The organism is Rhizobium sp. N731, from assembly GCF_001664145.1.
In the GTDB taxonomy this organism is placed as follows: Bacteria; Pseudomonadota; Alphaproteobacteria; order Rhizobiales; family Rhizobiaceae; genus Rhizobium; species Rhizobium esperanzae.
Genome location: NZ_CP013601.1, coordinates 3326510 through 3382544, shown reverse-complemented (window position 1 = coordinate 3382544; position 56035 = coordinate 3326510). Strand labels below are relative to the sequence as shown.

55 protein-coding genes and 3 pseudogenes (2 of these 58 cut by a window edge) are annotated in these 56035 nt (G+C 59.1%); 30 read left to right on the top strand and 28 right to left on the bottom strand.

Annotated elements, in window-relative coordinates; genetic code table 11:
• Nucleotides 1-107, top strand: partial view of a transcriptional regulator FtrA gene (gene ftrA / locus AMK02_RS16565; RefSeq protein WP_064806290.1) — the final stretch only. It extends 892 nt beyond the left edge of the window; 107 of the gene's 999 nt are visible here — the last part of the coding sequence; the start codon falls outside the window, past its left edge; it ends in the stop codon at nt 105-107.
• A gap of 92 nt (nt 108-199) precedes the next feature.
• Here ftrA and AMK02_RS16560 read toward each other — a convergent pair whose 3' ends face one another.
• Nucleotides 200-1879 carry a glycoside hydrolase family 13 protein gene (locus AMK02_RS16560; protein WP_064804482.1) on the bottom strand — a complete coding sequence of 560 codons (1680 nt, stop codon included), beginning with the start codon at nt 1877-1879 and terminating at the stop codon, nt 200-202.
• A gap of 430 nt (nt 1880-2309) precedes the next feature.
• Between AMK02_RS16560 and AMK02_RS16555 the strand changes: the two genes are divergently transcribed.
• Complete coding sequence (locus AMK02_RS16555; protein WP_064804480.1) at nt 2310-2744, top strand: DUF6766 family protein; 435 nt, start codon at nt 2310-2312, stop codon at nt 2742-2744.
• Nucleotides 2745-2813: 69 nt separating this feature from the next.
• Here AMK02_RS16555 and treZ read toward each other — a convergent pair whose 3' ends face one another.
• The 5 genes from treZ to AMK02_RS16530 all read right to left on the bottom strand — a co-directional run bounded on the left by treZ (nt 2814) and on the right by AMK02_RS16530 (nt 10037).
• Nucleotides 2814-4799: a malto-oligosyltrehalose trehalohydrolase gene (gene treZ / locus AMK02_RS16550; RefSeq protein WP_064804478.1), complete on the bottom strand. Its 1986-nt coding sequence runs from the start codon at nt 4797-4799 to the stop codon at nt 2814-2816.
• Between the two features lie 159 nt (nt 4800-4958).
• Nucleotides 4959-6272, bottom strand: coding sequence for an NAD-dependent dihydropyrimidine dehydrogenase subunit PreA (preA, locus tag AMK02_RS16545; protein WP_064804476.1), 1314 nt, complete (start codon nt 6270-6272; stop codon nt 4959-4961).
• Nucleotides 6273-6287: 15 nt separating this feature from the next.
• Nucleotides 6288-7649 carry an NAD(P)-dependent oxidoreductase gene (locus tag AMK02_RS16540; RefSeq protein WP_064804475.1) on the bottom strand — a complete coding sequence of 454 codons (1362 nt, stop codon included), beginning with the start codon at nt 7647-7649 and terminating at the stop codon, nt 6288-6290.
• 404 nt (nt 7650-8053) lie between these two features.
• The gene (locus AMK02_RS16535) at nt 8054-9049 is read right to left on the bottom strand and encodes a sensor histidine kinase (protein ID WP_189637023.1); all 996 of its coding nucleotides are present in this window, start codon (nt 9047-9049) and stop codon (nt 8054-8056) included.
• A gap of 193 nt (nt 9050-9242) precedes the next feature.
• Complete coding sequence (locus AMK02_RS16530) at nt 9243-10037, bottom strand: response regulator (RefSeq protein ID WP_064804473.1); 795 nt, start codon at nt 10035-10037, stop codon at nt 9243-9245.
• Between the two features lie 249 nt (nt 10038-10286).
• Here AMK02_RS16530 and AMK02_RS16525 point away from each other — a divergent pair, with 249 nt between their 5' ends.
• On the top strand, nt 10287-10493 hold the full coding sequence (locus AMK02_RS16525; RefSeq protein ID WP_064804471.1) for a NepR family anti-sigma factor: 207 nt from the start codon (nt 10287-10289) through the stop codon (nt 10491-10493).
• A 9-nt stretch (nt 10494-10502) separates the two neighbouring features.
• Nucleotides 10503-11060, top strand: coding sequence for an RNA polymerase sigma factor (locus AMK02_RS16520; protein WP_011426507.1), 558 nt, complete (start codon nt 10503-10505; stop codon nt 11058-11060).
• A 196-nt stretch (nt 11061-11256) separates the two neighbouring features.
• Here the strand turns inward: AMK02_RS16520 and AMK02_RS16515 are convergent, their stop codons facing one another.
• The 4 genes and pseudogenes from AMK02_RS16515 to hemP form a co-directional block, all read right to left on the bottom strand.
• Nucleotides 11257-11655 carry a hypothetical protein gene (locus AMK02_RS16515; RefSeq protein WP_064804469.1) on the bottom strand — a complete coding sequence of 133 codons (399 nt, stop codon included), beginning with the start codon at nt 11653-11655 and terminating at the stop codon, nt 11257-11259.
• Nucleotides 11656-11664: 9 nt separating this feature from the next.
• Nucleotides 11665-12009, bottom strand: a complete 345-nt coding sequence (locus AMK02_RS16510; protein WP_064804467.1) for a glycine zipper domain-containing protein — start codon at nt 12007-12009, stop codon at nt 11665-11667.
• Nucleotides 12010-12175: 166 nt separating this feature from the next.
• Nucleotides 12176-12340 (bottom strand): annotated as a pseudogene (locus tag AMK02_RS31245) (hemin-degrading factor); the annotation flags it as partial.
• 8 nt (nt 12341-12348) lie between these two features.
• A pseudogene (gene hemP / locus AMK02_RS30220) lies at nt 12349-12530 on the bottom strand (hemin uptake protein HemP).
• Between the two features lie 177 nt (nt 12531-12707).
• On the opposite strand from hemP, the gene AMK02_RS16505 reads away from it, so the two are divergent.
• From AMK02_RS16505 to AMK02_RS16485, 5 genes are all read left to right on the top strand, one after another.
• Nucleotides 12708-13130 (top strand): hypothetical protein, encoded by a 423-nt coding sequence (locus AMK02_RS16505; protein ID WP_064804465.1) that lies wholly within the window; start codon nt 12708-12710, stop codon nt 13128-13130.
• Between the two features lie 57 nt (nt 13131-13187).
• Nucleotides 13188-14498 carry a TonB family protein gene (locus tag AMK02_RS16500; RefSeq protein ID WP_064804463.1) on the top strand — a complete coding sequence of 437 codons (1311 nt, stop codon included), beginning with the start codon at nt 13188-13190 and terminating at the stop codon, nt 14496-14498.
• A gap of 107 nt (nt 14499-14605) precedes the next feature.
• Nucleotides 14606-15013 (top strand): DUF2325 domain-containing protein, encoded by a 408-nt coding sequence (locus AMK02_RS16495; protein WP_064804461.1) that lies wholly within the window; start codon nt 14606-14608, stop codon nt 15011-15013.
• Nucleotides 15010-15282, top strand: a complete 273-nt coding sequence (locus AMK02_RS16490) for a hypothetical protein (RefSeq protein WP_064804459.1) — start codon at nt 15010-15012, stop codon at nt 15280-15282. Before AMK02_RS16495 ends, AMK02_RS16490 begins: the two co-directional genes overlap by 4 nt.
• Before the next feature lie 9 nt (nt 15283-15291).
• On the top strand, nt 15292-15606 hold the full coding sequence (locus AMK02_RS16485; protein ID WP_064804457.1) for an antibiotic biosynthesis monooxygenase family protein: 315 nt from the start codon (nt 15292-15294) through the stop codon (nt 15604-15606).
• A gap of 78 nt (nt 15607-15684) precedes the next feature.
• Here the strand turns inward: AMK02_RS16485 and AMK02_RS16480 are convergent.
• Together AMK02_RS16480 and AMK02_RS16475 are read right to left on the bottom strand one after the other, a co-directional pair.
• Nucleotides 15685-16045 (bottom strand): annotated as a pseudogene (locus AMK02_RS16480) (DUF423 domain-containing protein).
• The gene (locus tag AMK02_RS16475) at nt 16042-16437 is read right to left on the bottom strand and encodes a group II truncated hemoglobin (protein WP_064804456.1); all 396 of its coding nucleotides are present in this window, start codon (nt 16435-16437) and stop codon (nt 16042-16044) included. The pseudogene AMK02_RS16480 and the gene AMK02_RS16475 overlap by 4 nt, the downstream one beginning before the upstream one ends.
• Nucleotides 16438-16603: 166 nt before the next feature.
• Between AMK02_RS16475 and AMK02_RS16470 the strand changes: the two genes are divergently transcribed.
• The 4 genes from AMK02_RS16470 (at nt 16604) to AMK02_RS16455 (ending at nt 19558) form a co-directional block, all read left to right on the top strand.
• Nucleotides 16604-17167 carry a TetR/AcrR family transcriptional regulator gene (locus tag AMK02_RS16470; RefSeq protein ID WP_064804455.1) on the top strand — a complete coding sequence of 188 codons (564 nt, stop codon included), beginning with the start codon at nt 16604-16606 and terminating at the stop codon, nt 17165-17167.
• Nucleotides 17168-17185: 18 nt separating this feature from the next.
• Nucleotides 17186-17527 carry a DMT family transporter gene (locus AMK02_RS16465; protein WP_064804454.1) on the top strand — a complete coding sequence of 114 codons (342 nt, stop codon included), beginning with the start codon at nt 17186-17188 and terminating at the stop codon, nt 17525-17527.
• 192 nt (nt 17528-17719) lie between these two features.
• Nucleotides 17720-18505 carry a ThuA domain-containing protein gene (locus AMK02_RS16460; protein WP_064804453.1) on the top strand — a complete coding sequence of 262 codons (786 nt, stop codon included), beginning with the start codon at nt 17720-17722 and terminating at the stop codon, nt 18503-18505.
• A 9-nt stretch (nt 18506-18514) separates the two neighbouring features.
• Nucleotides 18515-19558 (top strand): Gfo/Idh/MocA family protein, encoded by a 1044-nt coding sequence (locus AMK02_RS16455; protein ID WP_064804452.1) that lies wholly within the window; start codon nt 18515-18517, stop codon nt 19556-19558.
• Nucleotides 19559-19698: 140 nt separating this feature from the next.
• Here AMK02_RS16455 and AMK02_RS16450 read toward each other — a convergent pair whose 3' ends face one another.
• The 6 genes from AMK02_RS16450 to AMK02_RS16425 all read right to left on the bottom strand — a co-directional run bounded on the left by AMK02_RS16450 (nt 19699) and on the right by AMK02_RS16425 (nt 25920).
• Complete coding sequence (locus tag AMK02_RS16450; protein WP_064804450.1) at nt 19699-20094, bottom strand: DUF1236 domain-containing protein; 396 nt, start codon at nt 20092-20094, stop codon at nt 19699-19701.
• Nucleotides 20095-20225: 131 nt separating this feature from the next.
• Nucleotides 20226-21338 carry an ABC transporter permease gene (locus tag AMK02_RS16445; protein WP_064804448.1) on the bottom strand — a complete coding sequence of 371 codons (1113 nt, stop codon included), beginning with the start codon at nt 21336-21338 and terminating at the stop codon, nt 20226-20228.
• Nucleotide 21339: 1 nt separating this feature from the next.
• Nucleotides 21340-22467 carry an ABC transporter permease gene (locus tag AMK02_RS16440; protein WP_064804446.1) on the bottom strand — a complete coding sequence of 376 codons (1128 nt, stop codon included), beginning with the start codon at nt 22465-22467 and terminating at the stop codon, nt 21340-21342.
• The gene (locus AMK02_RS16435; protein ID WP_064804444.1) at nt 22464-24209 is read right to left on the bottom strand and encodes an ATP-binding cassette domain-containing protein; all 1746 of its coding nucleotides are present in this window, start codon (nt 24207-24209) and stop codon (nt 22464-22466) included. The genes AMK02_RS16440 and AMK02_RS16435 overlap by 4 nt, the downstream gene beginning before the upstream one ends.
• Nucleotides 24206-25219 (bottom strand): secretion protein HlyD, encoded by a 1014-nt coding sequence (hlyD, locus tag AMK02_RS16430; RefSeq protein ID WP_064804443.1) that lies wholly within the window; start codon nt 25217-25219, stop codon nt 24206-24208. Before hlyD ends, AMK02_RS16435 begins: the two co-directional genes overlap by 4 nt.
• Nucleotides 25216-25920 (bottom strand): CerR family C-terminal domain-containing protein, encoded by a 705-nt coding sequence (locus tag AMK02_RS16425; RefSeq protein ID WP_064804441.1) that lies wholly within the window; start codon nt 25918-25920, stop codon nt 25216-25218. The genes hlyD and AMK02_RS16425 overlap by 4 nt, the downstream gene beginning before the upstream one ends.
• Nucleotides 25921-26154: 234 nt before the next feature.
• Here AMK02_RS16425 and AMK02_RS31765 point away from each other — a divergent pair, with 234 nt between their 5' ends.
• A complete protein-coding gene (locus tag AMK02_RS31765; protein WP_009988813.1) occupies nt 26155-26307 on the top strand; it encodes a hypothetical protein in 153 nt (50 codons plus the stop codon).
• A 255-nt stretch (nt 26308-26562) separates the two neighbouring features.
• Nucleotides 26563-26877, top strand: a complete 315-nt coding sequence (locus tag AMK02_RS16420) for a hypothetical protein (protein WP_064804439.1) — start codon at nt 26563-26565, stop codon at nt 26875-26877.
• 11 nt (nt 26878-26888) lie between these two features.
• On the opposite strand, the gene AMK02_RS16415 is transcribed toward AMK02_RS16420, so the two are convergent.
• A complete protein-coding gene (locus AMK02_RS16415) occupies nt 26889-27905 on the bottom strand; it encodes an NAD-dependent epimerase/dehydratase family protein (protein ID WP_064804437.1) in 1017 nt (338 codons plus the stop codon).
• A 260-nt stretch (nt 27906-28165) separates the two neighbouring features.
• On the opposite strand from AMK02_RS16415, the gene AMK02_RS16410 reads away from it, so the two are divergent.
• Complete coding sequence (locus AMK02_RS16410; RefSeq protein ID WP_064806286.1) at nt 28166-29122, top strand: endonuclease/exonuclease/phosphatase family protein; 957 nt, start codon at nt 28166-28168, stop codon at nt 29120-29122.
• A gap of 25 nt (nt 29123-29147) precedes the next feature.
• On the opposite strand, the gene AMK02_RS16405 is transcribed toward AMK02_RS16410, so the two are convergent.
• From AMK02_RS16405 to AMK02_RS16395, 3 genes are all read right to left on the bottom strand, one after another.
• Nucleotides 29148-29453, bottom strand: coding sequence for a hypothetical protein (locus tag AMK02_RS16405; protein WP_064804435.1), 306 nt, complete (start codon nt 29451-29453; stop codon nt 29148-29150).
• A gap of 129 nt (nt 29454-29582) precedes the next feature.
• Complete coding sequence (locus tag AMK02_RS16400) at nt 29583-31010, bottom strand: mannose-1-phosphate guanylyltransferase/mannose-6-phosphate isomerase (protein WP_064804433.1); 1428 nt, start codon at nt 31008-31010, stop codon at nt 29583-29585.
• Nucleotides 31011-31050: 40 nt separating this feature from the next.
• Nucleotides 31051-32475, bottom strand: a complete 1425-nt coding sequence (locus AMK02_RS16395) for a phosphomannomutase (RefSeq protein WP_064804432.1) — start codon at nt 32473-32475, stop codon at nt 31051-31053.
• A 231-nt stretch (nt 32476-32706) separates the two neighbouring features.
• On the opposite strand from AMK02_RS16395, the gene ung reads away from it, so the two are divergent.
• From ung to AMK02_RS16380, 3 genes are all read left to right on the top strand, one after another.
• Nucleotides 32707-33408 carry a uracil-DNA glycosylase gene (gene ung / locus AMK02_RS16390; protein WP_064806284.1) on the top strand — a complete coding sequence of 234 codons (702 nt, stop codon included), beginning with the start codon at nt 32707-32709 and terminating at the stop codon, nt 33406-33408.
• A gap of 135 nt (nt 33409-33543) precedes the next feature.
• Nucleotides 33544-34476 (top strand): VOC family protein, encoded by a 933-nt coding sequence (locus AMK02_RS16385; RefSeq protein ID WP_064804431.1) that lies wholly within the window; start codon nt 33544-33546, stop codon nt 34474-34476.
• 9 nt (nt 34477-34485) lie between these two features.
• On the top strand, nt 34486-35091 hold the full coding sequence (locus AMK02_RS16380) for an alpha/beta hydrolase (protein ID WP_064804429.1): 606 nt from the start codon (nt 34486-34488) through the stop codon (nt 35089-35091).
• Between the two features lie 161 nt (nt 35092-35252).
• Here AMK02_RS16380 and AMK02_RS16375 read toward each other — a convergent pair whose 3' ends face one another.
• On the bottom strand, nt 35253-35495 hold the full coding sequence (locus tag AMK02_RS16375) for a KTSC domain-containing protein (protein WP_064804427.1): 243 nt from the start codon (nt 35493-35495) through the stop codon (nt 35253-35255).
• A 659-nt stretch (nt 35496-36154) separates the two neighbouring features.
• Between AMK02_RS16375 and AMK02_RS16370 the strand changes: the two genes are divergently transcribed.
• Nucleotides 36155-36946: a metallophosphoesterase family protein gene (locus AMK02_RS16370; protein WP_064804425.1), complete on the top strand. Its 792-nt coding sequence runs from the start codon at nt 36155-36157 to the stop codon at nt 36944-36946.
• Between the two features lie 179 nt (nt 36947-37125).
• On the opposite strand, the gene AMK02_RS16365 is transcribed toward AMK02_RS16370, so the two are convergent.
• Nucleotides 37126-38445: a UDP-glucose dehydrogenase family protein gene (locus AMK02_RS16365; RefSeq protein WP_064804423.1), complete on the bottom strand. Its 1320-nt coding sequence runs from the start codon at nt 38443-38445 to the stop codon at nt 37126-37128.
• 268 nt (nt 38446-38713) lie between these two features.
• Complete coding sequence (locus tag AMK02_RS16360; RefSeq protein ID WP_064804421.1) at nt 38714-39313, bottom strand: transglutaminase-like cysteine peptidase; 600 nt, start codon at nt 39311-39313, stop codon at nt 38714-38716.
• A 302-nt stretch (nt 39314-39615) separates the two neighbouring features.
• Between AMK02_RS16360 and AMK02_RS16355 the strand changes: the two genes are divergently transcribed.
• From AMK02_RS16355 to AMK02_RS16335, 5 genes are all read left to right on the top strand, one after another.
• The gene (locus AMK02_RS16355; RefSeq protein WP_064804419.1) at nt 39616-41025 is read left to right on the top strand and encodes an O-antigen ligase family protein; all 1410 of its coding nucleotides are present in this window, start codon (nt 39616-39618) and stop codon (nt 41023-41025) included.
• Nucleotides 41026-41327: 302 nt separating this feature from the next.
• Entirely contained in the window at nt 41328-42539 is a 1212-nt protein-coding gene (locus AMK02_RS16350) for a polysaccharide biosynthesis/export family protein (RefSeq protein ID WP_064804417.1), read from the top strand.
• Nucleotides 42540-42621: 82 nt separating this feature from the next.
• Complete coding sequence (locus tag AMK02_RS16345) at nt 42622-43341, top strand: hypothetical protein (RefSeq protein WP_064806283.1); 720 nt, start codon at nt 42622-42624, stop codon at nt 43339-43341.
• Between the two features lie 51 nt (nt 43342-43392).
• A complete protein-coding gene (locus tag AMK02_RS16340; RefSeq protein ID WP_064804415.1) occupies nt 43393-45669 on the top strand; it encodes a polysaccharide biosynthesis tyrosine autokinase in 2277 nt (758 codons plus the stop codon).
• Nucleotides 45669-46373, top strand: coding sequence for a hypothetical protein (locus tag AMK02_RS16335; protein WP_064804413.1), 705 nt, complete (start codon nt 45669-45671; stop codon nt 46371-46373). Before AMK02_RS16340 ends, AMK02_RS16335 begins: the two co-directional genes overlap by 1 nt.
• Nucleotides 46374-46697: 324 nt before the next feature.
• Here AMK02_RS16335 and AMK02_RS16330 read toward each other — a convergent pair whose 3' ends face one another.
• Nucleotides 46698-47405, bottom strand: coding sequence for an Ig-like domain-containing protein (locus AMK02_RS16330; RefSeq protein ID WP_064804411.1), 708 nt, complete (start codon nt 47403-47405; stop codon nt 46698-46700).
• 691 nt (nt 47406-48096) lie between these two features.
• Between AMK02_RS16330 and AMK02_RS16325 the strand changes: the two genes are divergently transcribed.
• The 4 genes from AMK02_RS16325 (at nt 48097) to AMK02_RS16310 (ending at nt 54142) form a co-directional block, all read left to right on the top strand.
• Nucleotides 48097-49668 carry a right-handed parallel beta-helix repeat-containing protein gene (locus tag AMK02_RS16325; RefSeq protein WP_064804410.1) on the top strand — a complete coding sequence of 524 codons (1572 nt, stop codon included), beginning with the start codon at nt 48097-48099 and terminating at the stop codon, nt 49666-49668.
• 480 nt (nt 49669-50148) lie between these two features.
• Nucleotides 50149-51912: a type I secretion system permease/ATPase gene (locus AMK02_RS16320; protein WP_064806281.1), complete on the top strand. Its 1764-nt coding sequence runs from the start codon at nt 50149-50151 to the stop codon at nt 51910-51912.
• A gap of 15 nt (nt 51913-51927) precedes the next feature.
• On the top strand, nt 51928-53235 hold the full coding sequence (locus AMK02_RS16315) for an HlyD family type I secretion periplasmic adaptor subunit (protein WP_064804409.1): 1308 nt from the start codon (nt 51928-51930) through the stop codon (nt 53233-53235).
• Between the two features lie 211 nt (nt 53236-53446).
• Nucleotides 53447-54142: an SGNH/GDSL hydrolase family protein gene (locus AMK02_RS16310; RefSeq protein WP_064804402.1), complete on the top strand. Its 696-nt coding sequence runs from the start codon at nt 53447-53449 to the stop codon at nt 54140-54142.
• A gap of 38 nt (nt 54143-54180) precedes the next feature.
• On the opposite strand, the gene AMK02_RS16305 is transcribed toward AMK02_RS16310, so the two are convergent.
• Entirely contained in the window at nt 54181-54657 is a 477-nt protein-coding gene (locus tag AMK02_RS16305) for a glycosyltransferase (protein ID WP_064804400.1), read from the bottom strand.
• Entirely contained in the window at nt 54654-55115 is a 462-nt protein-coding gene (locus tag AMK02_RS16300) for a glucuronosyltransferase (RefSeq protein WP_064804398.1), read from the bottom strand. Before AMK02_RS16300 ends, AMK02_RS16305 begins: the two co-directional genes overlap by 4 nt.
• Before the next feature lie 224 nt (nt 55116-55339).
• Here AMK02_RS16300 and AMK02_RS16295 point away from each other — a divergent pair, with 224 nt between their 5' ends.
• A protein-coding gene (locus AMK02_RS16295) for an acyltransferase family protein (protein ID WP_064804396.1) crosses the window boundary here: on the top strand, nt 55340-56035 show its start. Its footprint extends 1401 nt past the window's final position; 696 of the gene's 2097 nt are visible here — the first part of the coding sequence; it begins with the start codon at nt 55340-55342; its stop codon lies off the right edge, out of view.

The following is a 56035-nucleotide window of genomic DNA, read 5'->3' as shown; positions in this document are numbered from 1 at the left end:
ACATCGCGATATCAAGCGGCTTCGGCACGCTGGCGACGATGCGCCACCACTTCCGCAAGCGGCTGGGCACGAGCCCGAATGCCTATCGGAAGTCATTCGGCGGCTGAAACGCGTCCTACCGACATAGGGTGCAACTTTTCAACGAGTTCGAGATTGCCGAAAGCCGTCCTGTTGGCAAAACCACGCCGGCCTGAGAGCTTCACTTACATTCTATCGCGAAGGTTTCGTACGGCTTGAGCTCAACAGTTTCGCCGATCATGTGCACCGGTTCGTAATTGCAGATGAGGCATTCTCCGTTGATGGCGAGCTCCGTCGGCAAACTCAGCGAAATGTCCCTGGGTGTGAAGTTGGCGACCACGATGATCCAGCTCCTGTCGAGCGTGCGGGTATAAACGAAGACATCGGGGTGTTGGTCGAGCCAGGATCTGTACTCGCCATAGATGATGACAGGGTGGGATTTCCGCAGAGCGATCAGCTTGCGATAGTGGTTCCAGATCGACTTTTCGTCCTTGATGGCGGCTTCGGCATTGACCTTAGAATAGTTGGGGTTGACCTCGATCCAGGGCACGCCTGTGGAAAAGCCGCCATGGGGGGCGGCACTCCATTGCATCGGCGTGCGGGCGTTATCGCGACCGTTCTCGTTTGCTCCGCGGATGAATTCCTCCGGTGAAAGGCCGGCCTCCACGTGCAACCTGTGCATGTTGATGGTTTCGATATCGCGATACTGTTCGATGGAGGTGAAGGGGACGTTCGTCATGCCGATCTCCTCGCCCTGATAGACGAAAGGCGTGCCTTTCAGGAGATGCAACACGGTCGCCAGCATCTTCGCCGACTCGACGTGATAGCCGCTGACATTGCCGTAGCGCGAGACCGCGCGCGGCAAATCGTGATTGCCCCAGAAGAGCGAATTCCACCCATCTTCGGATAAAGCAAGCTGCCACTTGCTGAGCACGGTCTTGAGATTCACGAGGTCGAACGGCTTCGGGCGCCATTTCCCATAAACCGCGTCCCATTGCTGGGTGACGTGCTCGAACTGGAAGATCATCGACAGTTCCCGGCGTTCACGCCCGGAATAGAGCAGCGCTGCGCCGGGTGTGGCGCTCCAGGCTTCGCCGACCGTCAGGATATCGCGGTTGCCGAAGGTCTTGGCATTCATCTCCTGCAGATAATCGTGGAGATGCGGCCCGTCCTTGACGAGCTCCCGGTCCGCTTGCTTACCGATGTAGTCGATGACATCCATGCGGAAGCCGGCAATGCCGCGCTCGAGCCACCAGTTCATCATGTCATAGATTTCCGCCCGGACCTTCTCGTTCTCCCAATTGAGGTCCGGCTGGCGGCGGGAAAACATGTGCAGGTAATATTCGCCTGTGGCGGGATCGAGCGTCCAGGCCGGCCCGCCGAAGGAGGATTTTAACCTGTTCGGCGGTCCTCCGTCCGGGGCGGGCTTGCGCCAGATGTAGAAGTCGCGAAACGCGTTGTCCGGCCCCTGACGGGATTGAAGAAACCATGGATGCTCGTCGGACGTATGGTTGACGACGAGGTCGAGCATGATGCCGATCCCTCGGTCTTTCGCCTCGGCCACCAACTGGTCGAAATCTGCGAGCGTGCCGAACTCGGGGGCGATGTCCCGATAGTCCGATATGTCGTAACCGTTGTCGTCCATCGGCGACTTGTAGATCGGCGACAGCCAGATGATGTCGATCCCGAGTTTCTTCACATAATCGAGCTTGGAGGTGATGCCCGGAATATCGCCTATGCCATCTCCGTTGCAATCGCAGAAGCTGCGCGGATAGACCTGGTAGACAGTTGCCGTATGCCACCATTTCGGTTGGAGAGGTGATCGCACGGGACCTCCCAGCGGTGTCGTGGACTGATCCATTGGAAGCTTTCCTACTTGTTTGGGATCTTGGGAGAACACCGGTGATGCCTGCGGGTTCCACCGGGCCGGACTTCATCCGGCTTCCCGTCGCCTCGGTGGAGCTGGCGCAACTCAAGGAACCCCCTCCTTCCGGAACCGTTAGAAGGTGTGCAACAGAGATTAACGGGAGGCCGTCGCGGTGCCGAACCGAAGCAGTGGCTGGTATGAGGAGGCGGGGATCTACAGCATCGATGTCAAGAAATTCGCAGCGAATTCATCGAAATCTACGGACGTGAGGTGCTGCCCGCTTCCAGGGCCGGCGCGACGGCTGCTGCACCCGATCTCTCAATCCGGGGGAACTTGAAGGGCAGGCCAGGGATCGACTGATGGGGACTTCAAATGCAGCTGATCTCGCACTCGCCGCACCAGTTGCCTGTCCAAAGGAGGTATCATGTTCAAGAAATACGCCTACGCCTGGATCACCGTCGGCTTCTTTCTATTTTCGCTCACCGGCCACTGGTTATTTGGTTGGTTTGCGTTTGTCGGCGAGCAGCAGAGCCACGGTCAAGCCCCTGATCTCAATGCCTACCTCATGGAGATGGGCAGAGACACCTTTGAAAATTGGCAGTCCGAATTCCTGCAATTGCTCTGGCAGGTCGTCGGTCTTGCCTACTTTCTCTACATCGGATCTCCGTCTTCGAAGGAAAACGATGACCGCGCGGAAGCGAAACTGGACGCTCTGATCCGATTAAATGCCGGAGAGAACGCTGAAGCGATCATCGCCGAAATTGATAAGCACTTCATGAGAACCGGTGGACATGCGGGACCATACGCCCACGACCTGGAAACGCGCAGGGGGCCTGAGAGGATCGGCGGCGCCACCTGAGCTGGCCCATGAAGCGGAGCTGCCGATAGGCCCCGCTTCAGGGACGGCTATGCGGCGCGGTTTTCTGAGTCAGAGGCCGGAGTCTTCGGCCCGCGAAATGCCGGCTTGCCAGCCCTTCATGGGTACTCCTGAGGCGTTTTGCCGGTTTCCGACTTTTGCGGGTGCGAGAACCAAAGCGATATCGCCGTTCAATATCCAACGCTTTTGGAAATCATAGGGCCGGCGTCCACTGCCACTATATGAGGGATCTTCACTTGACCACGAGAGACGCCATTGATGACCCTGTGGGGAAGCAAAAAGCGGATCCGCCAGACTGTCGATCACGAGATCATTGCCGAAGTTGATCAGCAATAGTCTCTCCTCAGACGGTTTTTCCGCGAAGAACCTGAGGAGAAAGGCGGTGCTGGACAAGATACTGCCGTCCAATTGGCCGTCACGGGCGCAGGCTTGGCGGGAAAATGCCTTATCTGTCTGACGCAGATTCAGCAGGTCGCGATGAAGCCGAACGACTGCTGCGTTCCTCTCCCATTCGGCCCAATCAAGCTTCACCTTGTCGAACGTCGCGCGGGCACATGGATCTGCCATGTGTCTGATGAGTTGTTTATCCCGCAGGTTCGGGAATTGACTGATAAAATCGCGCCGTCCCTGCCGTACGATGTCGGCGAATTCTCCATTGTGATCGGCGAAATAATAGAACGGAGAAGAGGAACCAAACTCCTGCCCCTGAAAGAGCATGGGCGTCTGCGGCCCCAGCAGCTGGAGCGCCGTCAGGGCTCGAAGGCGAGCCGGCGATGTTATGTGGCCGATCCTGGCTCCTGTGCCGGAGTTGGCGACCTGATCGTGATTTTGGAGAAAGTGTACGAAATTCCACGGCTTGAGATCGAGCCCCGCAGTGCCCCGTGGTTTGTCCTGCCAATCATATCTTTGTCCCTGAAACAGGCAGCCATATTTGGCGGCGGAAACGAACTCCTGAGCCGTACCGCGATGATCATGATAATAGGCTTCATTGCGGCCAGTCAGCGCCACTGTCGCGGAGCGGTGGAAATCCTCATTCCACAGGGCGTCCAGCCCGTGTCCTCCCACCTCAGTTGGGCGCACCATATTGGTTTGTTGCGGCTCATTTTCGCTGACGAGATAGATTTGACGCTTTCTCGCTGCTGCGCGAGCTTCCCTGGCGATGACCGTGACGATGTGTTCGCGGTTTGTGTCGAACAAGGCCTGCGTTGCATCGATGCGCAATCCATCAAAGTGAAATTCGTCGATCCAATAGGCCGCGTTCTTTGCGATATATTCGCGAACGCCACGGCTGTTCGGACCATCGAAGTTGATCGACTTGCCCCACTCGTTCGAGTAGCGCTCGGTAAAATAGTCTGGCGTGAATTCGCAAAAACGCTCGCCTTTACCGAAGTGATTGTAGACGACGTCGAGGACCACCCCGATGCCGATCCGGTGGGCTTCGTCGACGAAGGCGCGCACATCATCCGGTGGTCCATAGAGCCGGGTCGGAGCATAGAGCAACGTGCCGTCGTAACCCCAGCCGAACTCGCCTTCAAACTCGTTGATCGGCATTACTTCGAGGCAGTTGATGCCAATCGACCGAAGTTTTGCCAGCTTCTCCCGGGCTGCAGCAAAGGTGCCCTCCCTTGTGAAGGTGCCGATGTGCATCTCATAGAGAGCAGCTCCGAAGGCGCGGATTCCTCGCCAATCTTGATCATTCCACTGATACCGCGCCGGATCGACGACAACTGACGGCCCCGATGGACCATGCGGCTGAAAACGCGAGGCGGGATCGGCAAGAAGATCACCTGCGTCTCCAAAGTGAAACCGGTATCGCGTCCCTGCAGCCAGGCCGGGCAGATAGAGGCAGAAGTAGCCGCCGTCCTCCGCCGTCATCTCATATTCGGAATTTTCCTCGATGACGAGGAAACAGCGCTCTCTGGCAGGGGCCCATAGTCGGAACGAAACGCCGCCGGCATCAACCTCCGCTCCGATTGGGAGGCGTCGGTTCGAACTGGGGGGCACCGGTTTCGACTTTTCGCTTGAGTGGTCGTGCATGGCTCTCTCGTGGAGATCGCCTGCGCTAACTTCGGGAGCCTCATGATGTTCCCGGAATCGCCTTTCGCCACCTTTCCGGCCGCCCATCACGCCTGAAGTCCGCATTTGTGGTACAACGCAACGCCGCAGAGCGAGTTTGTCCGCGGCGTTGCGAAGCCGTCACTCCGCCGCTTGGCGGGCCATCGGATTGTTTGGATGGGTCGTCCAGTTGGCATAGTTCGGATCGACGACGCGGCCGGTGCGCTTGTCGATGGTGCCGGCGGCAAGCGGCTCCATGGTGATGCAGTTCTCGACCGGGCAGACGTTGACGCAGAGATTGCAGCCGACGCATTCCTCTTCGATCACCTCGAAATGGCGTAGCCCGTTGACGACGTTGGTGATCGCCTGGTGCGAGGTGTCCTCGCAGGCGATGTGGCAGCGGCCGCATTTGATGCAGGCGTCCTGGTCGATCTTCGCTTTGGCGACGTAGTTGAGGTTCAGATATTGCCAGTCGGTGACGTTGGGCACGGCGCGGCCGGTAATGTCGTCGAGGCTGCGATGGCCCTTTTCGTCCATCCAGTCGGAGAGCCCCGTTATCATCTCCTGCACGATCTTGAAGCCATAGGTCATCGCCGCCGTGCAGACCTGGACGTTGCCGGCGCCGAGAACGAGGAATTCGGCTGCGTCCCGCCAGGTAGTGATGCCGCCGATACCGGAGATCGGCAGGCCGTAGGTCTCGGGATCACGAGCGATCTCGGCGACCATGTTGAGAGCGATCGGCTTGACCGCCGGGCCGCAATAGCCGCCATGGCTGCCCTTGCCGCCGACCGTCGGGTTGGGGGCGAAGTTGTCGAGATCGACCGACACGATCGAATTGATCGTGTTGATCAGCGAGACGGCATCGGTGCCGCCGGCCTTGGCGGCGCGGGCAGGGCGGCGGATGTCGGTGATGTTGGGCGTCAGCTTGGTGATGACGGGCATGCGGGTGTACTGCTTGCACCAGCGAACCACCATTTCGATATATTCCGGGACCTGGCCGACGGCGGAGCCCATGCCGCGCTCCGACATGCCGTGCGGACAGCCGAAATTGAGTTCGATGCCGTCGGCGCCGGTCTCTTCGACGAGAGGCAGGATCGACTTCCAGGCCTGTTCCTCGCAGGGCACCATGATCGAGGCGATCAGCGCCCGATCCGGCCAGTTCATCTTCACCTGCTTCATTTCGCGCAGGTTGGTGTAGAGGTCACGGTCGGTGATGAGCTCGATATTGTTGAGGCCCAGCAGGCGGCGGTCGGCGCCGAAGATCGCGCCGTAGCGCGGACCGTTGACATTGACGACGGGCGGGCCTTCCTCGCCGAGCGTCTTCCAGACCACACCGCCCCAGCCGGCCTTGAAGGCGCGCTCGACGTTATAGGCCTTATCGGTCGGCGGCGCGGATGCCAGCCAGAATGGGTTCGGGGATTTGATGCCGACGAAGTTGTTGCGGAGATCAGCCATTGTTCATTCTCCCCTTCAAGCAACCGCGACAGCCGGAGCGGCTGTTGCAGAGAGGGCGCGATGGATGGATTCAGCCGCGTCGCGGCCATGGGCGACGGCGGAAACCGTGAGGTCCTTGCCGCCGAAGACGCAGTCGCCGCCGGCCCAGACGCCGTCGAGCGAAGTGCGGCCTTCGACGTCGACCGCGATGCGGCCGGACTCCATGCGCAGCGAACCAAGGCCCGCGGCATCAAAGGTCTGGCCGATCGCCTTGAAGATCTGGTCGGCGGCGATGACGCCGGTTTCGCCGGTGCCGACGAGGCGGCCGTCGACAAGCTTGGTGTACTCAACTTCGATCGCGGCGACCTTGCCGTCCTGAGCGAGGATCGATTTCGGCGCCAGCCAGTGGCGGATGATGACGCCCTTGGAGCTTGCGAGATCCTGCTCGAATTCGGAGGCGTTCATATGCTCCTTGCCGCGGCGGTAGCAGATCGTCACTTCCTCGGCGCCGAGCAGCTTTGCCTGCACGGCAGCGTCGATCGCCGTCATGCCGCCGCCGAGCACGACGACGCGGCGGCCGATCGCGATTTCGCTTTTGTCTTCAGCCTGGCGGAGCGCTGCGATGAAATCGACGGCGTCGTCGACGCCGGCTAGATTTTCGCCCTCGATACGCAGCGCATTGACGCCGGCAAGACCGATACCGAGAAAGACGGCGTCATATTGCGACTGCAGATCGGCGAGCGAGAAATCGCGGCCGAGGAGGGCGCCGTGGCGGACGTCGATGCCGCCGACCGAGATGATGTAATCGACTTCCTGCTGGGCGAAATCGTCCACCGTCTTATAGGTGGCGATGCCGTATTCGTTGAGGCCGCCGGATTTTTCCCTGCCGTCGTAAATCGTGACGGAATGACCCTTCACGGCGAGACGATGGGTGGCAGCAAGACCTGCCGGGCCGGCGCCGACGACGGCGATCCTTTTGCCGCTCGCCTCGGCTCGGGCATAGAACTGCTTGCCGACCTGCATGGCGGCATCGGTCGCATAACGCTGCAGGCGGCCGATTTCGACGGGCCGTTCCTCGGCCGTGTTGCGCACGCAGGCCTGTTCGCACAGCTCTTCGGTAGGACAGACGCGGGCGCACATGCCGCCGAGAATGTTCTGGTCGAAAATCGTCTTCGCCGAGCCGAGCGGATTGCCGGTCGAAATCTGCCGGATGAACAGCGGAATGTCGATCGAGGTCGGACAGGCCGTCATGCACGGCGCGTCATAACAGAAATAGCAGCGATCGGCGGCGACCAGCGCCTCGTGATTGTCGAGGCGCGGATGAAGATCGGAAAAATTAGCTTCATACTCGGCGGGCGAAAGCCGGCCGGCATGAATCCCAGTTTCCAGTCGTTCCATTGAAGTTCCCTCATTATTGGTAAACGGCCTGTGAGGGAAAGCGTAACTCAGGTTTAAAAATTTATCAAACGGTAAAATTTTGACGGACCGCTCTTTCGAGTGTCCGCGCAAGTCACTGTTTTCGCGTGAGAAATTTTCTCGCCTTGGGTCCGCGAAATATTTGCGCGTTCGGCCCAGAAAGCGCCTCCGAAAAAAGATTCAAAAAACTGGAATTTTTTTAGGATCGCAGGGAACCAAACTTGGACGTCGTCGTTATTGCGGTATCCGGATGGTGATCGCATCGACCCAACATGCGCGCCCCCAACCCACTATCCGGACGTACTCACGGTCCCCTCCCGGTGAGTGAAGACAGCCGGTGCGCCGCCCTCGCACCGGCTGTTTTTCGTTATGGGCGGTGTCGGGCTTCACACACGCTTGAAGATTTCGAATTCGGTTTCCGGAATAGTCAGACGATATTCGATGCGGCCGGGCACAAGGCTCAACTCCGCTTTGCCGTTGACAGACGAGGGAACGACACGCTCCAGCACGGTGCGGCCGAAGCTGTTGTCGCTGAACTCATGGACTTCCGACTGGTCCTGCAGCACTTCGGCCCAGGCGATCTCGATCGCCTTTCTGTCGTTGATCATCGATTCGCGGCAGTTCAACGTGATCGAGGCGGCACCGCCTGATATTGCCCCGTAGGAAGCGGAGTTGACAATGAGCTCGTGCAGGGCGAGGCCGAGATGCACGGCGGCATTCGGCGTCAGATGGGCATTGATGCCGTAGATCGGCATGGAGCCTGATGTCTCCGGCCAGTAGGGAGCGAACTGTTTTTCGGCGAGCTCGAAGAGATAGGCGCCCCGCCAGCTCGAATCCGTGACGAGGTCCTGGGAATTGGAAAGCGATTGCAGCCTGCCGCGGAACTTGAGGAGGAAGCTGTCGAGCGAGAGCGTGTTGCGCGCTGTTTGCGTCGCAATGCCCTGAATGATGGCGAGAAGGTTCTTCGAACGGTGCGAGAGCTCACGCAGCAGCGATTTCAGCACTTTTTCACGATGCCGGCTTTCAGTGACCTCCGTCATTACGGATAGAAGTTCAAGCGTGCCGCGGTCGCCTGTGCGCTGGATCTTCAATTCATATGTGCGCATTTCGCCGTCGACATCGATCTCGACCTCGGCATTGTTGGGAATGCCAGTCTCCAGCACCTTGCGTTTCAGTACCGTCAGATATTGCCCGTGGACGTCACCGAAAAGAGTGGCATCACTGCCGCCGGGCATAAAAAGCGCTGCGAAATGCGGCGGCAGATTTTCGGCGTAGAAGATTGAAAGCCGGGCGTCCTGGCAGAGGATCGAAATCCCGGCGCTGCCGAGCGCCCGCTCCATCATTGCGGCTTTGCCTTCGAAGGTGAAAGGCGTGCCCGACAATGGTTCAGTCGTATTCACTCGGCCGCCTTTCCCTGTGACATCTCGGAGCGTCGCTGAACGGAACGCCCCGCCAGAAACCGCCTGCCAACTCTAGAATAAAGCGCTGCAAAAACCGTTAAAGTCATCGGGGCGCCCCGGTAGCACCGGAACGCCTGTCTCGGCGGTTTGGTTCCGAGAACCGGAAAATTGCGTCTCAGGCGGCTACCTTGGTCGATTCATTGAAGAAAAGCGCTTGACTGATCAGGGCTTTGACCATGTCGGGATTGAACGGTTTGGTGACAAGGAAAGTGGGTTCGGGGCGTTCGCCCGTCAAAAGCCGTTCCGGGAATGCGGTGATGAAGATCACCGGTACGCTCGACGTCTTCAGGATGTCGTTGACCGCGTCTATGCCGGAACTGCCGTCGGCAAGCTGGATGTCGGCGAGCACCATGCTCGGCTTCGTCTTGTTGTAGAGCGCGACGGCTTCGGCATGCGTGCGGGCAATGCCGGTGACGCGATGGCCGAGGCTTTCGACCATCTGCTCTATATCCATGGCGATCAGCGGTTCATCCTCGATAATCATGATGTCGGTTGCGACCTGACGGGAGATTTCCTGCGAGGCCTTGTCGAGCAACTTCATGACATCCTGTTCATCGAGTTCGAGAATTTCCGCAATTTCTGCAACGCGGAAATTCTCAACCGAGGCGAGTAGGAAGGCCTGACGGGCGCCCGGCGATACCTTGGACAGGTTGAGCGTGGCGCGCTGTTCCCATGCATAAGGCGAGGTCGGCTCTGGAATCTGGATCGCAGTGGAACCAAACAGTTGCGTGAACAGTTTGTAAAGCGCGACCCGGTCATTTGGCGTATCCGGGAAGATCGACAGGTCGGCTATAATTGCTTCGAGAACGGCGGCGACGTAAGCGTCACCTGAAGTCTGGGTGCCGGTAAGGGCGCGGGAATAGCGACGCAGATAAGGAAGGTGCGGCGCAATTCGAGTAGAAAGTGTCATCAAGGGCTCCCGTATGCAGGCCGGTCGTAGGTTCAATGGGCGGTTAACGCTGCCTTGGTAAAAAAGTTCCGGAACGGCAGGAACTTTTTTTGTCGCGCCGCATTATTCCACCCGACAAAAGAAAGGGCGTAGCATTTTGACCCATGCTGCGGCAAATACCAGCGACATCGATAGTGGAACGGTCGGTGTCGGTGGGGGACTTCGTGATTTGCACGCCTCTCGAACGGCTAACGGTGAGAAGACGAGTTGATGACTACACGCAATAAAGAGGCGGCGGATCAGCGGAAGCTGGAGCTGCGGGCAAGCGATATTCTGGACCCGAACAATCAGATCGGCGTCAAGCTGCGGTCGCTCTATGCCGCGGCACAGGAAGAGGCGATCCCCGATCGTTTTCTCGATCTTCTCGAAAAGCTCGACCATGCTGAAATGATGGCTTCTGCCAAGATCGCCGAATAGGATCGTCGCATGGAAGAGAAACTGCAACCCAGCTTCAAGCGGGAATTGCTGGCGGCCCTCCCTAGCCTTCGCGCTTTTGCCATTTCGCTGATTGGACGGCACGATCGCGCCGACGATCTCGTCCAGGACACCATCATGAAGGCCTGGGCAAAGCAGGACCATTTCGAGATGGGCACCAATATGAAGGCCTGGCTCTTCACAATCCTGCGCAACGAGCTCTACAGCCAGATGCGCAAGAGCGGTCGCGAGGTGCAGGACAGCGACGGGCTGTTCACGGAATCGATGGCCATGCATCCCTCGCAGTATGGCGCGCTCGATCTGCAGGATTTCAAGAAGGCGCTCGATCAGTTGCCGCCGGACCAGCGCGAGGCGATCATCCTCGTCGGCGCCTCGGGATTTTCGTACGAAGAGGCGGCCGAAATCTGCGGCTGCGCTGTCGGCACCATCAAAAGCCGCGTTAACCGCGCGCGGCAGCGCCTGCAGGAACTGCTGCAAATTTCAGGCGAGGCCGATTTCGGCCCGGATGCGACCTCGGCGCCGTTGACGTCGAAGGCCTTTGCGTTCTGAGAGGTGTACGTGGAGCCGATCTGCTCTTCGGAGCGCCGGCTTCTACCTCGGTGGGGCCGGGGGAATGGGCGCATTCGCGTAAAGGTTGCTTGAGGCGCCGCCTCTCCACCCAATTCCTGTGACAAGCACAGGAATGAGGGTGGTTTAGCATGGTGCCGCTATCAGTAACCGGCCGCCCACGCTTTGTCGTTCTCCCTTAATCCTCCCGCTTCGAACCCATAAGGTTGGCCGCGACGATGGCGGCCAGGACGCCGGCGGTGAGCAGCGGTTGGGCGCGGACGAGGCCGATGCCGACCGTCGCCAGAGATTCCAGCGCCGCACGGCGATCGCGGGCGCGGCGTGCCTCGCGGGCGCTGATGATTGACATCACCACCAGCACGATGATTGCGATCAGCAGCGCGCCGACGGCCAGGAAGAGGACGGCGGCAAGCGGACCGTAGATGCCGGCGAGCCAAATGGCGCCGGCGGCCACCGCCAGCGCATAGGCTGTGAGGAGGAAGAGCGCGGCAAGCGCGATGAAGATGCTGTTGCGTTTGACGCGCGCAACGGTCCGATGCACGCTTGCGCCCGTCAGCAGGCTGAGGATCGAGAGCATCGCGCTTCCTCAGCGACGAGCGAGGAAGGCGATGGCCAAGCCCAAAGCGGCAGCGGCGCCGATAGTTGCCAGCGGATGATTGCGCACCGTCTCGCGCATTTCAGTCGCGCCGCGCTCATAACCGTGCTGCAACTCGCGCAGCAGATCCTCGCTGCGGCCGAGCAGTTCCTCAAAGCCAGCGCTTGCCTGGCTGCGAAGCTTCTCGCTCTGATGGCGTGAGTTCTTGCCGACGAGGCGCGTGAGTTCGGCGAGCTCGTCGCGCAATGCCTCGATCTGTTCTTCGATGCCGGATTCAAGATGGTGGAAGGTGCCGTTGCGGCGGCTGCGGCCGGACTGGAAGATAGAATAGCTCATGGCTGTCTCCGTTGGCTGGGCGCGCGCAAGCCCGCCTGTTTCGCACGAGGGTCACCACCGTCCGTTGCATGAATGATGTCGCCCGGCATTGACCCAGATCATTGCCGACAACGTGTTGAAGGGGCAAAAGTTCCGCCTGCGCAGGCTCAGGCACGGGAGAGGGCGCTGTGGGCGAGCACGAAAGCCGTGCCGTCGGCCGGGATTTGGCAGCGGCGACGAGGGCTGCCTCTGAGATCTTCAGCTGGGCGGCGAGGTCGCGCTCGCGCATCTTCGGATTCTCGGCGCGAAACGCGCGGATTTCGGCTGACGCCAGTGTTATCTGCTTGGTCATATCTTACCCTACTTATTGAGAATGAGCTTGCACTGACGGGTGATCTTCAGGCGATAGTGCAAGCCGCCGTGTCTGATCATGATCTCGTTCGTGCCGCGGAAAAGATCCGCGCTTTCGACGATCCGTGCTGGGCCGCAGGCTCGCTCTGCAGCGGCGCGTGCTTAAAGTTATCTGGCATTTCAACCATCATTTCGGTTTGGCAATTCCGTGGGGCCGGGGATCAGGGTTCCCGGTTGTGATGACAATTATGTTGACTTTTTTACTCATAGTTTTCTAAAGACACAATAGGAGACTAATACAGTCAAGTTTTTGAGATTGCTGATTTGAGGCCGCCTCGAGGCGGTTCGCGACAATAGCGGAGAAGATGATGACGGTGAGGTTTGCGGCTGTAGCGGCTGGCATGATGATGGCGGTTTCAAGCGTAGCCCAAGCGCAGGATGCGGCAGGCGCCAAGCTGGATGTCGAACTCAACGCTCTGGCGCCATCGCAAAAGGGCTGCATGATGACCTTCGTTGCTGAGAACAATCTTCAGGCGCCGATCAACAAGATGTCCTTCGAGCTTGCCTTCTTCAACGACAAGAATGCCGTCGACCGCATCACCGTTCTCGACTTCCGCGATCTGCCGCAGGGCAAGAAGCGCGTGCGCCAGTTCGACATGCCGAATGTCAAATGCGAGAGCGTGACTCGCGTCCTCATCAACGACACGCCGGTCTGCGACGGGCCGGCGGCCGGCGAATGCATGAAGGGTCTCGTCACCCGCTCGCAGATCTCCGTTCCCTTCGAGGGGTGAGAACACGCCGGGGATGGACCCCGGCGGACATGTTTCAGGCTGTCCGAGGCGTAGACAATGGCGATTTCAGCGAAGTCCAGATCGAGACAGGTGCTCATCGGGGAGGCCGACGCCGGCGACAGCCTGAACGACAATATGCCCGGCATGCACCCCGGCCACGAGCTTCCGGAACTGCACAACGCGCAGCGCCAGCCCGCCGGCGAAACCGTGATCCATTATACGCGTTTCGCGCAGATCTCCTCCTTTCCCGACCATCCGGAAAGCATGCCGGCAGCTATCATTCCGCCGCCGCCGATGGATGCCGCGGTGGAAAAACAGGACGACGAGAAGACACCGGTGCGACGGCGGGTGGCGCTGAGTTGCGTCGGCTCAGCCTTTTTCCATGCTGCGTTGGCCGCCACGCTGCTTATTGTGATGCCTGCGCCCTCAGATGAAACGCTAATGGAGGCGGGCGAGGCGATCAGCGTGGTCATGCTCGGCGGTTCCGACGCCGATCAGAGCGCAGCCGGCGACACTGAGGTGACCATTCAGGAAGAAGTGGTCCCAGAGGCTGTTGAACCCGATACAGTTAAGCCAGTCGAGACAGCCGAGGTTCAGCCGGAAACCCTGCAGCCCGCTGACGCGGAGCCGATCGAAACCGTCCAGCCTGTGCAGGAGGTTACACGTCAATCAGCGGAGATAATTGCGGCTTCGGAACCTGAAGTCCTGGTATCCGAAACCCCTGCCGAAACTTCCGTCGTGCAGCCGATGTCGACGGTGGTGCCGGAGCAGCCGGTAATGTCTAGCGAATCCCCAACGGCAGCCGCAATGCAGTCCGAACCCGAAGAGGTCAAACCTGTCGAGGTACCTCCCGTTTCTCCCGAACCGGAGCCGCCGACTGAGGTGGTCAGTCCGCAGCCGAAGCCGAAGCTGGAAAAGCCTGTAGAAAAGAAGACGGTGGAAAGAAAGCAGCCACCGAAGAAAGCACAGGGTTCGGAGGGCGATGCCAAGCAGGAGTCGCGCCGGGGTGCTGCAGACGGACAGGCAGACGCCAATTCGAACGATAATTCGCGCACATCCGGTGGACGGAATGGAGCGGGCGGTGCGTCGGAAGCCAATTACAGAGGCAAGCTTGTCGCGCGGTTGTTCCGTTGCGTAGACCGGATGGAGTCTCGGTATCGTACCGCTCCGGCCACCTTGACCGTTCGCATCACCGTCAATCGCATCGGCGAGATCACCGCATCGAGCGTTGTCCGTGGCTCGAGGCTCCCCGAGGTTGATAGCGCGGCTCTTGCCAGGGTAGCCTCGTGCAACCTGCCGGCGATGCCAAACACGATCGCGGCATCCTCGCGTACCTATACCTTCCCCGTCGAGGTCACTCCACGATAATATGATAAAACTCATCCACTTTATACTTTACTCTAAAACTCATGTTTAATAAGGTCCACCGGCACACGCAGGAATCGTGTGACGATCAACGAGCGAACGGGTGGTAAATGGCTCGCAAGGGCAAGAAGGGTTCGAACCGGGAGGTCCGCGACAGCGTGGGCGAGGACGCAAGTCAGGCATCCCCCGAACGATCCAAACTGGGTGGCCGCAGTTTCCTCTATGTCGGCGGGCGTGACTGCCAGGTGGCGCATCTGCGCCAGATCGCGAGCAATTTCGGCGCCGAGCTCATTCATCACGATGGCGGCCTGCGTGAGGCGGTTTCCCGCATCGACACGTTGCTTCCCTCTGTCGACTGCGTGTTCTGCCCCATCGACTGTATCAGCCACGATGCCTGCCTGCGCGTGAAGACCGGCTGCAAGAAGTTCAGCAAGGCCTTCATCCCGCTTCGAAACGGCAGCAAGTCCAGCCTGGAACGTGCGCTGCAGACGATGAACGAACGAGACAATTCCCGATGAACGACCAGCACCCTGACGGCTTCACCATGATCGGCCTGCACAAGCTCGCCGCACAGAGCGGTGACGGCCTCGTGCCCGAACTCTACGAACTGTTGCAGCAGCACACCGCGCGCCAGCAGATCTATCAGAATGTGACGCTGTTCCCGACCTGGGAGGCGCGCATGCCTGGGGAAGCGGCGACAAGACCGCTTGGCGCGGCGGCGGCAAACGGCAATAATATTCTCGCCTTTCCCTCGCCTGCGGTAAGGGCGGGCAAACGGAAAGCCTGAGGAGATTCCATGTATATCGCAACGAACCGCTTCAAGGTCGTAACCGGGAGCGAGGGCGATTTCGAGACGGTTTGGCGCAATCGCGATTCCAGCCTGGCCGAAGTGCCCGGTTTCGTCGAATTCCGCCTGCTGCGCGGCAGGGTCAATGAAGAGGAGGGCTATACGCTCTATTCCTCGCATACGGTCTGGCAGAGCGAAGCGGATTTTCAGAACTGGACGAAGTCGGAGAACTTTCGCGCGGCGCACCGCAATGCCGGAGACCGCAAGGCGATGTACAAGGGGCCGCCGGTTTTTGAGGGTTTTAATGTGGTCGACGGGATTTAAGGCTTGGCCCTTACGGAATGCCGGTGCCGCCTCCTCCCTCTTCTCCCCTTTGGGGGCCGCTGGGGAGAAGGGGTGACTCTAAGCTCTGACCCGAAACACAGGACCCGCCGCCACAGCCAGCCAGCCGAGCATCATCGCCCAGCCGCCGGTCGGCGCGGCATAGGGGAAGAGGCCGGAACCGGAAAAGCGCAGCGTGACGAGATCGCAGCGTTCCCACGATCATCAGAAAACCGGCCAGCCAGGCGGTTTTGAGCTTTGCGGTGCCGAGAGCCAAGGCCAGCAGGGCGGGGGCGTGGGCAAGGCACATGGCGGAGGCGGATGCTGCAAGGGTGGCTTCGCCGCCGCCATGGGCGGCAAGGGCGGCGAGCGCCACGCCGGCGACGCCGAACAGGCCGGCAAAGAGATAGAGCACCGGCTCCAGGCGCGCGTTCAGGCTCATGACTCTTCCTTGTTTTGCATGTGATGGGCGAGGCGTTCGACCGGCGCCCAGATGAGATCGCGCAGCGTCTGGCTCTCGATCGTCTCGTCGAGCGCGCGGCGGAAGCAGAGCAGCCATTCGTCGCGTTCGACAGGCCCGATCTCGGCGACGAAATGGCGGCTGCGCAGGCGCGGGTGGCCGCGCTTGTCGGTATAAAGCGGCGGGCCGCCGAGATAGCCGGTCATATATTCGTAGAATTTCTGTTCGCTGCCGTCGAGGCTCGGCGGGTGCACGGCACGCACGTTGCTTGCCTCCGGCAGCGTATCCATCAGCGCATAGAAGCGGTTGGTCAGCGCCCGCACGGCGGGATCGCCGCCGATCGCTTCGTATAGAGTGGTGACCTTCTCCGTCACGAAACCATCCCCGATATCATTCCATTCCCCGACCCTTCATGCACCTGATGGAAAACGATCGCAACTGTCATCAAGGTGCCGCGGCATTTCGCGCATAATGCCCGTGGGGCAGGGTTTTGCGCCGAAGTAACTTGACAAAACCGTCTGGACGGTATCTTTGTTTAGCATGTCAAGCGCTCATCATCGCAAGAAACAACCGGCTCTCGTGCGCCAGGAATTGCTGGAGGTCGCAGCGCGTCTTGCCGCCAGCGAAGGCATGGCGGCCGTGACACTCGATGCGGTCTCCGCCGCCTCCAGTGTCAGCAAGGGCGGATTGCTGCATCACTTCCCGACGAAGAATGCGCTGCTCGACGCGCTTTTCGAGAGCCTGCTCGAAAGGTTCGATGCGGATATCGAGGAACTGATGCGGGGCGATCCCGTGCCGCAGGGGCGCTTCACCCGGGCCTATCTCAGGGCGGTGTCCGGTCTCAAGGATCGCCCGGACGATTCCAGGAGCTGGACGCAGGTGACGATCGCACTTCTCGCCGAACCCAGGCTGCGCCTTCGTTGGCGCCAATGGGTGCAGGCGCGGGCTGAAGAATATATAGGCACCGACTCCTCGCTCGATGCACAGATCGTGCGGTTCGCCGCCGACGGGCTGTGGTTCGCCGACACGTTGGAGAGCCACGACATCAGCAGTGCTCTGAGGCGGAATCTCATCAGCCGTCTTGTCGAGCTCACGGGAAAGTAATCCGAAAAGGAATTCGTCATGAGCCAGGCCGCCATCTACGGGCTGCTCTTTGCAGCCATCGTGCTCGAAGTCATCGGCACTACGGCGCTGCAATTGTCGCAGCAGTTTACCCGCATCGGGCCGACGGCGCTTGTCGTCGCCTGTTATGCGGCGGCCTTCTATTGCCTATCCTTGACGCTGAAGAGCATTCCCGTCGGTATCGCCTATGCGATTTGGAGCGCTTTGGGAATTGTACTTATTTCTTCGGTCGGCCTGATCTTTTTCAAGCAGCGCCTCGACCTGCCGGCCATCGTCGGCCTCGGACTGATCATATCGGGCGTCATCGTCGTCAATCTGTTCTCGAAATCCGTTTCTCATTGATTTCATTGTTATATCTCGGAGGTTCCTCCGGAGTCTCACGAGAGAGAATTTCCCCTTTGTCAAACTCCTGACAAAGGGCTATGTGTTGCTCGGACGTTGTGGAGATCGAGGCGCACCCGGCGCCCCTTTCCAAAGCGCTTTGAATTCTGCCTTTCCGCCTGACGATCCTTCCAGCTTCCAGAGGAGCACAGCATGGCCATACGCACCGTCGTGTGGGGAGAGAACATCCACGAGAATACCAATGCGGTCGTCCGGGGCATCTACCCCGAAGGCATGCATACGACGATCGCCAATGCGCTGAATACCGACCCCGGCATTTCGGCGACGACGGCGACGCTGCAGGAGCCGGAACATGGGCTGAGCGAGGCCCGGCTTGCCGAAACCGATGTGCTGACCTGGTGGGGCCACAAGGATCACGGCGCGGTGTCAGACGTCGTCGTCGAACGGGTCGCCAAGCGCGTCTGGGAGGGCATGGGCCTGCTGGTGCTGCATTCCGGCCATTTCTCGAAGATCTTCAAGCGGCTGATGGGCACGCCCTGCGCGCTGAAATGGCGCGAGGCGGGCGAGCGCGAGCGGCTGTGGACGATCAGCCCGCGCCATCCGATCGCCGCCGGCATCGGCGAGCATTTCGAGCTTGAGAACGAGGAAATGTATGGCGAGCAGTTCTCGGTGCCGGAGCCGCTGGAAACGGTGTTCATCTCCTGGTTCCAGGGCGGCGAAGTATTCCGCTCGGGCCTGACCTGGCGCCGCGGCGCCGGCAACATCTTCTATTTCCGCCCGGGCCATGAGACCTATCCGACCTATCACGACGCTACGGTGCAGAAGGTGCTGATCAACGGCGTCAAGTGGGCCTATAACCCCGAGGGCGCGTTGACTGCCATTACCGACGCTCCAAATGTGCCGGTAGAGAAGGCGCTGGAGCCGATCGTCGAGCGCGGCCCGAAACTGCACCAGGCCGGCGAAGCCGGTTACCGCTGAGGAGCATTCATGCGACTACTCGTTCTTGGCACGGGCGTGATGGCGAAAAACCAGCTCACCCACTTCAGCAAAATCGACGGGGTGACGGTGGTTGGGGCCGTCGACACCGATCCCGACCGGCTTTCCGCCTTTGCCGACAAGTTCAATATCGAAAAGCGGTTTCATTCATTGGATGAGGCGATCGCCTGGGGCGAGTTCGATGCGGCGACGAACATCACACCCGATCGCATCCATCACCCGACCACCATGGCGCTGATTGCGGCCGGCAAACATGTGCTCTGCGAGAAGCCGTTGGCGGAAAACTATCCGAAGGCGCTGGAGATGACGGAAGCGGCCGAAAAGGCCGGTGTCATCAACATGGTCAACCTCACCTATCGCAACGTCGCGCCGCTGCAGCGCGCCCGCGAGATGGTGCTCGCCGGCGAACTCGGCACGATCAAGCATGTGGAGGCCTCCTATCTCCAGAGCTGGCTCGTCTCGCGCGCCTGGGGCGACTGGCGTACCGAATCGACCTGGCTGTGGCGGCTTTCCACCGGCCACGGCTCGAACGGGGTGCTCGGCGATGTCGGCATCCACATCCTCGATTTCGCCGCCTATGGCGCCGCGACCGACATTGACCATGTCTTTGCGCGGCTGAAGACCTTCAACAAGGCGCCCGGCGGTCAGATCGGCGAATATATGCTCGACGCCAATGACAGTTTCACCATGTCGGTCGATTTCGCCAACGGCGCGCTCGGCGTCATCCATGCCAGCCGCTGGGCGACGGGCCACCTGAACGAGCTGAAGCTGCGCATCTATGGCGAGAAGGGCAGCCTCGAGGTCATTCATCGCCCCGGCGGTTCCGAATTGCGCGGGTGCCTGGGCGAGGATGCCGAGACCGCCACCTGGAGGGAGATCGAGGTGACGCCGGTGCCGACCAACTACCAGCGGTTCGCCGAGGCCGTAGCAAGCGGTATCCAGCCCGACCCGAACTTCCGCCACGCCGCCAACCTGCAGAAGGTGCTCGACCTTGCCATGACGACCGAGCGCGAGCGGCGCGAGCTGAAGGTCTGATACCTGTTGGGATATGGAAGCCGCCGATCAGACGGCGGTTTGCCGTGCTATGGCGCGCCGTTGGTGCAAACGTAGAAAAGGGCCCCACCGAAGCGGGGCCCGAGGTAGTCGAGCCGCACCAGGCGGTCTCGACCGCTTGATTACTCGATGACCTGCACGACGCGATGCGTGCGGGGTTCAACGATCACACGACGGTCGTTGACGACCGTATAGGCATATTTCGGGTTGTCAGGCACTGGCGTCACGACGACATCAGCCGGAAGCGGCTTGCCGACGACGATCGGCTGCTCGACGACCACGCGGGAGGTCGGGGCCGGCTGCTGCTGAACGTAGGTGACGACCTCACGCGGCGGCGGATCAACCACGGCGCCGGCAACACCGCCGGCTATGCCGCCCACGGCAGCGCCTACGGGGCCACCGACGATCGCGCCGGTGATGGCACCGCCGGCAGCGCCGGTCACGGCTCCGTCAGCCAGAGCGTTGGTGGCAAGCGACGACAGCGCAAGGGCGCTGGAGACAAGTAGAATCTTGTACATTTTGCTTCTCCTTTGCTGGGGTTGCGTTTGGGTAACGACGATGCCAAATCGAGGTTCCAGCAGCAAAGAGTCACGCTTTGGGAGGCCGGTTTACATTCTGTGAGACGGCCGCAGCATGTGTGGGACCGGGATTATTCCAGGCGCCGGCGGAAGAGCCAAGCGGCGGCGCTGAGCGTCACCGTGGCGATTAGCGCCAGCGGGATGGTCTGGTTCACCACCTCGCTCAACGGGATATCCTTGAGGAAAACGCCTTTGACGATCACCAGGAAATAGCGCAGCGGATTGACGTAGGTTATCGGCTGCAGCCAGCCCGGCATGTTTTCGATCGGGGTCGCGAAGCCCGAGAGCAGCATGGCAGGGACCATGAACAGAAAGGCGCCGAGGATCGCCTGCTGCTGCGTCATCGACAGGGCGGAGATGAAAAGACCGAGGCCGGCAACAGAACCGAGATAAAAGATCGCGCTGCCGTAAAGCAGGAAGAGCGAGCCGCGCAGCGGCACCTCGAAGAGGAAGACGGCGGCGAGAATATAGACGGTTATGTGAAAGAGGCCGATCATCATCGGCGGGATGAGCTTGCCGATCAGGATCTCGTGCAGGCGCAACGGCGAGACCATCAGCTGATCGAAGGTGCCGAGCTCGCGCTCGCGGGCGATCGACAGCGCCGTGACGATCAGGCCGATGAGGAGCGCGATGCTGGCGATCAGGTTCGGCACCATGAACCATTGATAGGTGAGGTTCGGGTTGAACCAGTTGCGCGGCACGGATGAGACGATACTGGCGCCGGCGCGTTTGCCGGCCGGCGTATCGGCAGCAAGCGCCGCGCCGATCTGCAAGAGGTAGCCCGCAACGATCTGCGAGGCGTTGGAGCGGCGGCCGTCGAGCACCACCTGCAGGTCGGTCGGCGTCCCTGCTTCGATATTGCGGGAGAAATCCGGGCCGATTTCGACCGCGGCGATGACCGTCTGATTGTCGATCGCCACCTGGACCTGCGCCTGTTCGGCGGCGATCTCGATATTGCGGAAGGTCGGCGAGCCATCGATGCGCTCGATCAGCTCCTGGCCCCAATGGCCGCTGTCGCGGTTGAGGATCATGACGTCGACATTGCGCACTTCGAGCGTCGCCGCATAGGAAAAGACGAGGAGCTGGACGATCGGCGGGCCGATCAGGATGGCGCGGCCCTTGGGGTCGCGCAGCACGGCGAGCAATTCCTTGACGATGAGGGCGTAGAGCCTGGTCCATCCCATCTCAGCCGATCCTCTTTCTGGTGCTGCGTGCGGCGAGCACGAACATGACGCCGCCGATCGTCAGCATGACCGAGATTGCTCGACCGAACATTGGCCAGATGTCGCCGGCGAGAAACACCGTCTGCAGGCTGGGGATCAGGTAGCGGGCCGGCACGATGAAGGTGATCCACTGGATGATCTTGGGCATGGAGTTGATTTCGAACAGGAAGCCCGAGAGCAGAAAGGCCGGCAGGAAGGCGGAGATCAGTGCCAGCTGCGAGGCGAGAAACTGGTTCTTGGTTGCCGTCGAGATCAACAGGCCTTGCCCGAGCGCCGGGATCAGGAAGGCGGCCGACAGGGCATAAAGGCCGGCGACGGAGCCGCGGAACGGCACGCCGAAGAGAAAGACCGCAAGCAGTACACAGAGCGTCATCGAGGTGAGGCCGAGTAGAAAATAGGGCAGGATCTTGCCGGCAAGCAGCTCGACGGCCGTCACCGGCGTCGCCATCATTGCTTCCATCGTCCCGCGCTCCCATTCGCGGGCGACGACGAGCGAGGTCAGCAATGTGCCGACCAGTGTCATTACGATGGCGATCGAGCCCGGCACGAGGAAGTTGCGACTGGTCAGCTCCGGATTGAACCAGAAGCGCTGCTCGACCGCGATGGCGGGGCTATGGGAGGCGACGCCCGCCTGTCTCTGCTGTTCCCAGTTGGCAATGGCGCCTTGCGCGTAGTTTTGTACAAAATTCGCCGTGTTCGGATCGGAGCCGTCGACAATCACCTGGACCTCCGGGCGGTTGCCGGCGGTGTTGCGGGTGGTGAAATCGGCCGGAATGACGACGATGCCACGCACCTTTCCGATCACGAGATCTTCCTCGAACAGGCGGCGGTCACGGCCGATCACCACGTCGAAATAGCGCGAGGCGCGGAAGCTGGCCGCGAGGTCCTGGGTCAGCGGCGTCATCTCCTCGGTCACGAGGCCGATGCGGGTGCGCGTTGTATCCAGCGAGACGCCGTAGCCGAAGAGGAAGAGCAGGATCAGCGGCAACACGAAGGCGATGAGGATGCTGCTCGGGTCGCGGATCGCCTGGAAGCTTTCCTTGCGCACCAGAGCTGCAAGACGCCGGAGCCGGCCGGAGGAAATCCTCATGCTGCATCCTCCGCTTCCGATTGCTGCACCAGCGCGATGAAGGCGTCCTCCATCGTCGGGTCCGGCGCATCCTTTGTCGCGACACGTGCCTTCAACTCATCGGGAGAACCGAGCGCGATCGAACGGCCGCGGTAGATCAGCGAAATGCGGTCGCAATATTCCGCCTCGTCCATGAAATGGGTGGTGACGAGCACGGTGACACCCTTTTCGACCAAGCCGTTGATATGCGTCCAGAACTCGCGGCGAGTGATCGGATCGACGCCGGAGGTCGGTTCATCGAGGAAGAGGGCGCGCGGTTCGTGCATGACGGCGCAGGCAAGCGCCAGGCGTTGCTTGAGCCCGAGCGGCAGATCCTTGGCGGGTTCGTGGGCGTGGCGGCCGAAATCGAATATATCGGCCATCAGCTCTATGCGCTCGCGCCTTCGCTGCCCGCGAAGGCCATAGACGCCGGCGAAGAATTCCAGGTTCTGCATGACTGTAAGATCGCCGTAGAGCGAGAATTTCTGCGCCATATAGCCGAGCTGATTGCGTGCTTCGGCAGCGTCGCGGCGAAGATCGAAACCGGCGACGCGGCCTTCGCCGCCGGTCGGTTTCAACAGGCCGCAGAGCATCTTGAAGGTGGTGGACTTGCCGGCGCCGTTTGGCCCAAGCAGGCCGAAGATCTCGCCGCGGCGGATATCGAAGCTGATGTCGTCGGCGGCGGTGAAATCGCCGAAGCGCTTGGTCAGACCCCTGGCCTCGATCACCGGGCGGTCGCCCTCGGCTTTCAGCGGCTCTTGCGCTTCGGCCAGCCGGGAGCGGCCGCCGGGGCCGCCGCCCAGCATATCGACGAAGGCGTCCTCGAAACGCGGTGGGGCAGGGGAAAGCGATGCGCCGTTGCCGGCCTTGCCGATATCGGGCGTCTTGCCACTGGCCGCGACGAGGCGGATCGCCTCGCCCTGGATCACGCCGTCGATGACCCCATCGGCCTGCAGGAGTTCGGCGAGAACCTGCCGGCGGCGGCCGGTGACATCGGAGACCCGGAAGACGCGGTCGCTGACGCGCTCGGTCATTTTATCCGGTTTTCCCGAGAAGAGCAGTTTTCCCTGATTCAAGAGCAGCACGTGGTCGCAGGCTTCGGCCTCGTCGAGATAGGCGGTCGACCAGACCACGCCGATGCCTTCCCTGGTCAGGTTCTCGACCATCTTCCAGAGGTCGCGGCGCGAGATCGGATCGACGCCGACGCCCGGTTCGTCGAGCAGCAGCAGACGCGGCTTTCTTAGAAGCGCGCAGGCAAGGCCGAGCTTCTGTTTCATGCCGCCGGAGAGCTTTCCGGCGAGCCTGCCGGTGAAGCGCTTGAGGTCGGTGAAGGTCAGCAGCTCGTCGAAGGCGCCGGTGCGTTCGCTCCTCGGCAGGCCGCGCAAATCGGCATAGAGGTCGAGGTTTTCCTGCACCGAGAGATCCTCGTAAAGACCGAAGCGCTGCGGCATGTAGCCGATCGCCGTCTGAATGCCGGCGGCGTTCTTTCTGGTGTCGAAGCCCAGAACTTCCATCGTTCCGGTGTCGGGCAGCATCAGGCCGGTCATCAGCCGGATCAGCGTCGTCTTGCCGGCGCCGTCGGGGCCAACGAGGCCGGTGATCGCGCCGCCGCCGATGACGCCGGAGACGGCGTTAAGGGCTGCAGGCGCACCGCCGAAGCGTTTGGTGACGCCGTCGATCCGAACGAGCGGCCTGGCGTCCCGACCGGGTTCGGGGGCAGTCATTGTCCGCCTGCCGGCGGCGCGGACAGCCGCACGGTGACCGGCATGCCCTGCCGCAGGTCGGGGCCGGGTCTGTCGATGACGATCCTCAGGCGATAGACGAGATCCGTCCTCAGTTCAGGCGTTTCCACCGACTTCGGCGTGAATTCGGCGACCGGCGAGATGAAGCCGATGGTGCCTTCATAGGGCTTGTCGGGCGCAGTATCGGAGGCGACGGATACTTTCATGCCGGGGTGGATGCGGCCGAGATCGGGCTCGGCGACATAGCTGCGCACCCAGACCGGCTCTGTCAGGGAGAGCACGAAGACGGTATCGGACGGCGAGACGATCGCGCCGTTCTCCCGCACCCGCGAGAGGATGACGCCGTCGTTCGGAGCACGCAGTTCGGTGTCTGCGAGCGAGGTTCGGGCCGAGGCGAGTGTGGCCTCGGCGGCCTTCAGCTGGGCGTCGGCGGCGGTGATATCCTCGACGCGCGAGCCTTCCTGCAGCAGCTTCAGTGCCTCGCCGGCCGATTGCGAGCGGGCGGCGGCCATCGCCTTTGCGGCGGTCGCCTGGTCGAGGTTCGCTTCGGAAATCGTGCCCTGCGGGCGAAGCTGGCGGGCGCGGTCGTAAGCGAGGTTGGCATTCTGCAGATCCGCCAGGCTTTCGTCGTAGGCAGCTCGCGCCTGGGCGATCTCGGTCGGCCGCGGGCCAGCCTTCAGCTTGTCGAGCGTCGCGCGAAGGGCCGCGGCATTGGCCTCGCCGGAGCGGACGGCGAATTCATAGGGCGCAGCGTCGAGCTTCGCCAGGACCGTGCCGCTCTTGACGACATCGCCCTCGTCGACGCGCAGTTCGGAGAGGCGGCCGCTGACGCGGAAGCCGAGCGAGACCTGACGGATATCGACATTACCGTAAAGAACGAATTCGCGCCGCGCCTCGGGCAGCCAGCCGAACCGCTCGGGCAGGCCGTACCACCAGGCGGCGGCACCTGCCGCAAGGAGCAGAAGGATCGCGATAGGAAGGATGCGTTTCATGCTGCGCCTCCCTTCGGCGGGCCGATGACATCGACCAGTTCGGCAGCAAGGCCACGCAAGATTTCCACCTGTTCCGGGCCGAAGGCGTCCCATTCCATCTGGGCGAGTACGGCAGCATGGGCGAAGCGGAAGATGAGGATGCTGCCGACGAGGTTGAAAGTGCGCAGGCGCACATGTTCGGACGCCGGATCTTCGCCAAGAATGGCGCCGACCAGGCGCCGACCCATTTCGATCATCGGCCTCATGATGCCCCGATAGACCCGCTTGAAAGCCTCTGTCGGTTCCATCTGCTCGCGGATGAGGAAGCGGGCCCAGGGTTCCGATTCCTTGGCGACGAAGAGCGTCACCATGGTCTGGAGAACTTCGGTCAGGAAGAGGCGGGCGTCGGCTTCACCGAGCGGCTCGCCGGCTGCGTCGAGCGCCATCAGATGCGCGCCGATGCGCGCCCTCATGCCGCTGACATGCGCATCGATCCTCATCATCAGATATTCGGCGGTGGCGATGTAGAGGCCTTCCTTGCTGCCGAAATAATAGGCGATCGCCTGCAGGTTGACGGCGGCGGCTTCGGTCAGCTGGCGTGTCGAGGCGCCATCGAAACCGTAGCGCCCGAACACGTCGAGCGCGGCGCTCAGCATCTTCTGGCGCGTGATCTCGGCACGGGCTGAAGCCGGCTGATTTGGATTGTCGCGTTCTCGGATCATGATATTTTATAGCGCCGCTAATGAAATAAGTCAATCGATTGATTACTTCCGCGGCGACCCTTCCGGTCGAGGACGCGAGCTGCGACTTTGGCCTACCCTGGATCAGGATGAATTCCACGCACGCGCTCTAATATGCCAGGTGCCATTCTCAGCGGCTCTGAAAGCATATTGTTTCGCGTTATACGCTCATTTTTTGACACAAAACTGCCTTGCTCTTTCCGTATCGGCAGATCGATGCGTATTCAGATCTATATTATCGCGCTCCTGTTGAGCGCCATTATGTGGTCGATCTCGTTCGATGCGGCGCGAGAATCCTATCACGCCGCCCAAAGTGCGGGATTGATGCCGAACCTGCATATCAACAAGAAGCTGGATCGCATTCTCTAGACTGCGATCAGTGCCCAATCATGGACGACTTGCCGATGCCGCCTTCCAGCCGCCGGCCAAGGCATTTTCGTGCCTATCTGGAGCCCTTCCAAACAGAAAATCAAATTTCCTAAAATTTGATCGATCTGCTTAAAAGCCCTGCAAATACTGACGTGTAGAGTGTTCTCATGAAGGCGGCCGAAGCGTGGACAGACGCGTCGATCGCTTGGAGCCGGGCCAAACAAAAGCCCGCGATCCGAAAACGGGGACTTCGAGATGCAGAAAACTCTTGCCGCCATCACCCTGACTTTGGGCATTGCCGCGGCCGCCGGTCCGGCCTTCGCCATCGGGCCTGCGAGCCTCGCGCGCGACCTGATCTACACTTCCGCCATCGGCCATTCGCCTGAAATTCCTTTGACGACGCGCGCCGGTTTCGTGCGGCCGAGCGTTCCTCTCGTTCTGCGCGGCCCGGCTGCCGTCGAGGGTAGGGGTTCTCAGCTCAAGGCCTATTCGCAGAGCCTGAGCGTTGCCATCGGCTATGTATTCTCGACGGCGGTCGGTGCTGTGGAAGCAGTCACGCTTCTCCGTTAAAGCAACGCGCTTCAGGCATTCAGTTCGCGATGCACGTCGATATACCAGTCGACGAAGGCCTTGACGCCGACCTCCAATGTCGTGTCGGGCTTGTATCCCGTCAGTGCCACGAGCAGATCGGGGGCAGCGAAGGTGCGCGGCACGTCGCCCTTCTGCATCGCCAGCATCTTGCGGATGGCAGGACGGCCGAGCGCTTTTTCCACCGTCTCGACGAAATCCATCAGGCTGACGGGCTGACCGCCGCCGATATTGACGACGCGGAAGGGCGCCTGGCGCGAAAGCGTTTCGATCCCAGCGTCACCGAGCCGATTTTCCTCGCTCGGGGCAATTGCCGACAACCTGACGATCGCTTCGACGAGGTCATCGATATAGGTGAAGTCGCGGCTCATATTGCCTTCGCCGTAGATCTCGATCGGCTGGCCTTCGAGCATGTTCTTGGCGAATTTGAACAGCGCCATATCGGGCCGGCCCCATGGGCCATAAACGGTGAAGAAACGGAAGGCGGTCGTCGGAATCTTATGCAGATGGGCATAGCTGTGCGCCATCAGCTCCATCGATTTCTTCGTCGCGGCATAGATAGTCAGCGGTTCGTCGGCGCGATCGGTCTCGCGGAAGGGGACAGTCGCGTTGGCGCCATAGATCGAGGATGTCGAGGCCAGCATCAGATGGCGAACTTCAACCCGCCGGGCGATTTCCATGATATTCCAGGAGCCTTCGACGTTCGAATGTATATAGGCTTCGGGATTTTCCAGGCTGTAGCGGACTCCAGCTTGCGCGGCGAGATGGATCAGGATGTCAGGCGCGGCCGCGGAGACTGCCGCCTCCAGTGCCGGCCGGTCCTCAAGCATTGAGATGACAGGTCGGAAGGCCGGAAACTGGGAGAGTGCCGCATGACGCATCTCTTTGAGCTTGACATTGTAATAAGGTGTGAGGCCGTCGAAGCCCGTCACCTCATGCCCTTCCTGCAGCAGGCGCCTGGCCAGATGAAAACCGATAAAGCCGGCAGTGCCTGTAATGAAGTAGCGCATTCCCACCTTTTTCTCGGCTCCCTGCCGACGGCAAAAGCCGATTCCGTAAAATGGCACCCACTTACAGGATAAAAAGAGGCCGAGTCGATAGGCGTTTGAAAGATAGCACTTGATGTGAGGCCGCTGTCATCGTCTCCGGACATTATGCTGCATTGCACCATAACAGCTTGCATGTTATGGCGGCGGGTCGTCTTGAGCATGATGCCGAAAAGGTTGAGCGGTTTTCGGGCGACATCCTGTTCAGGCGGAACCAGGGATCGATGAGAAACATAGTTTATTGGATTCTCTCTGCGTTTCTGACCCTGGCCATTGCGGTCGTGTCGCTGCGCTATCTCACGAATTTCTGGCTGCTCTCCTTCATCTACAGTTTTCAGATCCATCTCGGCCTCACATTCGCCGCCGTCAGCCTCGTCATCCTGGCTGTCAAAAGACATGCTTACGGCTTTGCCCTTCTGCTTGTCTCGCTGCTCCTAACGGCGCACGGCGCTATCATGCTACGTGAATTTGCGGAGGACGACAGGGGAACGGGAACAGTGCCGCTTTTCCGGCTGATGTCGTTCAACGTTGCGATCGATAACTGGAAAAATTCGACCGCCATCGCGGATATGGTGATCGCCTCGAATGCCGATGTCGTCAATCTGCTCGAAGCCAAGCCGCTGACGTTCCATCTGCAGCGATTGTTCAAGGTCTATCCGTATCATATCGGCTGCGACAACGGCAAAGACAGCTGCGATACGCTGGTGCTGTCCAAACGCCCGTTCGCGATCCGCCAGGTCGCGAGCATCGGCAGCTTGCGGAAAGACAGGCTGGTCGCAGCGAGCGTCGATTTCGGCGGGCAAACCGTCAATCTCGTATCGGCCCATCTGACCAAACCCTATTTCGACGATTACCAGATAGAAGAGTTGGAAGATCTCAGCAAAGCGCTTGATGCGATCTCAGGTCCGCTGGTGCTGTCCGGCGATTTCAATTCGTCGTCGATCGCCCCCAGCATTCAGGCTCTCCTGCGCAAGCAGAAACTGAAGACCATGGCGCCCGAACCGGCGACATGGCCGATCGCCGCCGGTCGGTTCGGTATCGCCATCGATCACATATTCGCGCGCGCGCCGCTTCATCTGACGTCGTTGAAACGCCTCGACGACAATCTCGGCTCCAACCATTCAGGCCTGATCGCCGAATTCGTCGTCGATAAGAGCGGCGAGACGGCGCCGGCGCGATAAACAGGCAAGATAAGCCGGGCCGAAATCAGAATCTGGTTCGGCCGCCCTTGCGGTCGATCATCTGAAAATTCTTGCCGTCAGTCTTCACGTTGACGCAGTCGGTCGACTTGTCGGGAAACCGGACACAGACCTCGCCATTGTTGATCTTGTAGCCATTCTTGCTGCCCTCGCGATATTCATAGCCGTTGCTGCTTTCTTTCAGCTCCGACGTGCCGGGCAGATGCTGACGGATTTCCGCCTCGCTTGCGGCTCGCATGTTCGCCGTTTGGGCAAAGGCAATTGCCGGCAGCAGGATTGAAAGAAATCCGGCGAGGGCGGGCAGGGTACGCATCAGAGGACATCTCCCGTCAGGTCTGTCGGCTCATTCATTCTACGAGAATCCCGCAAGGGAATTCAACAGGGATGGTGGGCATGCCGGAAGCGCCGGCGGGCAAATCTGGCCCGCCGGCCGGCGCTTGGCTTACGTTCTTCCGAATTCGTCGACGATGCGGATGATATCGTCCTCGCCAAGATAGGAGCCCGTCTGAACTTCGATGAGTTCGAGGACGATCTTGCCGGGGTTGGCGAGACGATGGACTTCCCCGAGTGGGATGTAGACGCTTTCGTTCTCGCGCAGCATCTGCACATTGTCGCCGATCGTCACCTCGGCCGTTCCCTTTACGACGACCCAGTGCTCAGAGCGATGGTGGTGTTTTTGCAGCGAAAGCTTCTTGCCCGGCGTGACGAAGATGCGCTTCACCTGAAAGCGGTCGCCGTTGAAGATGGAGGTATAGCCGCCCCACGGTCGGTACGATGTCGGATGCGTTTCGGCGAATTTTGCCGTCGCCGAGGAGGAGGCCAGCATCTTGACCAACTGCCCGACATTCTGGCTGTCCTTGAGCGGTCCGACATAGACGGCGTCTTCGCTGGCGATGACGGCGACATCCTCCATGCCTTGGACGGCAAGGTGCACACCATGCGTCATGACCAGCGAGTTGCGGGTGTTGACGACGGTCGTGTTGGCAGCGGCGACATTGCCGTTATCGTCGCGTTTGCCCGATTTCCAAACGGCATCCCAGCTTCCCATGTCCGACCACCGAAATGGCGAGGGGACGACCGCGGCCTTCGAGGTCTTTTCCATGATCGCATAATCGATCGATATATCCGGGCTCTTGGCGAAATGGTCGGCATCGAGGCGGGTGAAGTCGAGATCGCGGCTTGCCTTGGAAACAGCCTTGCTTGCAGCCTTCAGCACCTCGGGCGCATATTCCTGCAGCTCGGCAAGAAGTTCCGTCACCGGGAACATGAAGATGCCCGAGTTCCAGTAGAAGCCGCCGTCGGCGAGCATCCGCTGGGCTTCGTCCAATATCGGCTTCTCGACGAAGCGGCTCACCTTGTGAGCGCCATTATCAAGTGCATCGCCGATCTCGATATAGCCATAACCCGTCGCCGGCTCGGTCGGGTTGATGCCGAAGGTGACGAGCCTGCCGTCGGCCGCCGCCTCGCGAGCGATGCGGATACAGTCGAAATAGCTCTTGTCGGCGAGGATTTCATGGTCTGAGGCGAGCATCTGGATGATAGTGCCCTTACCAAAGAGGTCAGCGGCAAGCATCGCGGCGGCAGCGACCGCGGCGGCGGTGTTGCGGGCGACCGGTTCGAGCAAGACGGCGGCGAGCGGGATGGCAAGCTCGCGCGCCTGCTCGGCGACCAGAAAGCGGAACTCCTCATTGGTGACGACGATCGGAGCTTCATAGAGCTCGGCATCGGAAACGCGTTCGAGCGTTTCCTGAAACAGCGTCTTATTGCCGACGAACTGGATGAATTGTTTCGGCGCGGTCGCACGGGAAAGCGGCCAGAGCCGCGTGCCTTTGCCGCCGGCCATGATCACGGGAACGATTTTCTGCGTCATAGGCGGATTCCTTGAGATAGACGACCTTAATGGTTGCATGTCAGCGGGCTGCTGCCCAGCCTCTTATTCTGTTGAGGCCGGCGTGCAGCAGGTCGAGAGCTGCAGGCTCGCTGCCGGCTTCCACGTAGCAGCGCATTTCCGGCGCATTGCCGGATGGGCGGAAATGGATGATCCGGCCGTCCGTCAGCGTCACCCGAAGCCCGTCAATATCGGATTTTGCCGCTACTGCGCCGATCGGCTGCAGGAAAGAACGGAGATTTTCATCCGAGGCGCGCAAGTGTTGCATCAGCGCGGCGCTCGTCTCCACCGGGAAATTCTCCAGACGATCGGCAGCGGCGAAGGGCAGCTTATAGGAGGTCGCAATGGCAGAGAGCGGCTGCCTGCGAGCGGCCGCAAGCGACAGGACTGCGAGCATGGGAATAAAACAATCGCGCGTCGGCAGGGCGCGGACGTTCTGCCCGTTGACATCGAAAGGGCTGGCGGTCAGCAAGCCGCCATTGGCTTCGAAGCCCATGACACGGTCATTGCCAGCGGCCACGGCCTCTTCCATGCCTGTTATGACGAAGGGAGAGCCGACACGGGTGCGCTTGACGGCGAAGGAGCCTGCGGCATCGATGCCGGAATTGGAGGTGACGGGCGTCACCACTGTGAGAGCTCCCAAGAAATTGGCTGCTATAAGGCCGAGGAGGTCGCCGCGCAGCGGCGCACCGGTTTCATCCGCGACAAGGGGGCGGTCGCCGTCGCCATCGGTCGAAACGATCGCATCGAGCTGGTGCTCGGACACCCAACGTTTCATCAGCGTGATCGTCTCGTCGGACACGGCTTCGGTGTCGACGGGAATGAAACTCTCCGAGCGTCCGAGAGCGATGATCTCGGCACCGTAATGGGTGAGAACGTCGACCATCAGGTCGCGCGCGACGGTGCTGTGCTGATAGATGCCGATCTTCAAGCCCGACAGCGCGCCTTTTGGAAGCAGCATGGCATTGCGTTCGAAAAAGAGCTGGCGGCAGATCGCTTCATGCTCTTCCATCTTGGCCGGTCCCACGACCGGCGCTTGGCCGCTCCGCTCGATTTCGGCTGCCTCGGCAGTAATGGCTGCCTCGTCCGATTTGTCGATTTCGCCGTCCGGGCGATAAAATTTGATGCCGTTGCGGTCCGCCGGGATGTGCGAGCCCGTAACCATCAGGCACGCAGCCTTGCGTTCGAGGCCATAAAGGGCAAGGGCCGGTGTCGGCACATTGCCGCAATCGAAGATCCGGAAGCCGAGCGCTGTCAGCGCGCCTGCGCAATTCGCCGAGATCTCAGGGCTTGAATCGCGAAAGTCGCGGCCGATCAGAATAACGTCGCCCGCTTGCGCCCTGCCGGTCCGCAGCAGATATTTGCCGAACGCGGCAGCGTAAAGGGCGGAAGCGCGTCCCTTGAGATCTACTGAAAGTCCGCGAAGGCCGCTCGTGCCGAATTTCATGTGAAGACATGCCCCCGATTGTCACAATAGGTTCTACTCACCCCGCCAGTCGGCGTAAATACCGAAGCAGGCATAATAGTAAACACCGACGATGACGTCTCGAACAAGCTCTGCAGCCCGCTGCCGACTTTCGATGGGCTGAAGCCGCCGCGAGAGCGCAGGCATTGCGACATCAGCCTATTTTGTTAGAACCGTATGTCCATTGTTTCGTCCTATGCCGAAGGGTTCCTGATGAGCGATATATCCGTCAGTCTCGATGAGAGCTGGAAGGCCGCGCTGGCAGGGGAGTTTTCAAGCCCCTATATGCAACAACTCAAATCCTTCCTCGTTGCGCAGAAACAAGTGGGCAAGCGGATCTTCCCGAAGGGCAGCGAATATTTCCGCGCTCTTGATCTGACGCCGATTGCCAACGTCAAGGCCGTCATCCTCGGACAGGATCCCTATCACGGACTTGGGCAGGCTCATGGACTATGCTTCAGCGTCCGACCCGGCGTGCGCATACCGCCCTCGCTCGTCAATATCTACAAGGAGATGGAGACGGATCTCGGCATAACGCCAGCGCGCCATGGCTTTCTCGAACATTGGGCAAGGCAGGGCGTGCTCCTGCTGAACAGCGTGCTGACAGTCGAGGAGGGCCAAGCGGCGGCCCATCAGGGCAAGGGGTGGGAGCGCTTCACCGATGCCATTATCGGCAAAGTCAATGACGAATGCGAATCCGTCGTCTTCATGCTCTGGGGCTCCTATGCCCAGCGCAAGGCCGCCTTTGTCGATACGGCGCGGCATCTGGTGCTCAAGGCGCCGCATCCCTCGCCGCTTTCGGCCCATAACGGCTTCTTTGGCTGCAAACATTTTTCCAAGGCGAATGCCTTCCTCCAGTCCCGCGGGCGGGCGCCGGTCGACTGGCAATTGCCGGCAGATCCTCACGGCGCCTGAAGTGAACGCGCCCCGATCTTCGTTCACTAATAATAGACAATGCGTTTTGGTCTCGGGGTCTGTTCCGGAGGCCGGGTGAGGCGCATTTATGATCCATCAAAAGCCCGCGAACGGCGGGCAAGAAAGGGGTCTCACATGCTCGATCAGATCAAGGGTCTGCACCACGTCACGTCGATGGCGGAGGACGCCCGCACCAATAACCAGTTTTTCACCCATGCGCTCGGCCTGCGTCGCGTCAAGAAGACTGTCAATTTCGACGCGCCTGATGTCTACCACCTCTACTACGGTGATGAGACCGGTGCGCCCGGCACGATCATGACCTATTTCCCGTTCCCGAAGATGGCGCAGGGCCGGCCCGGGACCGGGGAGGTCGGCACCACGGTATTTTCTGTCCCGCAAGACTCGCTCGGCTTCTGGAGCGACCGCTTGGCCACGCTTGGTCTCGGCGGCCTGAAGGCTGAGGAAAGCTTCGGCGAAAAGCGTCTGAACTTCTCCGGGCCGGATGGCGACGGCTTCGCGCTCGTCGAGGTCAAGGACGATGACCGCGAGCCGTGGACGCATGGCGGCATCGGCGAGGATCACGCTATTCGCGGCTTTCACTCCGTTGCCTTGCGGCTGAGGGATGAAGGCGCCACCGCCGAACTGCTGAAGTTCATGGGCTACGAAGTCGCCGAGGAAAGGGACGGGGTCAAACGGCTGATCAGGCCCGGCGGCAACGGCGCGCACCTCATCGACCTTGAAACCATGCCGAACATTGCCCGCGCGCTTCCCGGCGCCGGCTCCGTCCACCATGTCGCCTTTGCCGTCGAAAATCGCGAAAAGCAGCTCGAAGTGCGCAAGGCGCTGATGGATACGGGCTATCAGGTCACGCCGGTGATCGACCGGGATTATTTCTGGGCGATCTATTTCCGCACGCCGGGCGGTGTTTTGTTCGAGGTCGCGACCAACGAGCCCGGCTTCGACCGTGACGAGGACACGGCTCATCTCGGCGAAGCGCTGAAGCTGCCGCAGCAGCACGCTCATCTTCGCGCCTTGCTCGAGCAGCATCTGCAGCCACTCGAAGCGTAGGAGGGCGATATGACCAAAACCGGATATGTGCACCGGCTGCATGCCGGTGCACCTGACAAACCTATTCTGCTCGTGCTGCACGGCACCGGCGGCGACGAAAACCAATTCTTCGATTTCGGCCGACGGCTGTTGCCCGAAGCAACGATTCTTTCGCCGCGCGGCGATGTTTCCGAATATGGCGCGGCGCGGTTTTTCCGCCGCACCGGGGAAGGGGTCTACGACATGTCCGACCTCTCACGTGCGACGGAGAAGATGGCGGCCTACGTCAAGGCGTTTGCCGATGAATACCGCGCTTCCCAGATTCTCGGCCTGGGTTTTTCGAACGGCGCAAATATTCTGGCCAATGTGCTGATCGAAAAGGGCATCTTCGACGCGGCGGTTTTGATGCATCCGCTCATTCCGTTTCAGCCCGAGGCCCGGTCGACGCTCGCGGGAAGAAAGGTGCTGGTGACAGCCGGGCAGCGGGATCCCATCGCTCCGGTCGCGATGACCCAGGCACTGTCTGCGCACCTGGAGGGGCGGGGCGCGGAGGTCAGGACGGTCTGGCATGCCGGTGGGCACGAGATCGCGCCATCGGAGATCAATGCGGTTGGCGACTTCCTCGGCGGCTATTGATCTGTGCCAGCACAGTGGCCAAGACATTGAGCGGGACCGGCGAATGCCGGCCCCGCATCGTTGCTGAAACGACGATCATGTCGTCGTTGATCGACAAATTATCTAAAGCGCGCCGCGATCTTTCAGATCCGCTCCTTGCGCATGTCGTTGCCGCGACATGCTTAGGGGCGATGAGGATATTTGCCTCTTATTGCCTTCATGTAAAAATTCCCCGGTGATTCTGCCATCGTCAAACCGACGACGACGCCTTTGGGAACACCTTCATATTCTCGTCTCTGGCCGTTGGTCAGATAGACCCGTAGATGCCGGCTGTCTTCGTCGTAGCTGATCGCCTCGATAAGTTTCGAATCAACCGCAGTTTCCACTTTGCACCCCGCAGTTTTGGATCTGAGATTCCTGATCAAGAATTGTCATTCACGCTCGCAGCGCACCATATTTAAGCGGCGTCGCAGGGTCGTCAAGCGTGATCTGCTTTAACGTTCATTTTTTCCCAACGCCTCTCGCTGTAGTTGATTTATACAGCTTTTTCGGGGGCTTCGCCTGTGGAAAGCCGGCGGTTTCGAGTTTTCCCAGCTTTGGAAATGTTGGATGACACAGCTGAAGGTGAAAGAATCGATCCAATAGACATAAGCTTAACCGGCAGTTAACCATCATGTACTAAAATACAACCTAATATTAATCGCGATGTCTTCTCAACTATGGATAAGTACAGAACGCCGTTCTCCGCGGCAGCCGTTTTGCTATCGCTGGCGAGCTGCGGCGCTTCGCACCCAGGTGAAGATCACGCCGGAGACCCTTGCGCTTTCAATCGGGAGCGACAAGGATGGCCAATCCTCATCGCTTGATGTGTTGGGCGCGCAGCGTTCTGTCGCGGCCGCCCAGGCGAGCCTGGTGCAGGCGGTTCAGCAAACGGTGAAGGATCATGTCGTTCTGAATATGGCAACAGGTTGCGGCTACATTGTCGACGCCGCGATCAGGCCAACTTCTTATGAACACTGTGATTCGTGCCGTTGCAGCGATAGATGGGAAATCGATCAACCCGCCACGCGGCCGGGTCTCATAAATGGGTTACATGTCTAATTATCTAGGACGGTGGCGACAACAGATACCGACATTGGCCGGCAACCGTAAGCAGCGCGCTCGGCTGAGCTTTGCCGAAGGCGACTTCGCTGCGGTCTACGCGATGAGCGATGTTCACGGATGTTACGACGAGCTCGTCGAGGTGCATCGCCGCATCGAGGAGGACGCAGCAGGCGTTCAGGGACCGAAACTCATCGTCATGCTCGGCGATTATGTCGATCGTGGACCCGATTCGAGCGCAGTTCTGGAGTTCCTGAGCAAGAACCCGCCGCCAGGGTTTCAGCGCTTGGTTCTTTGCGGCAATCACGATGCCGAGCTGGTGAAGCTCTATCGCAAACCGGCGGGCATTCTCGAATGGCTGGGTTTCGCCGGGACGGAGACGCTGCACTCCTACGGCATCGATATCGAGCATCTCCTGCAGTCGGCGGCGGGAAACGAAACGATCGCCCGCGTCATTCGCAATATGATACCCGAGCGGCATATCCAGTTCCTGGAATCGCTGCCGATCATGCTGCGGATAGGCAGGGTGGTGTTTGTGCATGCAGGCGTCAGACCCGGCGTCGATCTCAAGAAACAAAAAGACAGCGACCTCATGTGGATCCGGCAGCCCTTCCTGGACGAGGGGCCGCAGCTTCCTGTTCTCGTGATCCACGGACATACTCCGGGGCGAGCCCCGACATTCGGTCCGCAACGCATCGGCATCGACACCGCGGTTTCGGCGACGGGCCGGCTGACCGTACTGACGATCAAGGGGACGCGGGTAGGGCTGCTTTAGAGCCTTCGGATGCAAAAAGGACGCGCTGCCCTATGAAACTCCGCGTCGTGCTTTCCGAAAATCGACTCCGGCCTTCAAGCCGATGCGCTGGGCGAAGAGAGCGTGGCGCATGCTCCAAAGATAAACGCCGCGGGATTGTGCCCGCGGCGTCAGAAGATTCACAGAGTTGCCAGGCGCTGTCAGGCGTCCTGATAAAGATTGGTGCCGATACCGGTATAGGTAAAGCCGTGCTTGCGGATCTCGTCGCTGCGGTAGATGTTACGCAGATCGACCAGGACCGGAGCGCGCATCGACTGCTTCAGGCGATTGAAATCGAGGGCGCGGAACTGGTTCCATTCGGTGACGATGACGAGGGCATCGGCGTGGGCAGCGGCTTCGTAAGGACCGTTCGCATATTCGATGTTCTCGATGACCTTGCGGGCATTGTCCATACCCTCGGGATCATAGCCAACGACCTGGGCGCCGGCGTCCTGCAGCGTCTGGATAATAGCGATGGCCGGGCTGTCGCGCATGTCGTCGGTGTTCGGCTTGAAGGTCAGTCCGAGGATGGCGACTTTCTTGCCGCGAATGTCTCCGCCGACGGCCGAAATGACCTTGCGGCCCATCGCCCGCTTGCGGTTGTCGTTGATCGAGATCGTCGTTTCGATCAGACGGACCGGTGCGTCATAATCCTGCGCCGTCTTGGCAAGGGCAAGCGTATCCTTGGGGAAGCACGAACCGCCGTACCCCGGACCGGCGTGCAGGAACTTGGAGCCGATACGGCCGTCGAGGCCGATGCCGCGCGAAACGTCCTGGACGTTTGCGTCGACCCTTTCGCAGAGATCGGCGATCTCGTTGATGAAGGTGATCTTCATGGCCAGGAAGGCGTTGGCCGCATATTTGATGAGCTCGGAGGTGCGGCGGCTCGTGAAGACCAGGGGAGCCTGGTTGAGGTAGAGCGGACGATAGACTTCGGTCATCGTCTCGCGTGCCCGGTCGTCATTCAGTCCGACGACGATCCGATCAGGACGCTTGAAATCCTCGATCGCCGCGCCCTCGCGCAGGAATTCGGGATTGGAGACGACGGCGACGTCAGCCGAAGGATTGGTTTCCCGCACGATGCGCTCAACCTCATCGCCGGTGCCGACCGGCACCGTCGACTTGGTGACGATGACGGTGAAGCCTTCCACATAGGTGGCAATCTCGCGCGCAGCGGCATAGACGTAGGAGAGATCGGCATGGCCGTCGCCGCGACGGGACGGCGTGCCGACCGCGATGAACACGACGTCGGCGCCACGAACGCTTTCGCCGACATCCGTCGAAAACGACAGGCGGCCGGTGCTGGTGTTTTCAGCAACCAATTGATCGAGACCCGGCTCGTAGATCGGAATACGGCCCTCGCGAAGGGCCTCGATCTTGCTCAGATCCTTGTCGACGCAGATGACGTCGTGGCCGAAATCCGCAAAGCAAACGCCTGAAACGAGGCCGACATAGCCTGATCCAATCATCGTGATGCGCATATTTCCCTCAAATCATTAGAGTAGAACGTCATGCTGCGTCGCAGCATGACGCTCGTCATACTGAATCTGGGCCAAAAGACAATATCGAAGATCGCTTAATACCCACATCGGAAGTCGCATTGAGGGTGCCGCTATTTGCTGCCGGGCACCCGCTCGACAGCAAAAACATAGGTTTATGTGGGCAATATGACAAGTCGAGCCGTTCGTGAGAGCCGGCTCGGCTTCAATCCTGGAATGAGACGGATTGCTCTATCGGCTGCTTCGGCTGCTACAGCCGGTACCAGACGTACGGGTCCGTTCCCGATTGGATCTTGTCCCAGCGCAGATCTGTATCGCGCCAGTTCTTGATGCTGCTTTGCCTGTTGTCGAGCACCAGGTCGCCCTTGTCGGTTCTGACCACGAGGACGGCGTGCCCTTCGCCGGAGGGTGTATAGGCCGTTGCGATCCGCAAGGCGCGCGATGACCAGCCCATCGCGATCAGCCGGCTGCGCTTGGTCAATGCAAAATCTTCGCAGTCGCCGCTGCGCACATTCACCGTCCAGACATCGCCATTCAGTTCGTTGCGGGAATCGTTGCGGCCGATCATAGTATGATTGACGGTGTTGTTCACATTCTTCAGCTGCAGCATTTCCTTGTCCGTCAGTGCGATGACCGACGGTCCGTTGTTGTCGCGGCATTCGGCAGGGTTCTGGGCGCAGAACAGCACCTGGGCGAAGGGCGGAACGATCTTTCCTTTTTCGGCGATATAGCTGACCTCCGAATCGCTGGTCAGGCCGCGGGCGAAACCTGCGGGGCCGGCCGCGAATGCAGAGCAGGCATTCCCCGCTGTAAATGCCAGTGCCAGAAGTGTAACGAAGGTTTTCTTCATCTCTTAATCCCCGTCAGGGCAAGCGATTGAGATCAGGCTTGCCTTTTGGCTCAGTCAATGGCATGGCGACTTAGTGATCTGCCAAGTATTGGGCACAGAACGTCTGTCCCGTTTCTGCTGCTTGAAGGAGCATAAGCGGGGTCCTGTCTCGATTGGCTTAAGCCATTCGCGACAATTTTAACGATGTGGAATTCTGTTGCACTTTAACACGCAAGCGCTTGATCTGCAACTTATGTTAGTACGAGTATATTAACCGTAATGGTTGTGATTGCCTCGTTTTGGCTGCTGGTGAGTGAAGTCAAATGTTATCCAGCCTCATCAACAGGCAGGTCTTGCGGGAGGCGATTCTCGTTGCCTTCATCGGCCTGGTGATATTGACGCTCATTCCCTTTGGAAGTGTCACACCTTTGCCCTTCGCCTTCGCCGCAATCGGAATGTTTGCTCTCGCCATCGTTTCGGTATTGCTGTTTGCGGAGCCAAGACAAAGCAGGTGGGTGTTCAAGATCGCCTTGCTTTTGCTCGTCGTGCTGGCGAGCTGGACATTTATTCAAACGATCGAACTGCCGGCCAATTGGCTGGCAAACCCCGCCTGGGGCGCTGCGCGCGATCTGGCGGGCGTCCAATATGCGGCGATCTCCGTCGAACCGGCGGACACGCTTGCCTCGATACTCTGGGTGGCCCTGCCTTTCGTGACCTTTCTGACCGGACTTATCTTGTGCGATACCGATCAACGAGCGCGGAAAGTGCTGACCAGCCTGGGGCTCGCGGCGGGGGGCATCGCCGTTTTCGGCCTGCTGCAATTTTCGATGTTTCCCAACATCCTGATCGTCATAGAAAAACACGCCTACCTCGACAGCCTGACAGCCGTCTTCGTCAACCGCAATACCGCTGCGACCTTCCTCGGGCTGGGAACGTTGCTCATGCTGACGCTGGTCAGGGACATTGCCCGTTCCTATTCAATTCACCCGCCCGGCGAGCCAGGCCGAAACCTTCTGCTCTTGAGAACGTGGATCTATGTTCTGCTCCTGTGCGCATGTTTCACCGCTTTGATGCTGAGCCGATCACGCGCCGGAATATTCGCGACCTTTATTGCCGCGCTCATCTATTTTCCCTGGCTTGTCATCAATTGGAACAGCTCGAGGCGATATTTAACACCGGCGCCGAAATGGCGCTCGGTATTGAAGCTTCTCTCGGCGGTCATTTTCATCGTCCTGTTGCTGAGCATGTTTGCAGGGCAGGCGATTTTGCGCGCGCAGGAGCGGCGGCTCGAGGATGATGATCGTTTCTGTATTCTGCCGGGCATATGGCGTGCCATTTCGGATCATTGGTTAACCGGAACGGGCCTTGGAACCTTCCGCACCGTGTTTTCTGCCTACCGCGATCCAGCCTGCGGCATCTTCGGGATCTTTGACCGCGCACATAATTTCTATCTGGAAGGATTTCTGGGGCTGGGGGTTACGTTTCCGGTTGCGACGTTTCTTACTTTCGCAGTGCTTGCGAAGGTTTTCTGGCGCGGGCTCTCCGAGCGGCGGCGCCTGAGGCACTATGTTCTGCTCGGAATAGCGGCGACGGTTCTGGTCGCCCTTCATGCCGCGGTCGATTTTTCGCTGCAAATCCCTGGTTTCGCGGTATTTTTCTCCGCATTCCTGAGCGCCGTCGTTGCGATCAGCCTCGGCCGCAGTCACGGCGAAACGGATCGCCAATATGTGTGACCGGTCAGCACACAAAGGTTTAAATGAATGGAGTTTATGAAGGTTTTTCGAAAATACCGATTGATTGAGGGCTGCGGGTTGACTCTTAAACGCAAGAAATTTTATAGCGGACGCAGCCTTTAGATTATTGCCGGCGTCAGAGAGCCGGGCTGAGGCCGTTCGTTTGCTGAAGTGCTCGGCGTTGCCGGGCTGCCACAGTTAGAGAATGATAAACGGCATTCGGTAATTATTGATCAGGGATTGTCTTGTAATTTGTCCGATTGCGGAGCAGTAGCTTCAAGGGCGTCAACACGGGTTATTCTATGGGTTGTTTTCCTGTCGGTAGTACACGCGTCGCCATTGTTGTAGCGCTAACGAGTATATTGGCAAGCTGCACGTCCTTGCCAAGATCCGGTCCAGATCACAAAGATGTCGATCGAGGGGCGGCGGTAAAGGTAACAACGAAGGAGCGTCGCGTCGGTATCGACTACGCCCTGGTTGATCTCAGCAAGAACGTCCTGTCCTATTTCACCTCTCCGCAGCCGACCTCCTTCAAGGGTTTTGGCGGTGGTCGTGGCGGTGCGCCTGAAATTCCGCTCGGTTATGGCGATGTCGTCGAGGTTGCGATTTTCGAAGCGCAGTCCGGCGGTCTCTTCATTCCCTCCGACGCCGGTAGCCGGCCCGGCAATTATATCTCTCTGCCGGCGCAGACCATCGATAGAAACGGGACGATCACGATCCCTTATGCGGGTCGTGTTCCGGCTGCCGGTCGCCTGAAGGAGACCGTCGAGCAGGATGTCGAAGATCGTCTGGCCAGCCGCGCAATCGAGCCGCAGGTTGTTATCACCACGACGACCAACCGCTCCAGTCAGGTAGCCGTGCTCGGTGATGTCAACAATCCTCAGCGCGTTCAGATCAGTCCGGCCGGTGAGCGCATTCTCGACGTCATTTCCGCCGCGGGTGGTTTGACGACCAATAACATCGAAACGAATGTGACGCTGCAGCGCCGCGGCAGAACGGCGACCGTCGCCTACAATACGCTGTTGAAAAACCCGGCGGAGAATATCTATGTCGCGCCGGATGATACGATTTCGGTCGATCACGAGCGCCGTACGTTCCTGGCGCTCGGCGCCGCCGGCACCAGCGGCCGGTTCGATTTCGAAGAGTCGGATCTGACCCTCGGGGAGGCCATCGCCAAGGCGGGTGGCCTGCGCGACGACCGTGCGGATCCGGCCCAGGTCCTGCTCTATCGCCTTGTCCCGAGGAAGACGCTTGCGGCGATGCATGTAGATACGACGCGGTTTGCGGGCGATACGGTTCCGGTGATTATCCGCGTCAATCTTCGTGATCCGGCAACCCTGTTTGCCGCTCAGCAATTCAAGATGGAAGACAAGGATATTATCTATGTTTCCAATTCGGACTCTATCGAATTGGTCAAGTTCCTTGACATCGTAAACTCGGTATCGTCCACTGTTGCCGGCGTGACGGACGACGCACGCGATACCCGTAGTGCGGTGCGAGAGCTCGGGCGTTAATTGAGGAAATGGCCGGCGCCGATCGCAAACGATCGACGCTGGCCTCTTTCCGATAGCGGATTTGATGAAGGAAGCCACTTTTATGGCAAGGTTTAGTGTTCATCGTAAACTTGCATATAGCGGAATTGCCGCGGCAATTTTTGTCGGTATGACTTCGAGCGCCTTTGCGGCTGCTTGCCTGGGTCCTGCAAATCTCACACCCGCAGACGTCGGCGGATTTACCGCCAATCCCGCCGTTCTGCTCGACATGTCCGATCCCCTGGTTCTGTCATCGCGTGTTCGAGCGCTGGTAGGGAGCAGTAACGACGCTCTATTGCCGGTACTCGAGCAGGCCAAGAAGGCCAATGCCGCACAGATGGCGGCGATCGGATCCGGCCTCGGGCGAGCCGCAAACAGTTGCCAAGTCTCCGATCCGCAGTTCAAACTGGCGATCGAAAAAGCTGTTGCCGAGGCGGCCAGCGCCGATCCCAATCTTGCGCCGCTGCTGACAGCCTTTGCAAAGGTTCTGGCTGAAGGCGGGACGGCGGCGCTCGGTCCGGGCACAGGTGCGCCAGCCGCAGCATCCGGTATCGGCAACACTGGTTCAATCGGGCAGACAGGTCCGGGGTCGGATGACGGTACGCCGTTTGACGGCAGCACCACGACTGCCGGCACGCTGAGGGTTTCGGATACGAACGATGAGGACAGCTCGTCCACGAGTTCGACGACCTCGACGACGATAGTCGTCAGCGCGGGAGGAGCGGGGCAGTCGTCCTCTGATACGACGGAGTCGACCAGTCAGAGCATCCCCGTCACACAATAGCTGGAATTGCCTGTAGATCTTAGCGCTTGACGCCTTTGTTGGAGATCGAAATTGCTGTCACCAGATAAACTTACGCCGCGTATCGACGCTTCCCGCGATACGGGAAACGAAGCTGATTTCATCGATTTCGACAAGCTTATCGCAATTGTTCGCCGGCAGTGGCGGATCGTAGCGGTGTGCGCTTTCGCCTTTGCCATTCTTGGTGTCGTCTATGTCCTGACTGCGGTGCCGGTCTACACAGCCGAGACCAAAGTGCTGATCGACCGCAGTGACAATCAGATGATCAACCAATTGGCGGCTTTCGGCCAGCTGGACGATGACGAGGGCACGGTCCTCAGCCAAGTCGAGCTGTTGAAGTCCGATGCGATCGCCTATGCGGTTGTCGACAAGCTGAAACTTGTCGATGATCCGGTGTTCACGGCACAGAAGAACTCACTCTTTTCTGTCGCAACGCTGAAATCTCTGCTGAATTTTCGCTCCTGGTTTGCCGACGACGGGGCCGTTGCTCCCGATGCGGAAATGAAGCGGCGATGGGCTGCGGAAACGGTCGCTGGAAATATCGACGTCGAGCGTGTCGGCAAATCCTACGTCCTCGACCTCAGCTATACCTCGCAGTCGCCGGATCTGGCGCGAGAAATCGCCGCCGCCATCGCCGATGTTTATCTGGTCGATAAGCTCAATTCGAAATATGAGGCGACACGCCGGGCCGGCGAGTGGCTGCAGGAGCGGATCGAAGAACTCCGGCAGCAGGCGCTGGACACCGACCTCGCAGTGCAGAAATTCCGCAGCGAGCATGGGCTTGTCGAGGCAGGATCGGGCACCTTGCTCAGTGAGCAGCAGCTTTCCGAGCTGAACAGCCAGTTGATCAAGGCTCAGGCCGAAACGGCGCAGGCGGAGGCGAAATATACCCGCATCAAGTCGATCATCGAAGCCAAGCAGACCGATGCGATCGTGACCGATGTCCTCGACAGCTCGATTTCAAACGACCTTCGCAAGAAATATCTGGAAGCTTCGAAGCTCGAGGCTGAGATCGAGGCGCGGCTTGGTCCCGACCACGTTCAGGCAGTCCGGCTCCGTGCGGAGATGGCCGAATACGAACGGCTTATGTTCGACGAGCTGAATCGTATCGCCGAGAGCTATCAGAGCGAGCTCACGGTTGCGCAATCCCGCGAAAAATCGCTGCGTGACAGCGTTGATAAGGCAACGGGTGTGGCCGCAACGGCGGGCGAGACGCAGGTGCAGCTCCGCGAGCTCGAGCGGACGCGGGATACTTATAAGAACCTCTATCAAAGCTTCCTGGCGCGTTATCAAGAAGCGATCCAGCAGCAGAGCTTCCCAATTACCGCCGCACGTATCATCACGACTGCGGAGACGCCGACGAAGCCGAGCGCGCCGAAAAGAAGCCTCGTCATCGCTTTCGCCATGTTCCTGGGATGCGCGTTCGGTAGCGGCATTGGAGCTTTCCGTGAATTCCGCGATCGCTTCTTCCGCACCGGCGATGATGTCAAGGATATGCTCGACGTCGAATCTCTTGGCGTGATGCCGCTGATTGAGAACAACGTCGATGATCCGACGCTCGTCGATCCGGGGAATCCGCGAAGCATTGCCAGAGGCGGCAAGACCACGACCTATGTCGAGGAGCATCCGCTGTCGGCATTCGCCGAGACGCTTCGCAGCGCAAAAATCGCGATCGATATCAGTGCCTCCGATCAGCGCTGCAAAGTTATCGGTGTGGTTTCGAGCTTGCCCGGTGAAGGCAAGTCGACGACCGCCATCAATTTTGCCAAGCTTTTGGCCATGCAAGGGGCACGATGCCTGCTTATCGACGCCGACATGCGCAATCCGGGAGCGACGCGGGCCATCGGCCGCCACGCGGAAGCCGGCTTGCTTGAAGCAATCGTCGACAATCGCCCGCTGAAGGATCTCATTCTCCTTGACCCCAAAACAAAGCTCGCATTCCTGCCGACCGTGGCGCGGTATCGCGTTCCGCATTCGTCGGAGCTGCTTGCGTCGCGCGGTATGGATCAGCTTCTCGAGTTTGCGCGTCAAAGTTTCGATTACATTATCGTCGACTTGCCTCCTCTGGCTCCGGTGGTGGATGCACGCGCCATTAACCCGAAGCTCGACGCGGTCGTGTTCGTGATCGAGTGGGGCAAGACTTCGCGGAAGGTGGTTCAGTCGACGCTGTTGTCCGAACCGGACCTCTATACGAAGTGCGTCGGCGCCATATTGACCAAGGTCGATCCGGCGCAGATGAAGCTCTACCGGACGTTCGGTTCCAGCGAGTATTATTATAAGCGCTATTCGCGATACTATACCGAAAGCTGATGCTCGGCATTCGGCATGTTTCGCGCACGAGAATCGTTTTCCTCATCGTCGCCGTGGTCTTTACGGTGCTGGCCGGCCGAGAACTCTATGCTTCGATAAGGACGGCCAGCATTTCGCTCGTCGCCGAGAGGATAGAACGCGGCGAAACTGTCGCGAACGACGTCACGGCCAGATATGCGGCGCGTACTGTCGAGGTGGTCGAAGGGCACTATTGCCGATCTGACATCGTCGCCGCCGGTGTCACGCTCATTCTGACGCAGCTCGATCGACAGAATGTCAATGTCAACTACGACGCTTGGGCCGCTGCGGCGTCAAATGCGCGTCAATATTTGCGGTATGCCCTCTCGTGCATGCCGACGAACAGCAACTTTTGGCTTCGGCTTGCGGCCGTGCAGTCGAAAATCGCAGAAGAGCCGGTCTCTATTGCGGAAATGATGAAGCGTTCGGTCGTGCTCGCGCCCCACGATCAAGGAATGATTTTGTCGCGGTTTTATTTCTGGAACGATTATACCAGCGTAACCCTTTCCGCTGCAAAGATTGCGCTTGATAGCGATCTCACCACAATGCTGAAACTCGGGGATCGCTGCATGGTCAATGCCGCGATAAAGAAGGTCAACCCGCAGCTCCGCCCGATCTTCGATCGAACTTGGGCGAGCGTAGGAGAGGGGGCGACAGCGCGGTTTCGACAGCGCTGTGGCAGATAATCGTTCTCCGCCATTCCTGAAGAACGTAGCAAGCTTAAGCTGTCTAAACCCGCATCTGAGATGAAACATTGCCAGAGCGGACAAAGCACGTCGTGATAACAACATGTGAGAAATAAAGAGCTAGCGTATCAGCCCGAAAATCGGGATTCGGTTTTCGGAAAGCGCGACACGAGAATAGCGAACGTAACAGCGTCCTTTACGCGTCCGATAAGGCGCCCGTTACTCAGTGATGCCATCGGCAAACTTCGTGACGGCACTGGTTGATAGCAGCCAACGTCCGCCGCGTAAGCAGCGGGCGTTGCATCATAGACGGTTTATCGATGATCAGACGGTGGCGCCGGAGACGACGTCCGTGCCCGTGATGTTGAGCGTTAGAACGCCGACATCCGTATGGCCCTGACCATCGGAGATCTTGTAGTACTGGATGGTTTCGGTGATATGGTCGCCCGGAGCGATATCCGAAGCTAGATCATAGGTAAACGAGCCGTCCGCCTTGACATGGAAGGTTCCATAGGTGCCGGCAATGTTCGTTGTTGCGGTCGGGTCGCCGTTTACGCTGGTGTTGGCGAACTGACGCAGGAAAAGATGGCCATTGTCGCCAGGAATGTCGTTGGTCAGCAGATTGCCGCCGATGGCGTCGCCCTCGTTGAAGCTGAGATGGTCGTCAACAGCAATCGGCTTTACCTGAGTGACACCCTGGATATTCAACGTGAATAGGCCGAAATCGGTATGGCCAGCTCCATCGGAGATCTTGTAGGAGACCCGTTCGTGGAGCGTCTCGCCGGCGGTGAAGCCGACCTTTGCAGCATCACTCAATACGTAAGTATAGCTCCCGTCCGGCTTGACGTAGAACGTGCCGTAGTCGCCTGCGATTGCGGTAATCTGATTGTTGCCCTGCTTAGCACCAACGCTCTGCTGGTCGAAGGCGCGTAGGAAAAGGTTGCCGTCGGATGTGTCGTTGCTGAGCAGGTTCCCGGAAATGACGTCTGTTTCCAGAAATGTTGCAGTATCGTCGGTTGCGTGAATAGCCATCTGTGTCTCTCCTTGAATTTGATCTTCGCCGGTCACTTTTGACTTCAGCGGACCGCATGATTAATGGTATATTAATACATGGAGTCAAGCGTGTAGTTAACAACAGATAAGCACTTGAGAGTGTATTGATCGATAACGATACGGGTACAAAATGCGTAAGTCGATGAAAGTCTTAAGTATTATAATTTTAACAATTATTGATCGTCTATGCCGTTGAATTCGTGGTGGATCGTTCTTGGGGTTAGTAAAACCATTCTTTCAATGGCAAATGTAGTAAGGTTGCCAGGTGGTGTATAACCACGAAGTGTTATTGTGTAGTCACGACGGGTTATTAAGCGGATCTGCACTATCGCAGGACCCTCTCCCTTAGGGTTGTAGCATATCGCCGAAGATAATTTCCCGATAACTGCATAGGGGTTTGGGTTGGGGAACGTTGTGCTGCGCTGGAGCGGGTATATGCCGGCTTCAGCTTGCTCCGGATCACAGTGCGGCAGATGTGCCGAATCCAGGTAGAGCGGGCGTTTTGTCGGGCTCTACAACTTTATCGTGATACAATATTTTGCGTACACTAGAATAATCATGCTTAGAATGTAAGAATATTCCGAGATATCGCGCATTTTAGTGTTTCATTTTAGCGGCCGGAGAGATGTCCGCAGTTAGAAGGTCTTCCATAACCTCGGGAGATCGCAGCATGACCGTCTATTACGTGAATTCAGTGACGGGATCCGACTATAACAGCGGAACCGGTGAGAGTTCAGCCTTTGCGACGTTGTCCGCTGTTGAAGCCTTAAAATTAAATCCTGGCGACAGCGTGCTGCTTGCTGCCGGAAGCGTATTTAACGAACAGTTCGACCTGAAATATTCCGGCACTGTCAGCGCTCCGATCACCATCGGCAGCTATGGCATCGGTGATGCGCCCGTCATTCACAGCAGCAATAACGGGATACACGGTTCCAAGGCTTCGAACATCATTGTCGAGAACATCAAGATCGCCGATACTGGCGCCAACGCGATCTATGCCGGGAGTGTATCGAACTGGATCGTCCGCAACGTCGAGGTCTCGAATACCGGTCTGGCCGGAAAGGCCGGCTCGCTCAGCTTCCAAAGTAGCCAGAACATCACGATCGAGAATAGCACCCTGACTGGTGTGCATGGCGATGGCATTTGGATGGACAAGGTCAAGGGCGTCACCCTCGTCAACAATACCGTTACCAACAGTCAGGGGAGCGTGGCCGACGCCATTCAGCTCAACAACAGCAGCAATATCCTGATCAAGGACAATCATCTCGAGCAGACGGAAACCAATAGCGCCAAGGGCGTCCTGGTGCTGATCCGGGCTCAAGATGCTGTGGTCGAGGGCAATACGCTTATCGGCGGCGGTTTCGGGCTGAGCGCTCAGGCGGGCACGAACATCGCCATCCATGACAATGACATCTCAGGATATGGCGGCTACAGCTGGTCGTACGGCATCGGCCTTGGCGACTCCGGCGATGCGAAAAACTACGACATTAGCGGAAATTACCTGCACGACGGCGTCTACGGCGTCCTGGTCAGCGCTGTCGGCAATCCCGCCTATCTCCGCGAGAACATCATTGTCCACGACAATGTCTTCGACGATCTGACCGCGTCGGCACTGAAGGTCGACAGGCCTGCATCGGGCTCCTTCTACGACAATGTCATCGATAGTTCGGTGTCGACGCTGACGATGCCCGCCGCAATCGCGGCGCAGAACACGTTCTCCATCGGCGAAAACAAGACGCTCGAACAAGCGCAGGCCGAGCTTGACAGCGCAGTGGGCAGCGCGAGCGGCGACACGTCGTCGAGCAATGAGCAGGTAAGCTCTCCGGCGCCCAGCGTAGAAACGCCGGCTGCGACTGTGCCTGCCGCCGTCGTTCCCAAAATTGCCGCCGTCCATGACAGCTTGAAAATTTCGACTGATACCCGCAGCGCCTATCACGGAAATCTTCTTGAGAACGACAATTCGAGCAACGGCACAATACTCCTTCGCCGCTTCGGTGAAAGCGCGGTGGACAAGCACGGCCTGACGCTGACCGGAAAATACGGTGTCATCCACGTCGAAAGCGACGGCGATTATAGTTATACGGTCGATGCTACCAAACTCGCAGGCCTCAGCGGCAAAGTCAGTGAGTTCTTCCAATACAAAATCTCCGATGGCGCTTCCCACATCGACACCGACAGCTTGAGCGTGTCGATCAACGTCGACGCATTCCATGGCAGTCACGCCTCATACGTCCTGGCGTGAGGCTGGACGGGATTCTGGCGCATTCCCGCGAGCCGCGGGCGGTCTCAATTTGCGAGGCAGCCAAGTTTTCGCCAGCGGGCGATGCAAAAGACGGCCTCTTGATCGAAAAAATTCGCGTCTGCTATGGCCAAAACAAACTAAAGATTGCATTTATAGTCTAATTCGTCAGTAAAGGCCGGATTTAAGCTGCCACACGCTCGCCGTTTTTAACCCTTATTGGCGGTTTTGCGATATTCACTTGCTTCGGCTGGTTTGCTTATCGTAGTGTTAAAGTTAGACCCCCTGAAATTGCTCGTGATAAGTTTGTATTTTCGGTCATTTTTCAGTGGGATTTATGTTCTACGTTATGGCGCGCAAGCGGGATCGGCAACGGTGCCGGGGATCCGAAGGCAGCCATGTCAATGATCGGGTTTGAGGGCCTGTAACTGCACTGTGGACCAGCATTCGTTGGTGCGCGATGCGGTAGAAGAGGATTGCTTCGTGTTTCAAATTTCAGCAGCTGACGTCAATGAACCGTCCAAAGCCTTGCGCAAATGCAAAGGAGGACTGATCTTCATTGGTATAGCTAGCGCGCTTATCAATATACTTTATTTGACAAGTTCATTTTTTATGCTTGAGGTGTATGACCGGGTCATTCCCAGCAAAAGCATACCGACGCTGGCTGCCTTGGCAATACTTGCGTTGACACTTTATGCTTTCCAGGGCGCGTTCGAAGTTCTCAGGAGCAGAATGCTCGTTCGCGTCGCCGGTGCGCTTGACGAGATGGTGAATGGGCGGGTGTTTCGGGCGTTGATCAAAGCGCCGCTGAAGGTCAAGATCGGTGGAGACGGGCTTCAGCCCCTGCGGGATTTCGATCAGATAAGAACGTTCCTGTCCGGCATGGGCCCGACGGCAATGTTCGATCTGCCCTGGCTTCCTTTCTATCTCGTTATCTGTTTCCTGTTCCATCCGGCAATTGGATATATCGCGATCGGCGGATCGCTGGTTCTCGCCATTCTGACGTTCCTGACCAACCAGGGCACGCGCACGCTCTCCAAGCGGCAATCGGAAGCCGCCAACATGCGCAACGGATTTGCGCAGAGCTCGATCCGCAATTCCGAGGTCATTCATGCCATGGGCATGGCAGGCACCATGGCTGAGATCTGGGACCGCAAGAACGGCGAATACCGGAACATCACCCGGCAGGCATCGGATGTCGGCAATGGTTATGCGACACTGTCGAAGATTTTCCGTATCGCCCTGCAATCGGGAACGCTGGCAACAGGCGCGATCCTGGTCATTCAAGGTCAGGCCTCTTCGGGTATTATCATCGCCGGTTCCATCCTGACGTCCCGCGCTCTGGCGCCTGTGGAGGCGGCGATCGGAAATTGGCGCGGTTTCGTTTCCGCCCAGCAGAGCTGGGCGCGGCTTGCGAACCTCCTGAAAACAATTCCGGAGATCCAAGCCCCTCTCGCGCTGGCTGCACCTTCCAAGCAGGTCACGGTTGAAGGCGTCGCCAGCGGACCGCCGGCCGGCCAGCGGCTGGTCATCTCCGATATCAGCTTCGGCCTGAAAGCCGGGAGCGCGCTCGGGGTCATCGGCTACAGCGCCTCGGGCAAATCGTCGCTGGCGCGGGCGATGATGGGCGTCTGGCCGACGGTCAGAGGATCCATTCGTCTGGATGGCGCGGCGCTCGACCAGTGGGACGGCGACGCACTCGGCCGGCATATCGGTTATCTTCCGCAGGATGTCGAGCTCTTCTCCGGCACCGTCGCGCAGAATATCTGCCGCTTCGCTAAAGAGATGTCGCCGGAGGCGGTGGTTACCGCGGCGAGGGCGGCGCGCGTTCACGACCTCATTCTGCGTCTGCCGAACGGTTACGAGACCGAAATCGGCGAAGGCGGTGCTGCGCTTTCAGCCGGGCAGAGACAGCGTATCGCGCTTGCAAGAGCGCTCTACGGCGAACCATTCCTCGTCGTGCTCGATGAACCGAATTCCAATCTCGATGAGGAAGGCGAGCGGGCGCTGAGTGCTGCGATCATGAGCGTGCGTGCACGTGGCGGCATCGTCGTTGTCATCGCGCATCGCTCCGGCGTTCTGGCAGTGTGCGACTTCGTGCTGATGATGCAGGAGGGCAGAATGATCGCATTCGGTCCTAAGGAAGAAGTTCTGGCGCGGGTCAGCCGGACCGAGGCAGCGCGCACGCCGATTGCCGAGCGCGTAGCTCAGCTTAAGGTCGTGGTCGACGGCAATGCGGCGGAATAGGCCGGAAGGAAGATCGTGAGCAAAGTTATTAGTGAATCCAAACGCTCCCTCAATCGCCATGTGGCGGTTGTCGGCGCGCTGTCCATTGCGTTGGTTTGCGGCATCGGCGGTTGGGCGGCGACGACGGAACTTTCGAGCGCCGTCATCGGCGAGGGCGTCGTTGTCGTCGACGGCGACGTCAAGAAGATCCAGCATCTGACGGGCGGTATCGTCTCGGAACTTCTTGTCTCCGAAAACGAGCATGTGTCGGCCGGACAGGTTTTGATACGGCTTGATGGAACGGCGACAAGAGCGCAGCTGTCGATTGTCGAGAGCACGCTTGCTCAGCTTTATGCGCGCCGCGCCCGCCTGAAGGCGGAGCGGATCGGCGCCGATTCGTTCGAAGTCGAAGAAAACCTCAGCGATCTGACATCCAGCACCGCGGCGCAGCAGCTGCTCGACGGCGAGCGGAAGTTGTTCGACAGCCGCAGGTCGGCGCTGATCGGAATGAAGAGTCAGCTGGCGTCGCGCAAGGATCAATTGGGCGAGCAGATCAAAGGCTTGGTCGTTCAGATCAACGCCACCGGCGATTCCCTCGGCTTGATCGAACAGGAGCTCGAAGCCGTCGATGTTCTCTACAAAAAGGGTCTGGTCACGCTTCAGCGTTTGAATACGCTCAAGCGCGCCCGCGCCGATCTCCAGGGTAACAGCGGTCAGGAAATCGCTGCAAAGGCGGAGGCCGAGGGCAAGGCGATCGAAATCGACCGACAGTCGATTCAGCTGGATGAGGATCGTCGTTCGGAGATCGCAAAGGACCTGACCGATGTCGAAGCTCAGATCGCCGAAAATGAGGAGCGCCGCGGCACTGCGCTCGATCAACTCCGCCGTCTCGACATCACCGCGCCGCTCAGCGGGCGCGTTCACGAATTGTCGGTACACACGGTCAATGGCGTTATCGAAGCCGGTCAGACGCTGGGACTCGTCGTTCCCGAAAACGACGATCTGACCGTCCAGGCGAAGGTCGCCACCCGCGATATCGACCAGGTCCATGTCGGCCAATCCGTCGATGTGCGTTTCAGTGCTTTTGATCAGCGCACGACGCCTGACGTGCAGGCGGTGATCACCTCAATTGCGCCTGATATCGTCAAGGATGAGCGGACGGGGATCAGCTATTATCCGGTGCGCGTCAAGCCGGAGGCTCAAAGTATCGCGAAGCTGAAATCGATAAAGCTCTATCCCGGCATGCCGGCCGAAGTCTTTATCAAGATCGGCGACCGGACCGTCATTTCTTATCTCACAAAACCGCTGACCGATCAGATGCAGCATGTATTTCGTGAGGAGTGATTGGCGCTCCTCGGCGCCGTTGCGGCATTTCGAGGCAGCTGCTATCCCGGTTGGATGCAAGGCTGATTTGCGCACTGAAGCGGACATGACAATCTGTCCTTCATGATATTGTCTCAAGCCTGCTGCAAGGTTGGCTTCAAGGGCCTGCCGGCCGCTCCACAAGGTTCTCCTGCCGGGTGACGTATAGCTCTCGCCGAGATATGGTTCCGTCATGATATGTTTGCGGCTTTGGCGAGAGGCGCCGACCGAGAGGCGACTGGCATCGGGTCTGGTTATGCTTTTAGCCTGCCTCGTGATGGTTTTGATGACTGGAAAGAGTGATGCCGAGAACCTTCCACCGCTGAAAATAGTGGCTTTCGGAACATCGCTGACAGCGCGCGGGGGATGGCAGCCCGGCCTTCAGACAAGGCTTTCTGCCTGTCTGCAGAGATCCGTGAAAGTCGAGAGCATCGCAAAGAGCGGCGAGACGTCGACATGGGCTTTGACCCAACTGGATCGGGTCGTTGCCGAGCAGCCGGATATTATTCTGATCGAGCTCTACGCCAATGACGCGACATTGCATCGGTTCGTGTCGCTGGCGCAAAGCCGAAGGAATATTGCCGACATTCTCGATCAGCTTCATCAACGCCTGCCGCGGGCGCGGATCATCCTCATGGCGATGAATCCATTTTCAGGGCTGCGGGGGCTGATCCGTCCTTTTGTCGGTAGCTATATTTCGGCTCATCAGGCGGAGGCTCGGAAACGGGGCCTGGAGTTTATCGACTATCGGCCCGATTGGGAGCGTCTGACCCCTGACGATCTGGCCGCTGCAATTCCTGACGGCGCACATCCGCGGCCTGAAGTCGCTTCTAAAATCATCGTGCCCCAGCTCGCCCGGCACATAGCCGGCCGCGATTGCGGAGAATGAATCTCCCCCGCTGAGGGTGTCTGCACCTGTCGGCGGGTTCAACCTGCTGCGAGATAACCCTTCAAATAGTTGACCAGCGACGTCCGGCCGGCATCGGACACGTCTTGATGAGAGGGGCTGTCCAGGTCCTGGAGGAGATAGTCTTTGAGTTCGTCATCGTTCTGGGCGACATAGATGCCCGGCCGGCCGACAAGCTGGCTCACCGTGGCAAGCTGGTGATCGTTTCGGTGCTCGCCAAGAGCCGCCTTCCGCGGAACGAGAATGATCGGTTTGCCGAAACGCTTCGCCGTGAGGACCGTGCCGATTCCCGCGTGAGAAACGATGACAGTCGCATCGCGAAAGACCCTATCGAAGTCCGCGGGCTCGATATTCTTGGTCCATTTCATGTTCTGTGGAGTATAGGTGCCCTTGCCGATCTGAGCCAGCACCGGTCTGGTCAGATCCTTGGCGAAGGTATCGACGGCCTTGACGAGGCGATCAAACGGCAGCTGCGTTCCGACGGTGACAAGGATCAAAGGACAGCTCCTGCGTAATGGGGGCCATCCGGCCGTGAGAGATGTTGCCATTGCGTGAGCCAGAGCGTTGCAATATGGCCGGCCAATTTTCCCGATAAGGACAGTTTCTCCACATTGGCGACGCTATCGATCCAGATCGTTCGCTTGCCCATGAGCCTGCCAGCCAACAGGCAGAACAGGCCTGGAGCTGCTCCCGTCGACAGGATGATATCGGGCTTCAGCTTGAAGACAATGTAAAACGCGCTGAAAAAACACTTGATCGACATAACGATCGAGTCGCGGCTGCAATCGGGCAAAACCAAGCCATTGCTGATATCGTACTTTTTTAAGAGACCGGGAATCGTGGTGGCGAAAAATACCTCGCTACCCTCGAAGGCGGCGCGCATAGCCATCATCTGTTCCCAGTGACCACCTCCGGACGAAGCGGCGAGAATTTTCCGTTTTTTTCCGTCAGTCATATTAGATCCATCCTCGCACTATCTTATGGTTCGCGCTGCTATGGTGTCTCAGCAGATTTAGAGCCCGCTGCGAATTGTTCACATTTTGCGAGCCATGCGTTGGAGAGTGTGATTTCCTATTGCAATGCATCATTTTTGAATGCAATGCAATGCAAGTGGCTCGGCCGGCATTGACTTCGCGAGTGAGGGTGTATCGTCTTGTATCACCTCGAAAGGACAATCGGATGCACAACAACCCCGTACGCGCTTACCGTCCCGATATAGATGGTCTTCGTTCGGTTGCCGTCATTTCCGTTGTGCTATTTCATGCAGGTCTGAGGTCATTTTCCGGCGGATTCGTTGGTGTCGACATTTTCTTCGTCATCTCCGGGTATCTCATTACAGGACATATTTATGGCGACATTCTAAAATCGGAATTCAAATTCACAAGATTCTATGCGCGACGGGCACGGCGCATATTGCCGGCGCTGTTTTTCGTATTGGCTGTTTCGTTCCTGATCGGTTTTCTCCTCCTGTCCCCGGGCGAGTTCAGGAAATTTTCGCATAGTGCCGTTGCCGCCATGTTAGGCTTTTCCAACGTCTATTATTGGCTTTCCAGCAACTACTTCTCGCCGGCATCCGACCAGCTGCCCATGCTGATGACCTGGAGTCTCGGCGTGGAGGAACAGTTTTATATGGTCTTTCCCTGGATCATTTTGTTCCTGAACCGCTATTTCAAGCGAGCCGTGCTTCCCGCGATCGCAACGATTGTCGTATTCTCTTTCATATTTTCCGTCGCAGCGTTGAAGATCAATCCGAGTTTCACCTTTTATCTGCTTCCGACTCGCGCATGGGAGCTGGGGATGGGCGGCATTCTCGCTGTGATGGAGACAAAGGGTTTGCGTCTCGATCGGGGTGGAAGCGCAGCAGTCAATGCCATT

Excerpts from the sequence above, each read along its gene's own strand:
- AMK02_RS16560 (WP_064804482.1), bottom strand. The coding sequence starts at position 1,879 with ATGGATCAGTCCACGACACCGCTGGGAGGTCCCGTGCGATCACCTCTC.
- AMK02_RS16555 (WP_064804480.1), top strand. The coding sequence starts at position 2,310 with ATGTTCAAGAAATACGCCTACGCCTGGATCACCGTCGGCTTCTTTCTA.
- treZ (WP_064804478.1), bottom strand. The coding sequence starts at position 4,799 with ATGCACGACCACTCAAGCGAAAAGTCGAAACCGGTGCCCCCCAGTTCG.
- preA (WP_064804476.1), bottom strand. The coding sequence starts at position 6,272 with ATGGCTGATCTCCGCAACAACTTCGTCGGCATCAAATCCCCGAACCCA.
- AMK02_RS16540 (WP_064804475.1), bottom strand. The coding sequence starts at position 7,649 with ATGGAACGACTGGAAACTGGGATTCATGCCGGCCGGCTTTCGCCCGCC.
- AMK02_RS16530 (WP_064804473.1), bottom strand. The coding sequence starts at position 10,037 with ATGACACTTTCTACTCGAATTGCGCCGCACCTTCCTTATCTGCGTCGC.
- AMK02_RS16525 (WP_064804471.1), top strand. The coding sequence starts at position 10,287 with ATGACTACACGCAATAAAGAGGCGGCGGATCAGCGGAAGCTGGAGCTG.
- AMK02_RS16520 (WP_011426507.1), top strand. The coding sequence starts at position 10,503 with ATGGAAGAGAAACTGCAACCCAGCTTCAAGCGGGAATTGCTGGCGGCC.
- AMK02_RS16515 (WP_064804469.1), bottom strand. The coding sequence starts at position 11,655 with ATGCTCTCGATCCTCAGCCTGCTGACGGGCGCAAGCGTGCATCGGACC.
- AMK02_RS16510 (WP_064804467.1), bottom strand. The coding sequence starts at position 12,009 with ATGAGCTATTCTATCTTCCAGTCCGGCCGCAGCCGCCGCAACGGCACC.
- AMK02_RS16505 (WP_064804465.1), top strand. The coding sequence starts at position 12,708 with ATGACGGTGAGGTTTGCGGCTGTAGCGGCTGGCATGATGATGGCGGTT.
- AMK02_RS16500 (WP_064804463.1), top strand. The coding sequence starts at position 13,188 with ATGGCGATTTCAGCGAAGTCCAGATCGAGACAGGTGCTCATCGGGGAG.
- AMK02_RS16495 (WP_064804461.1), top strand. The coding sequence starts at position 14,606 with ATGGCTCGCAAGGGCAAGAAGGGTTCGAACCGGGAGGTCCGCGACAGC.
- AMK02_RS16490 (WP_064804459.1), top strand. The coding sequence starts at position 15,010 with ATGAACGACCAGCACCCTGACGGCTTCACCATGATCGGCCTGCACAAG.
- AMK02_RS16485 (WP_064804457.1), top strand. The coding sequence starts at position 15,292 with ATGTATATCGCAACGAACCGCTTCAAGGTCGTAACCGGGAGCGAGGGC.
- AMK02_RS16470 (WP_064804455.1), top strand. The coding sequence starts at position 16,604 with ATGTCAAGCGCTCATCATCGCAAGAAACAACCGGCTCTCGTGCGCCAG.
- AMK02_RS16465 (WP_064804454.1), top strand. The coding sequence starts at position 17,186 with ATGAGCCAGGCCGCCATCTACGGGCTGCTCTTTGCAGCCATCGTGCTC.
- AMK02_RS16460 (WP_064804453.1), top strand. The coding sequence starts at position 17,720 with ATGGCCATACGCACCGTCGTGTGGGGAGAGAACATCCACGAGAATACC.
- AMK02_RS16455 (WP_064804452.1), top strand. The coding sequence starts at position 18,515 with ATGCGACTACTCGTTCTTGGCACGGGCGTGATGGCGAAAAACCAGCTC.
- AMK02_RS16450 (WP_064804450.1), bottom strand. The coding sequence starts at position 20,094 with ATGTACAAGATTCTACTTGTCTCCAGCGCCCTTGCGCTGTCGTCGCTT.
- AMK02_RS16445 (WP_064804448.1), bottom strand. The coding sequence starts at position 21,338 with ATGGGATGGACCAGGCTCTACGCCCTCATCGTCAAGGAATTGCTCGCC.
- AMK02_RS16440 (WP_064804446.1), bottom strand. The coding sequence starts at position 22,467 with ATGAGGATTTCCTCCGGCCGGCTCCGGCGTCTTGCAGCTCTGGTGCGC.
- AMK02_RS16435 (WP_064804444.1), bottom strand. The coding sequence starts at position 24,209 with ATGACTGCCCCCGAACCCGGTCGGGACGCCAGGCCGCTCGTTCGGATC.
- hlyD (WP_064804443.1), bottom strand. The coding sequence starts at position 25,219 with ATGAAACGCATCCTTCCTATCGCGATCCTTCTGCTCCTTGCGGCAGGT.
- AMK02_RS16425 (WP_064804441.1), bottom strand. The coding sequence starts at position 25,920 with ATGATCCGAGAACGCGACAATCCAAATCAGCCGGCTTCAGCCCGTGCC.
- AMK02_RS31765 (WP_009988813.1), top strand. The coding sequence starts at position 26,155 with ATGCGTATTCAGATCTATATTATCGCGCTCCTGTTGAGCGCCATTATG.
- AMK02_RS16420 (WP_064804439.1), top strand. The coding sequence starts at position 26,563 with ATGCAGAAAACTCTTGCCGCCATCACCCTGACTTTGGGCATTGCCGCG.
- AMK02_RS16415 (WP_064804437.1), bottom strand. The coding sequence starts at position 27,905 with ATGCGCTACTTCATTACAGGCACTGCCGGCTTTATCGGTTTTCATCTG.
- AMK02_RS16410 (WP_064806286.1), top strand. The coding sequence starts at position 28,166 with ATGAGAAACATAGTTTATTGGATTCTCTCTGCGTTTCTGACCCTGGCC.
- AMK02_RS16405 (WP_064804435.1), bottom strand. The coding sequence starts at position 29,453 with ATGCGTACCCTGCCCGCCCTCGCCGGATTTCTTTCAATCCTGCTGCCG.
- AMK02_RS16400 (WP_064804433.1), bottom strand. The coding sequence starts at position 31,010 with ATGACGCAGAAAATCGTTCCCGTGATCATGGCCGGCGGCAAAGGCACG.
- AMK02_RS16395 (WP_064804432.1), bottom strand. The coding sequence starts at position 32,475 with ATGAAATTCGGCACGAGCGGCCTTCGCGGACTTTCAGTAGATCTCAAG.
- ung (WP_064806284.1), top strand. The coding sequence starts at position 32,707 with ATGAGCGATATATCCGTCAGTCTCGATGAGAGCTGGAAGGCCGCGCTG.
- AMK02_RS16385 (WP_064804431.1), top strand. The coding sequence starts at position 33,544 with ATGCTCGATCAGATCAAGGGTCTGCACCACGTCACGTCGATGGCGGAG.
- AMK02_RS16380 (WP_064804429.1), top strand. The coding sequence starts at position 34,486 with ATGACCAAAACCGGATATGTGCACCGGCTGCATGCCGGTGCACCTGAC.
- AMK02_RS16370 (WP_064804425.1), top strand. The coding sequence starts at position 36,155 with ATGGGTTACATGTCTAATTATCTAGGACGGTGGCGACAACAGATACCG.
- AMK02_RS16365 (WP_064804423.1), bottom strand. The coding sequence starts at position 38,445 with ATGCGCATCACGATGATTGGATCAGGCTATGTCGGCCTCGTTTCAGGC.
- AMK02_RS16360 (WP_064804421.1), bottom strand. The coding sequence starts at position 39,313 with ATGAAGAAAACCTTCGTTACACTTCTGGCACTGGCATTTACAGCGGGG.
- AMK02_RS16355 (WP_064804419.1), top strand. The coding sequence starts at position 39,616 with ATGTTATCCAGCCTCATCAACAGGCAGGTCTTGCGGGAGGCGATTCTC.
- AMK02_RS16350 (WP_064804417.1), top strand. The coding sequence starts at position 41,328 with ATGGGTTGTTTTCCTGTCGGTAGTACACGCGTCGCCATTGTTGTAGCG.
- AMK02_RS16345 (WP_064806283.1), top strand. The coding sequence starts at position 42,622 with ATGGCAAGGTTTAGTGTTCATCGTAAACTTGCATATAGCGGAATTGCC.
- AMK02_RS16335 (WP_064804413.1), top strand. The coding sequence starts at position 45,669 with ATGCTCGGCATTCGGCATGTTTCGCGCACGAGAATCGTTTTCCTCATC.
- AMK02_RS16330 (WP_064804411.1), bottom strand. The coding sequence starts at position 47,405 with ATGGCTATTCACGCAACCGACGATACTGCAACATTTCTGGAAACAGAC.
- AMK02_RS16325 (WP_064804410.1), top strand. The coding sequence starts at position 48,097 with ATGACCGTCTATTACGTGAATTCAGTGACGGGATCCGACTATAACAGC.
- AMK02_RS16310 (WP_064804402.1), top strand. The coding sequence starts at position 53,447 with ATGATATGTTTGCGGCTTTGGCGAGAGGCGCCGACCGAGAGGCGACTG.
- AMK02_RS16300 (WP_064804398.1), bottom strand. The coding sequence starts at position 55,115 with ATGACTGACGGAAAAAAACGGAAAATTCTCGCCGCTTCGTCCGGAGGT.